This is a genomic window from Chitinophaga filiformis, from assembly GCF_900102545.1.
Lineage (GTDB): Bacteria > Bacteroidota > Bacteroidia > Chitinophagales > Chitinophagaceae > Chitinophaga > Chitinophaga filiformis.
This window is the reverse complement of record NZ_FNBN01000013.1, coordinates 56,398-114,068: the sequence shown is the minus strand read 5'-3', so window position 1 is coordinate 114,068 and position 57,671 is coordinate 56,398. Positions and strand designations below refer to the sequence as shown.

The following is a 57,671-nucleotide window of genomic DNA, read 5'->3' as shown; positions in this document are numbered from 1 at the left end:
AACGATCTGTTTCCCTTTCATACCTGTGTAACCGTTAATACGCAGGCTGTTACCTTTAGTGCAGGCCACTGTATTATTCGTAATGCGTACAATAGCATTGTCGGTCCCCCTCATACTGATACCATCTCCCTGGTTGTCAGTAAAGAGGTTATTGCTGATGGCGTGGGTTGACCTGTTTTCTCCGGAGCCATAGAACTGACAGAATTCTCCCCAGCCGTCATGTACATAATTATCATGTGTGCTTGTATTGGTAGTACGACCGCCAATGAGAATGCCTCCGTTATGTGCAGCATTACGTTGTGTTCCCCATTGAGTCACTTCATTGTTGAAGATCTCCAGTCCGTCGATAGCCGCCGTCTGTATACCATCCAAACCAATATTGTTAATAAGGTTATTGTAGATCTTCACGTTCTGCCATTTGGCAGGTTGTATATAATCGTGGCCGGGAGTGAACTTTGAAGCGGAGCCATAATAAGGCTGATTTACTGTATGGTCCCAATAAGTGGCGGTATGACCAATATACATGGCTTCATTCTTTGTGCCTGTAATGGTCAGGTCATGTATCTGCAGGTTGCGGATCACAAGATTGGGATAGACGGTACCGGGATCTCCCTTTACGGGATCTGTCTTTGCTACGATACCATTTCCACCGTTCATGATGGTCAGAAAACAGATCTCCATGTTATCTGACTTATTACCTATCTGCAGGTCCCGATACGCTTCTCTGGCCCGCTGCGTAGAGCCGTTGATGATGATCATGTTCCGGTCTGACTGACTACCAAAACGGATATAATGGCAATTGGAAAACTCACAGGCGGAGGAATAACCACCTCCGTTCCAGTCTGGTTCACCGATCTTTACAACAGTGTTACGGTAGTTACGGATAATGATAGGTCGGGCAGCAGTGCCGCTCATATTGGCAAAGAAGATTGACTTAAAGTTGCCTTTGAGATGCAGGACATCTCCCGGGCGGTAAGTGTTTCTTGAATTGTCAATATTAAGCCTTCCCTGTCTGTCGGGAACGAGGGTATATTCTCTGGCAGACGCGTCAACGGTATCCGTTGCGGCGGAAAAATGCATATTACTGCCTGGGGTTAGTCTGATTTCTGTGGAATAACTAACAATCAAAAATAAAAGGGCTGCTGCGATCATGCTACAATCATGAAATGTCCAAGATAGCTTAATTTTTAGTCCTGTAAAGCGACTGCCATTGAAAAAATGGAGTTTTTATACGTGCTGTTGATTATCTGATTCACTATGAATAACATAGAAAAATAGAAGAAGGTTGCTTCCCGGAACCAGAATTGCAATATTAACTTTAGGTATGGCAAAACAAAGTGCAGGCATATTACTCTACAGGAGAAAGGGCAAACAGCTGGAAGTGTTCCTGGCGCATCCCGGCGGGCCTTTCTGGGCAAAGAAAGATGCGGGCAGCTGGTCTGTGCCCAAAGGGGAATACCTGGAAGGGGAAGAGCCCTTGCAGGCGGCTATCCGGGAGTTTGAAGAGGAGACAGGATACCGGCCTTCGGGCGATTTCATTCAGTTGTCTACCATCCGGCAAAAGGGACATAAAACAGTGCATTGCTGGGCGGTAAACGGCGACCTGGATGCGGATAACATTGTAAGCAACCAGTTTGAAATGGAATGGCCTCCACGTTCGGGTAAGATGAAGACTTTTCCGGAGATAGACCGCGCTGCCTGGTTTTCCGTTAGTATTGCCCGCGAAAAGATCAATGAAAGACAGGTAAGTTTTATTGACGAACTGGTAAAACGCATTGATGAATAGTTTCTACAACATCCCCGGTATCATTTCATTTATGTAGCGGGTTTACCCCCGCGGAAGGGTGTTTTTTACATTTTATCAGACTACCAGGTTCTGGCTTGATTTTCGGTCCTTAACGGGTATGGAAAACAAAGTAACAGGTAGTCTTAAAATTTCAAGCACTGCGTTTGATCATGAAGGCGTTATTCCTTCGAAATATACCTGCGAAGGAGAAGACGTCAATCCGCCACTGCAGATAGAGCAGATACCGGCAGGTACAGCAACACTCGCTATCATCGCTGAAGATCCGGACGCGCCTAGCGGTACTTTTGACCATTGGGTGATATGGAATATTCCACCTACCAATCTGATCGGAGGTGATAGTGTACCCGGTGTCTGTGGAAAGAACGGAAGTGGGAAAACCGGTTATTATGGCCCTTGTCCGCCATCAGGATTCCACCGTTATTATTTTCACGTTTATGCACTGGATACAGAGCTCGACCTGGAAAACGGAGCAGATAAAGCTGCTCTGCAACAGGCAATGCAGGGGCATATCCTGGGAGAAAGTGTATTGATGGGCCGTTATCAGAAACACGGATTATAAGTTTATGCATGCTTTAATAATAGAGGGCTGACAGATGGGGGAAACCCTACTGTACAGCCCATTTTTTTTATCGCATGAGGAATGCTTTTATGTCTGTTCCTGCACTTTACTTTAATGAGCAACAGGTTCTTCACTGGCCTGTGCATTGATCTTACTTTCTGCAATAATGGTCAGCGTTGCATCAGTTTCTTTTTCTTCTGTCAGTACAGCTCTCAGCATGTCTGCTACTTCTATTTCGCCCAGGGTAGCAGCCAGTGTTACCAGGCTTCCGTAGCAGGCAATTTCGTAGTGCTCCACTTTTTGTGCGGCAATAATCAGCGCTACGTCTCTCTGGGCAGAGCCTTCTTCAGTTTCATCTATTACCTGCCAGCCTTCATCGAATAATCCCTGTAATCCTGCACTGGGTTCTGCCTGCGGGGGAATGCCCAGTACTCCGAATACGCGTTCCACGATTTTTACATGTTCTTCTGTCTGCTGCCGGTGCTGGTCAAACGCCTGTATCAGCTCGTCATTACTGGCGGCGCCGGTCATGGTAGAGAGTACAGTCACCAGATGAATTTCTGACCAGTACATTTCCTGCAACATCGTAACGAAAAATTCTTCCAGCCTGGAATTGGTGGAAGTGGAAGATAGTATCTGCATAACTCAAGGTTTTAAATGTTATTGGTTGCTAAAGTCCAAATACTATACCGTGAGCAGGGCGGCGTGTTTATAATAAAAACAACAGGCATTTTTGTAGAAACATGTACATAAGCGGGCGGTGCATTCTTACACAGTCATAATTCCTTCGACATCCAGACGCTGCATCCGAAATGGCCGGAGGCGCCTAATGCTCCCTGCAGGTAGATGAATCCCATTTTTTCATACAGGTGAATGGCAGAAGTAAGTTCAGGCATTGTTTCCAGGTACAGGTGTGTGAACCCGTTCTGCCTGGCAGTATCAAAACATTGCTCTATCAGTTGTTTGCCCAGTCCTTTACCTCTTGCTGAGGGAAGAAGGTAGAGTTTTACAAGTTCGCAGTAATGCGCGGGCAGGCCATAGGTGGGATAGATGCCGGCTCCGCCGATAATAGTACCATCGTGTTCGAGCACCCAATAGGCGGCATTGGGAACAGTGAATACGGAGTGCAGTTCATCCAGGCTTGTATCAAAATAAGCAGTCCCGGGTTTATTAGCCTTAAACTCGGTCAAAACCTCCCTGATGATGAGGGCAATGTGTTTGTTGTCTGAGAGCTGTATAGGCCTTATAGTTACTTTTTCCACGCAGGCAAAGCTACGGTTCCTGCCTGTAGTAATTTTGTATGAAATTAACCTGCTAAAAAAAATAGTGATGGCTGTTGAATTGCTATCGGAAGAGCATGTTTAATCTTACATTTGTAATTGTTAATCTCAATATAAACACCCCTATGATAATCACCAATGAGCAGCTGCTGGCTATTATGCCACAAGCCAAATCCCAAAACGTCCAGGCATATTTGCCCTATCTGAATCAGGCAATGCCTGTTTATCACATTGATACACCAGTAAGAGCTGCCGCGTTTCTGGCACAACTGGGTCATGAAAGCGGACAGTTCAGCGTAGTCACTGAAAATCTGAATTACCGGGCAGACCGTTTAGTTACCGTATTCCCGAAATACTTCCCCACGCTTGTTATTGCCCAGCAGTATGCCGGCAAGCCCGACAAGATAGCCAATAAAGTGTATGCCAACCGCCTGGGTAACGGACCGGAAGCCAGTGGTGACGGATGGCGGTTCAGGGGACGCGGGCTCATCCAGCTGACGGGAAGATCCAGTTATGACGATTGCAGTAAAGCCCTGACCGGTAATACAAATACTTTCCAGGATGCACCTGACCTGCTTGCCACTCCTCAATATGCGGTCGCGTCTGCCTGTTGGTTCTGGACAGTATATAAGACGTTGAATGCCATAGCCGATCAGCCCGATAATTGGACTACGATGTATAAAAACAAGCTGTACAGCAAATTCCAGTGGCTGACAATATGTATTAATGGCGGACTAAACGGGTATGACGACCGGCTGGCCCTTTGGGAAAAGGCTAAAACGGTGCTGCAATGAGCATCGCTTTACAATTAGATTACAGAGCAGGTTGGGACGAAACTTTCAAATACTGTATATTTGCATTCTCCCATTAGATCGCTATACTACTCCCATTGAATAACTTATTGTAAAACAAGCAATTGCATTCGCTATTGAAGGCGTCGGCATGTGTCTTTCAGGCATTTTGCGGCGTATTTCCCAGGCGGAGGCAGGACTTTTATACCCGGAAAAGTCAAATTGGATGACCCGGAAAGGTATGGAAAACCTGTTTTTGAAGAAAGAAACGATTTAATAAGATAAATATATGGATAAGCTTAAACTGAAATTACAGGAATATTATCAGCGCTGTCAGCAGCAGGAGACGCGAACTAAAGCCAGCAAGGAACACGCGGGTGGTGCAAGTGTGCTGGACATGGAGAATGATATTCTGCTGCAGTTCGGCTTGCCTGCATCCAAGCGTTTTGTGCAGATACTGCACGATTTTGTCAGCCAGCGTGAAGTGAATGATCATCTGATTGATCATGTGAGTAAGAAATTACGTACTGCAGCCCGCAAGTATCTGCTGGCCCCGGTGGTTTCTGACCTGGAGCAGTTGGACCAGGCGAAAGAACAGAAAAAGAGTCCTTATGACCTGCTGCCGGAATTGGGCTACCCTTTGAATGACTATTCCGTTTTCCTGGTAGGCGAACTGCTGTATCGCCGGAACCTGGTAACGGCTGATGTGCTGGATGAGCTCAAAAAAGTACAATATGCTGATGTGTGGGACGATGTGCTGCTGCTTAGCAGAATTGTGAACTATAGTACACATGAACTATATCATCGTCTGAAAGAACATGACCTGCGGTTCATTGATGATTTTGTACAGCATACTGCCAAACAGCATGTAGCCAGGACCACGAATAAGAAGGCAGTACCAGGCTCTGAAGGATATACTCCTAATTATCGTACAGTAAGTAAGGTACAAGTGGAAGACATCCTGTTTGATGAACATCAGACGCCAAGTATCATTGGTAAACTGAAATCGGGCAGCCGTTACATCCGTGTCACGATGGTAATGGAATTCTCTCAGCTGAACCAGATACTTATCAGCAGCGGTGAACTGGGCATGGAGATCAGTAATTTCATCAAGAAGCTGATGGCTAGTCCTCAGAAAGGAAGGCCAGCATCCATTGATGTAAGGTCTGAATTTGGCGAGGTATTACACCTGGATAACTGCTACCTGGAAGTATATAAGCCACAGCATCAGTCGAAAGGGAAATGGGTGGAAACAAAGGACAGTTTTTACTTTGTTGACAAGATCCTTTCCAAGAAAGAATATGACAAGAAGAGCAAGGAAGGGGAGATCAGGGAAAAGATCGAAGAGTGCCTGGAATTGATTGGTGGATCATACAGTTATTATCAGCGTATGCGCCGTTTGGGTATTACAGATGATGAAGCGAAACTGAGAGCAGGTTTACAGGATGAGCTGCTGTTTAAGCTGTCTTCCTTCCTGCACAAGCTGAAAGACTAGACGAATTGACGGAGCCATCATATCATTACAAATGAAAAAGGTCTCGTGAAAACGAGACCTTTTTTTTATTAGTTGGTTTTTGATTTGTTTGACCACAGTATTTACTGACAGCCATATAATGTGTAGTAATCTACATTATTCCCCCTCTAGTATTTTGGCCATGTTCCCAGGGTAGTATAATGCGTTTAAAGTATATTGAGTCTAGTGCGTGTTTATTAGTGTTTGGAGTCGGAATTTGTCCCGAAGAGAACCCTTAACCCCCAAGCCCTCATACCTTTTTGCATGAGAGGCCTGGAAGTAAAGGACAACGTGCTTTTGCTTTTATCAATACAAACATACCCCGAAAAAATAAGCGAACTGTTAATGTGCTGTTAATCTGTTGGTTAATCTCTTGTTAACGAAAAAATGCGGTCATTTTAATGTTGCCACAACGTATAAGGCCTGTCGTTATACCGATATGAAAGCCTTTGTAAAGGGCATATTCCTGCGTATTGTAACGATGATAAAACAATTTACCTGAGTAATGTTTTGTTATTGGAGATGGGCGTGGATGAGCTGTTATTGGAAGGGAAGTATTATACTATTTTAACAGGTAGGTAATTGGGAGGCTGTTTTTTTAAGAAGAGAGATAGGGTACCTGGCGCATAGCAGCCACGGGTAGGTCGTTTACTCCTGTTATACCAGACGTAAGGGTGGCTTTAAGGTGGAGTTGAGGTGGACTTAAGCTGGACTTGATCAGTTACAGGGAATGGTAAAATAGTATGATTGGTAAATCGTCCGGATGAGATGTTTGTAGGGCATATACATCGTATAAATAAAAATAGTCCATAGTTGTTTAACTATGGACTATTTTTTTGTCAGCGAGTGACTATGCTTATTGCAGCAATTGTTCTGTGCGTCCTACTGAACCATCTTCACCCATACCTTCCACTACTATACGGAAACGTCTTGTGAAGTCGTTGTTGTAGAAGGAGATCTTTGCAGTATGTGTCAGGGAGTCTGCTATCAGGTTTGGATTCCAGTAGAGAGTCAGCCTTTTATCCTGCAGGATGTGAATTTCCTTACGAACGGTATAATCCGGTGCGTAGAATTCTTTCACGATGTTATAACCACCTTTTCTGTATTTCTCGAAGCCGCGTGTATCCACTTCAGCTTTGCTGTCGCCACCTTTTCTGGTGTAAACTGCGATTGCGCCAGAACTACCACCGAAGCCACCTACGAAGGTTGGACGTAAAACTTTGATGAAGGCTACATCACCGATGTTGATGTTACCCAGCATGCTGATGTTGGTAGGCATTTCGTTCAGGAACAATACCGGAGGACCGCCACGCCAGTTCAGCGCTGGTCCTGCCGGGTCGGTCAGGTTGATGCTCAGACCCGGTACTTTGGACTGCAGGTACTGGAAGATACTCAGACTACCCGGTTCGTCTCTTGTAAGGTCAAATGCATAACCATCGCCGGCATTGAACATACCTGTAGCGTAACGTTGCTCAACTGATTCTGTTTTGCTCAGACGTTTTTCGCGTACGTTCACCTCTTTCAGGAAGATCGGTTTGTTAGCGATAGATCTGGTTACAGCACTGTTTTCAGCTACGGTAGAGAGGTAAGAGGTTAATACTTTATGCTCTATTTCTACAGTAGTTCTGAATGGATAAGGCAGTGTTACGGCTTCTTTTTTCTCGAAGAAGTGCGGTTCAAATTTCACGCTTACGTCCTTCCAGGCTTTGTTAGGATCGTTGGCGCGGTAGAATACGTTGATAGTATCTACGAACTGCAGACGGTCTACAGCAAATTCACCTTTATCGTTGGTAGTAACAGAGGAGAATGCGGTAGATGTATCGATCGGCTGTTTCAGGATGAAGTCCACTTTACCATTTGACAGCGCAGCAGCACCTTTGTTGGTAGTAGCCACACCTTTCAGCAGTAAGCCCTGTTCGTAAGGGTACTTAACGTCTGGCAGGAAGTTGTGGAGGATCTTTTCCCAGCTGAACCTTCTCCAGCCGTTCGTCATCATTACCAGGTCCAGGCCCTGCAGGGTTGCCGGATCTGAGTCTTTGAAATACTGAGCCGGATTAGCGATGTAACCTTTCAGATCGGAAGTGAGGAGCAGGTTGGAGATGATGTTGTTCTCATCCTGATCTTTCACGATCTGGTCAGCATCGGTAATGGAAACGGACAAGCTGGTAAGCATGGTGTCCGGTATTTTTATTTCCAGTGTGTTTTTCTGTCTTGGCTGCGTATTCACTGCAAGGTTCTGCAGGCTCAGGGAGAGGAAGTCGTTCTTTCTTACGAAAGCCAGCCTTTCTGCCAGTGGTAAACCTTCACTGTTGAAGATAGTCAGCTGAATGATACCGGAAGGAAGTTCTTTAGTAGGGATAAAGCCGCTCATCTGGCCTTCCGCTGCATTCAGTTTCGCTTTGTACACGATGTGCTGCTGCATCTGCGCAACGATCATCATATTGTTGTACATCGGATTATCTTTCGTTGCAGGCAAGGTCTGATAGAAGATACGGGTGCCCTTGTTGAAGACTTTAAGGCCTACACCTGTTGTTTTTACAACCGGCAGCAGAACGGTTTTCTGCTGACCTTTGGCAGTCTGGACCAGGGCTTTGTATGTTTCTCCGGCAGCAGGGGTGATATCGAACATACCCATACCATCGCGGGTAGTTTTCACCAATGCTACCGTTTCTCCTTTCAGGTTCTGGATGATACCATTTACCTCCTGAGGATAACCCTGCTGATCGATTGCTTTGAAGGCAACGCGACCGGCAACACCAGCGATCAGGTTACCGCCTTCAGGGAAGAAGTTAACGGCAAAATCAGTAGCCGGCGCTTTGGGCGTCGGACCTATTGGCTTAGCCGGGTCGAATATTTCAATGTTTTTGTAGAAGAGGTATTCTGGGTCAAAGTTCAGCATCCACGCAGTGTAAGCGCGCAGCTGATACTGACCTGCTTTGAAATTGTCTGGCAGTTCGAATGCACCGGAACCGGTAGCACCACCGATAGAGAGCAATTTTTTACTTACCACATTTCCGGATTTATCCACCAACTCTACGTACAGGTTGGTTGCCGAAAGGGATGGCTGGCCTTGTAGCAAAACATACGCCTTGAACCACATGGTTTCCCCAGCGGCGTAATAATCCTTATCCAGGTGCAGGTAAACCTTTTCCTGGGGGAAGCGTTTGCTGTACTGTTCCAAGGCTTGAGTGATTTTATCCTGCCATTCATCGGCGGGATAAAACGCAAGGGCGCCGGTTATGCCCAGCAGACAGACTGGGAGGAGCCACTTCATGCGATTTAGTTTTTTAGAGAACACAGACTGCATGTGGAACAACATTTTGCAACAATATAGTATCAAAAATTATAATATGCAAAATAGAGCTAAAAATTAATATATACAAATAATGTTATTGGTATTTAATAAATTACAATTTCCCGGCTTTGGATTATTATTGCCGCCAAATAGTGGTTTTGGGAAAAATCAGTGACATAAAAAGATGGTAAACAAGAGATTAGTAGTTATAGGCGGTGGCGCTGCCGGTTTTTTTTGTGCGGTGAACGCCGCACGCCTTGATACTCAATTAGAAGTAGTATTGCTGGAGAAAAGCAACAAACTTTTATCTAAAGTGAAAGTTTCGGGTGGTGGAAGATGTAATGTAACGCATAATGCCCCCGACATATTATATATGTCAAAACGCTATCCGAGAGGACAGCATTTTGTAAAAAAGGCTTTCAGCCGCTTTTTTGTGCAGGACACTATTGCCTGGTTTAAGGAAAGGGGGGTGGCGCTGAAAGCAGAAGCCGACGGAAGAATGTTTCCGGTAACGGACAATTCCCAGACCATTATCGACTGTCTGCTTAAAGAGGCGGATAAATACAGTGTAAAGATCCGGATGAACGCTGGCGTCAATGAACTGGTGTCAGGAAATAAAGGATGGGAAATACGCTTACAGGACGGTGGTGTACTGAAAGCTGACTTTGTATGTGTAGCGGCCGGTGGATATGCCCAGCTGGAGAAGTTTGCCTGGTTACAGGCGCTAGGTCACCAGGTAGAAGCACCCATGCCATCGCTCTTTACTTTCAATATGCCGGGCAATCCCATTACCGCCCTGATGGGGGTAAGTGTGGAAGAAGCGCATGTAAAGATTGCTGGCACCAAACTGCAGGAAAAAGGACCTTTGCTGATCACTCACTGGGGCATGAGCGGACCTTGCATATTACGACTTTCTGCATGGGGGGCACGTGAGCTGGGGGCCTTACAGTACCAGTTCATGGCATTGATCAACTGGTTGCCCGCATTCAATGAAAACAGTTTAAGGGAAGAAATGCAAGGGCTGCGTTTTTCCCTGGGTGGGCAGAAAATGCATCATAAAAATCCTTTCGGATTGCCTCAGCGTTTATGGCAGTTCTTTCTGCTGCAATCGGGGATAGGAGAGGACATACGCTGGGCTGATATGCCGGCAAAAGAGCAACATAAGCTGATCAAATACCTGACTGCTATGGAATGTCCTGTAAAGGGAAAGACGACCTTTAAAGAGGAGTTTGTGACCTGCGGAGGTATCCGCTTATCAGAAATAGATCCTGCTACGATGGAAAGCAAACTGGCGCCGGGATTATTCTTTGCCGGGGAAGTGATGGACGTGGATGGGATCACCGGTGGTTTTAATTTTCAGCATGCATGGACGAGCGGCTGGATAGCAGCCAACGCTATAGCAGAAAGATAAAAAAGAAACTCCGGCAAGCGTTTGTCTGCCGGAGTCCCAGTCTTCCATTGTTACTGTAACCTTCTTTATAGTTGGGCATATGAACATGCCGATATGTCAATAAAAGCACCAGGGCCCCTGTCCGTTGTCGTTCATTGCTGTTGCAATAGTATTAATCGATTTTGTCTTTTCCCTGGTACGGTGCAAAAGTACTTCACGCTGTGCTATAGAACAAAGCAATATTATTTATTTCCGGATAGAGAATCTCTATAAGTAGTGAACGCCTGGTTCGTATTCCTTATCCAGCGCTTTTAGCAGGTTGTCGAAGTCCGCCGGATTCTTTACAAAATCCACTTTTGTCATATCGAGCATCAGCGTACGAACGGGATGCTGGCGGATGTACTGCATATACATATCGTGTACACTTACCAGATAATCGTCTGCTATCTGCTGTTCATATGAGCGGTTGCGGTGCCGGATATTCTGCTGTAATTTAGTTACCGGTGCATTGAGAAAAATGAGCAGGTCTGGCTGTACCAGTTGCGGGTTGATAATTTCAAACAGTTTCTGATAGAGATTATATTCTTCCTCTTTCAGATTGATCTTTGCAAACAGGAGGCTCTTGATAAAAAGATAATCAGACACGACAAGATTGCTGAACATGTCCTGCATCTGCAGCATGTCTTTTAACTGTTTGTAACGTTCCGCCATGAAGAATAATTCCAGGGGAAAGGCATATTGCTGCGGCTTCTCGTAAAACTTCGGCAGGAAGGGATTATCAGCAAATTCCTCCAGGATAAGTTTTGCGTTGAAGTGTGCAGCAAGTTTAGTGGCCAGGGTGGTTTTTCCTGCGCCGATATTACCTTCTATAGTGATGTATTTATACTTCATGGACCGGTGAATGGTTTAACTTACGCCGTTGTATTTTATGGCGGGGAGTGTGTCTGTGCAGTTTTCTAATAATGTGCTGACAGGCTGGTGCAACACAGGATGCTGCCAGTCTGGAATGATCTCCGTCAGGGGAACCAGTACAAACTGTCTGAACTGCATCTGCGGGTGCGGGATTTTCAGATCGGGTTCATTGATGATGGCATCGTTGTAGAAGATGATATCTATGTCGATCACCCGGGCGCCCCATTTCTGACGGCGGATGCGGCCAATATGGTGTTCTATCGCTAACACCGTTTGCAGCAGTGTTCGTGCATCCATTCCGGTTGACACCAGGAGGGCCTGGTTGAGGTAATCCGGCTGTTCCACATGGCCCCAGGCAGCCGTCTCGTAAAGGGCGGAAATTTTTTCCACCTTTCCCACCTGCTTATCTATCTGCTCCACAGCCTGTTGGAGATTACCGGTACGGTCTCCCAGATTGCCACCTATAAGTAATATTGCTTTATTCATGTATCTTCAACGGCCCAAAAGTATACATATTCTTTATTTTTGGAAAAAGAAGACGACCGGTAGGTCTTTTTACATTAAATCTTCCATAATGCGTAGTTTTTTTAAAATTTTCTTTGCCACCCTGCTCGCTTTCATTGTGATCATCTTTTTCGGGATATTCATACTGATGGGGATTATAAGGTCGGCTGTCAGCCCTGAAGTTGTTACTTTATCGCCAAACGGAGTACTGGTGCTGGAAACCAGTCAGCCTTATGCCGAACAAAAGATCATAGACCCTGTAAATGCTGTACTGCGTCAGGGACCCAAAGAAACCCCGGGACTCTATGATGTAATACGCCTGATCAGACATGCAGAAACTGACGATAACATAAAAGGGATTTATCTGAAGGCAGACAACAATGCCAATGGATTTGCCACTAATGAAGAGGTGCGTAACGCACTGCTGAGGTTTAAGCAATCCGGTAAGTTCATTTATGCCTATGGTGAGGTAATGGACCAGAAGAGTTACTATGTGGCGTCACTGGCAGACAAGGTGTATGTGCATCCGAAAGGAGGCCTGGAATTCAGCGGTTTCTTTACACAGCTGACCTTCCTGAAAGGTACACTGGAAAAGTTGGAGATCCAGCCACAGATCTTTTATGATGGCCGCTTCAAGAGTGCAACCGAGCCTTTGCGTGAAACGCAGATGACGGTGGCTAACCGCATCCAGACAAACGCTTACCTGGGCGACCTGTATGCCAACTTCCTGAAGAACATAGGCGCTTCCAGGAAAATAGACACTGTTACCCTGCACCGGTATGCCAATGAGGGACTGATCCAGGAGGCTGCTGACGCATTGAAATACAAACTGGTGGATGGTCTGAAATATAACGACCAGGTAATGGATGAGATCAAATCGAGACTGGGACTGAGCGGTGATGAGAAGGTGAATTTCGTTTCCCTCTCTAAATATGAAAGTGCAACGGATGTGACCACCGGCAAAGGCGAGGATAACAGGATTGCCATCATTTATGCGCAGGGTAATATTGTTGGCGGCGACAGTGAAAAGGACGAGACTATCAGCAGCGAACATTTTGTAAAACTCATCCGTGAGGCAAGACAGGATAAGGACGTAAAAGCGATCGTGTTCCGTGTGAACTCTCCCGGCGGTAGCGCGCTGGCCTCCGAGTCTATCTGGCGCGAGCTGACGCTGGCTAAAAAGAGCAAGCCGGTGGTAGTGTCTATGGGCGACTATGCGGCTTCCGGTGGGTATTATATTTCCTGCATGGCTGACTCTATTTTTGCGCAGCCGAATACGCTGACGGGTTCTATCGGTGTTTTTGCCGTATTGCCAAACCTGCAGGGTTTCTTCAAGAATAAACTGGGAGTGACCTTCGATGGCGTTAAGACAGCGCAATATGCTGATCTGGGCAATACTTCCCGTCCGCTGACAGAAGTTGAAAAGAAATTCATACAGAACTCTGTTGACAGCATCTACAGCACCTTTAAAGGTCGCGTTGTAGAAGGCCGTAAACTGAGTGGAGTAATAGTAGACAGCATTGCCCAGGGTCGTGTATGGAGTGGTGTACAGGCAAAAGAGTTGGGACTGGTAGATCGTATCGGCGGTATTGACGACGCGATTAAATGCGCTGCAAAACTGGCTAAGGTGAGTGCTTTCCGCCTGAGGGAATATCCTGAGGCAGAGAAACCATTTGAAAAATTTGTGAAGTCCTTCGCCGTGGATGCCCGTATGGAGACTGCAATTAAGAACGAACTGGGTGATCAGTATGCTGTTTACCAGCAGATCAAACATCTGAAAGAAATGAACGGAGAGATCCAGGCGAAGCTGCCTTATGTGATGGAAATCAGGTAAGAAGAGACGTTCCGACTTAAAATAGAATTAAACCTGCCCCCAAAGGGCAGGTTTTTTTATGGAAATGGGCAAAACAATAGTAGTTTTATGCGATTTTTTAAGAATAGACCAGCGTTAAGTAAGTATGGCGGTTAAATATAATCAATGGAAGGCACTGCTGGCGATGTCCAAAGCAAGCCTGATAGGAATAGTTAGAAGCCCTTCGGCAGTGATCTTCAGCCTGGGATTCCCCCTGGTTTTCATCCTGGTGTTTGGTTTTATCGGCGATAACGGTATCTCAGTAAAGGTAGGGGTAGATGCAGCTACAGATACCAGCAGTTATCTGTACAAGCAACTGGTCAGTGAGAAAAGCCTTAAACTGATAAGCGGTCAGCCGGCTGCAGAAATGGAAGACGACCTGAAAAAGGGGCATATTACCGCCATTATCCGCATTACTTCCCATCCGGCGCAGGGAAATGCTCCCGCCTGCGATGTGAAGGTGCGTACGTCTACTGCTGCGGCAGACAAGATCTCTCTATTCAAGACGATATTGACAGGTATCATTTATAAGGCAGATGATGTGTATTATCCGAGAGGCTCCGTTGCCAAACTGGAGCCGGTGGAGGTATTGCCGGGTCGCCGTTACAGAACGATCGACTTCATCCTGCCTGGTTTGCTCAGCTTTTCTCTGTTAAGCGCGGCCGTATTCAGTACTGCGTTCCTCTTCTTCAGTCTGCGTCAGACGCTGGTATTAAAACGTTTCTTTGCTACACCGATCAGCAGGCTCAATATTGTGCTGGGAGAAGCCCTGGCCCGTCTGGTATTCCAGGTAGCCGGCGCTGTGATCATCATTGCGATCGGTTATTTTGCCTTTGGTTTTACACTGGTACATGGATGGAGCACTTTCTTTGAAATGCTGGTGCTGACGGCTTTTGGGGTCATTGTATTCATGGGCTTCGGGTTTGTGGTGAGTGGCATTGCCAACAGCGAAAGCACCATCCCTCCGATTGCCAACGTGATCACCTTACCGCAGTTCCTGCTGGCAGGTACCTTTGTGGCGGTGGATGCTTTTCCATCCTGGTTACAGCCTGTATGCCGTATTATGCCGCTGACTTACCTGAATGATGCCTTCCGGAAGATTGCTTTCGAAGGCCAGCATTTGTGGAATGTGGGGCTTGAACTGGGGGTACTTACCCTCTGGGGAGTGATCATATACATCGTAGCAGTGAAGGTATTCCGTTGGGAATAGGGAATAGTCTGGATTTTTTCCTACCTTTTGTATATGCAAGCCTTTTTTATCATACTTGGAGCACTTGGCGTGCTGGTACCAGGTTTGTTCATTGTCAGCATGTTCCTGCCTGCTACAGTGAAGGTCGTACGTGTCAGGGCCATCCCTGCGTCTCTTTCCGTCGTTTTTGATCAGGTGAATATATTGCGTAACTGGGAAAAATGGTCTCCCTGGCATCAGGTAGATCCCAAGATGAAGCTGTCGTACAATGACAAGATGAGCGGGACGGGCGCCGGCTATCAATGGATCAGCAGGAACCGTAAAGTAGGCAAAGGTTCAGTTGTCATCACGGCATCCCGGCCATATGAACATATTACAATCGAGATGCAATTCATGGAAAGTAAGGTCACAAAAGGTTATTTCCGTTTCGAACCCTCTGGTGTGGGTACACATGTAACATGGGGCATCGCGATGGAAGTAGGCAGATATCCTGCTGGTAAGATCAGGGGATTGATGCTTGATAAATTGATTGGCAGAGATTTTGAAAAGGGGTTGGAAAACCTGGAGAAATTAGTAAAATAGATATGCGTTTCGTCAAATTATTATTGTTAAGTGTTCTTTTTTTTGGGGTATTGATATTTCTCATTTCCCTTTTACTGCCCTCAAAGGCGATCGTTGAACGTTCCGGAGTGATCGATGCTCCTCTGTCTACCGTTTATGCTGAGATCAATAACCTGCATACCTGGCCTGAATGGAATCCCTGGGCTGCTCCCGGTGTAGCGCAAAAGATTGAATTTTCGAACCCGCCTGCGGGTCAGGGTGCTTTTTATACCTGGTCAGGCATACAACAGGACAAACCTGTATCAGGCAAAGTACTGATCAGGGAAAGTACACCCGAGAAAGGAGTTTATTATAACATGGAGTTTAATGCCATGAGGCCAACCGCTGCTACATTTGATCTGAAGCCCTCCGTTGACGGAAAGGGGACTGCAATACAATGGCGCCTGGAAACCCATGTAGGCATGCTGCCCTGGTGGAAGCTCAAAGGGTTTCTGTCAGACCGGCTGACAGGGCCCGTGCTGGAGGAAGGATTGACTAAGCTGAAAAATATCTGCGAAAAGAAGAAGTAAGCGTAATGCGGAATTGCCATCGCATTTTTTTAACGCCGAATTGTTATGAATGGTAAGTCTGTTATGAATGAAAAAGTATATTTTTCATAAAATTCAGAACAGTAAAACAAATTACAACCATGAAACACGTTCTATTATTTTTCGCATTACTGGCAGGAACATGCAGTTTTGTATCTGCACAGGACAAAGCACCTAAAAGCCCACGTGTAACTGCTGAAGGGAAAAATGTTAAGATAGCTTACGGACAACCGTCTAAGAGAAACCGCGTTATTTTCGGTGAACTGGTACCTTATGGTAAAGTATGGCGTTTAGGCGCTAACGAGGCCACCGAGATCACCTTTGCTAAAGATGGCAGCTTCGGCGGCAAACCTGTAAAAGCTGGTACTTATTCTTTGTTCACTATTCCGGAAGCTGATGAATGGACGTTCATTCTGAACAGTGAGCTGAAACAATGGGGTGCTTATGACTATGATAAGATCAAGGATAAGGATGTACTGCAGGTAAAAGCGAAAGCTACTAAACTCAGTGCACCTGTTGAGAAACTGACCATTACTGTACCTGCCAACAAAGTGGTAGTAGAATGGGATCAGACTCACGTAGAAGTGCCGGTAAAATAAGTGTTGAAAATATTCAATAAAAAAGCCTCCGTTGATCAACGGAGGCTTTTTTATTGAATAGCCTTTTTATACTGATTGCAGGAGACTTTGTATCCGTGCATCGCTGGTAATTATTTTCGCCTTCAGGTCGCTGAGGATGGAATATAAACCGAAATAGGTACGGTTGATATACAAGGAGTGTCTGGAGCCTCTGGCTACCTTGGAATCCCTAACTTCTTTCAGGTTGTAGAGATAATCCATATAGGAATAGATCTCTTCGAAATAGGCTTCGTTGCCGAAGTCAAACTCCTCGAGTGTAAAGGGACGGGTCAGCATATCGATCATTCTCTGGAACAGGCCGGAGAAGAAAACCACTTCTTTTTCAGTATCGCTGGGGTGGATCATTTCCAGGTTGGTATAGATCTCCCTGCGTCTTACTTCATCTTTCAGCACTTCTTTATTCGTAAGCAGGAAGTAATTGAGGTAGAAATCTTCCGGTATTTCCTTTATACAACCAAAATCGAATACGCCAACAGTACCATCATCGCGCATCAGGAAGTTGCCGGGATGTGGATCTGCATGTACCTTTTTCAGTTGATGTACCTGGAACTGGTAAAAGTCCCACAGCGCCTGTCCGATCTTATTGCGGACTTCCTGCGAAGGATTGCGTTCCAGGAATTCTTTCAGATGGAACCCTTTCAGCCAGTCCATGGTAATGATCCTGTCGCTGGACAGTTCAGGATAATATACCGGGAACACCAGGTTGGGAATATGGGCGCATTGCGCCGATACTTCCATGGAGCGTTGCAGTTCCAGTTTATAGTCTGTTTCTTCCAGCAGTTTGCCTTCTATCTCTTCGAAGTATTTATCCATATCCACTTCATTCATACCTACGATGCGGATGGCAAAAGGCTTGACGATGCGGAGATCAGATTTTACGCTATTAGCTACGCCGGGATACTGGATCTTGATGGCCAGTTCCCTGCCCCATTTGCTGGCTTTATGCACCTGTCCGATAGAGGCGGCATTGGATGCCTGCATGTCGAACTTGTCATAGAGCTGGGAGGGCGATTTACCCAGTGTTTTAACGAAGGTATTGATGACCAGTGGACCGGAAAGGGGAGGGGCGCTGTATTGCGACATGGCAAAGCGTTCTGTATAGGCTTTGGGCAGCATGCCTTTATCCATACTGAGCATTTGCGCTACTTTAAGTGCGCTTCCTTTCAGATTGCTGAGCGTATCATAAATGTCTTCTGCATTGTCGGCATGAAGTTCTTCCTTGCTGATGGAAGGATCTATGAGTTTCTTTGTATAATGTTTGAGGTAGTTGGTACCTACTTTTAATCCTGTTGTTACAAATTTGCTGGCACGTTCAACTTTACCGGTAGGGATGTTCGTCTGTTCTTTCATCACTTGTTATTTCCTTGCAAACATGAATTTTCCGAAGTCCAGAATACTGTCAAGCGTATTGGAACTGATCAGCTGGAAGCTGAGGTTTACCGCTTTTTCTATGGCAGCATCTGTCATTTCGAAGCGTTCACTGTCATCTTTTGTCCAGTAGCGCAGCACAAAAAGTGCCTGCAGCCAGAAACCGTGTACGTATTGATCCGAGATGTATTTGCGTTCTTTCACTTCACCGGTCTGGTAACCTTCTTTGATCAGCTCGCGGATATAATCGTAAAAAGCGATGCGGAAAGATTCCAGTTTATCCAGGTGCAGGCCTGGTACCAGGTATTTGTCCTTTTGCTGCAGGATATAGCTTCTGTTTTCCTTCAGTTGCTGTACCCAAAGGAAGTAGAAGGTCAGTAGCTTTTCCCGGGCAGAATAGTTCCGGTAGATCTCATCTTCCTTCAGCTTTTCTATGGTCTCCTGGAAGAAAGAAAGCCAGATGTCTTTTTCCAGCGTATCAAAAGAGGAATAGCTGTCGTAAAAGGTTGTTTCAGGTATATCCAGCTGCTGACAGAAGGTGTACACAGAAACGGGTCTTTTACCATTTTCCAGCCAGTAAGTTTTATAAGCGTCGCGTATGAGTTTTTTGTCCATGATCCCTCGGGTTTAGAGCGTAAGTAAATACATGACAGCAGGCTATGCGGGTTGGACATAGGCTGCTATCACAAATTTACGCCACAAACGCCGGATAAAGATCATTTCCACGGTCCCGACTGTTAATAAAAGCATAAATTGACAAATGGTCTTTTTTATAGCTTGTAGACAGGGATCCTGTCGTCGATCTGGTGGACGGTGATCCTGCCTTTTTCATCTACCAGCGCTACTTCATTCTGTTCTCCGGTTGCAAGTATAAACCTTACAGGCGCGGCGGTATTGAAACGGGTTTTTACCGTAGGGACACCTGTTGTTATGTTGTAAACGATTGTCTCCTTATTCGTAGCCTGTACCAGGTATGTTTTGGATACGAACTGACTGGCTCGTATAACAGTGCTTTCGCCAAAATATTGGGAATAAAACTGCAATCCGTTCTGTTTATCCACGACATATATACACCCGTGAGTGGTACTTGCCATCAGTAGCATGCCATCATTTATTTCAGTAGCTGCAACGTGCCTGATTTGATATGGAAGTTCCAGATGTTCTGTTTTCCCAACTGCGTTTACCCGGTAGATCTTATTGCCAAGACCAAAGTAAAAAGGACCTTTCCCCCAGAGGGCAGAAGGATGTTCTGGTTTGGGAATATCAAGGCGCGTGGAGTCCGGATAGGTGCAATAATAGCTGGCGGAAGACGTCTCTTTTATTAATACACAGGCCTTTTCCCAGTCAGAGAAGACTGTGAGTGGATCTCCTCCGGAGTTGATGGTCATGCCGATTGTCCCTCCCATGTGATTGGCCGGATAATCAGTGGTATCCAGTATCACTTTGTCGCCGAATGGCTTTTCTGACGGAAGTATGAGTTTACCCAGACTGATCCGTCTGTTATGGGAAGTTGGCAAGTGCAGGAGTTTACAGCCGCTCTTCGATGCGTTGTTTTTCGAGATATAAGGGTAAAACTGCTCTTCCTGGCCATTTTTATCCGGAATGGACTGGTATTGCCAGGAATAATATTTACGGGTACCCTGGGGCGTCATTCGAAGCAGAAAGAGCACATTGGCGGATGTCCCTACAAATATGAGTTGTTTTTTAATGACGGTCGCTGCCAGCCAGTTAATATGCTGTTCTAATTGAAAGCTCTGATCAGTACGGGCAACAGTTGGTTTTACCTCTCTTTTCCGGGCACTGTACCGGTAAATGTCGGCAGACAGTTCCTTATCGTCAGGCAGCATCTTTTTCAGAACAGCCAGCCTGTCTTCTTTACCGGCGGCTATCTGTGGGCTGATCACCTCATATGCTATTTCAATAGCCACATCCTGCGCCGCTTCGTTCATATGTTTTTTGAATGCAAGGAAGATCTCCACCAGATGATTCTTTTTATGCTCCGGTGTTTTCTGTTCATAGATCATCCTCAGTTTACCCGGAAAGCCATCTTCATCTATTGTTTCTGCAAGATCAAGGTATTGCGGGAGGCAATCCTTGTCCTGGTTGCCATGTTGCCAGCCATCCAATAATACCTCACAGGCTTCCTCCGGTTTTCCGGATTTATGTTGCAGGATACGGGCGGCTTCCAGGTGATTCTTTTGCTGCATCGCAGCGTCGACAGCCAGCTGGAAGTATTGCTGCGCAGGTTTTTCCCGGGAAAGTTGTCTATACAGGTCGCCGGTCTTCTCGTATTTATTCAGGCTTTTATAAATATTGATGGCGTCGAGCAGCAGGCCCCCCTTTTCAAAGCATTCCGCCGCTTTTAAAGGCTGTCCGAGACGGTCTTTGTATAAAGCGGCCGCTTCATGGTAGAACTTTCCCTCTTCCAGCACAATTGCTGCCCTGTGAAAGTTTCGCAACAGGTGGGCATAAATATAAGCTGCCTTTCTGTGGTCGCCTTCTTCCAGTGCTTTTGCCGCCATCTGTTCATATTTCCTTGACAGTAGTGTAGTGTAGCTGTCTGCAGTGGCCCAGGCATCTACGGGCTGGTGACTAAACAGCGTTCCGAGGTTGAAATTGGCGTCCTTTTTTGAGAGTGTGGCCGATTGAGGGGCTGTACCTCTGCCGGCAAGAGATTCATCGCCCAGTGGTATCGCATATTTAAGTGCTTCGTCTCCATCCTGGTCAAACATTTTAAGCAGACGGTCCAGTTCACTATCCCGTCTTTCCTCAATGTCGCCCAGCGTTTTTTCTATCCATTTCCGGAGCTTTTCCCTCAATCCGCTGGTCTTTTTCTCTTCGGGATGACCTGTCTGCGAGGAACGGGCTGCCCTGCCAGCAATGGGGCGCCCTGAACCGCGTCCCTCTGTGTAAGGAGCCAGTTTTACAGGAAGACTTCTCAGGAAGAAGGAAACGATATTAAACATTATCAGCAGGATTCGGAGAAAACATCTGACCATCCAGTCAATGAAACGCATAAAAAGGCTCCTGCGAGGCTTTTTACCCGGTAGCTCTGATAATGGCTGGGGGATATGTCCGTCGTTTAATAGATCCGTTAGTTCCAGGGCGGGAGGTATGGCAACGCTGATCGTATGCAGATAAGCCACCGGAGGCATGCCTGGATGTGCATGATTCCAGCTCTTTTCACTGGCTTGTGATGGCAGGAGGAAACTATCCAGGGAATGTTCGTCCTCCATATCAAAACCCACAAAACCTATCGCAGGATGGAACACCTGTGCATGCCAGATCAGTAATTCCCGCATTTCTGCGGGAGTCAGTGCCGGCATCAGCGTGGCATCCACCGGCATAAAAAGATTGCCGTTGATGATGCCATAGGGATGGCTTATTTTTCCCGCTGCAGGTACCTGGTCGCTGAAGATGACCAGCAGTCCGCCAGGCGTCACTGTATTTGTATGTTCGGGCAGGACGAAACAGGTAACTCCCTTCAGTGAAATCTGCCAATCGTTTATTTCACGGAACCATTGCTCCGGGGAATTTCCACGGAGAAAGGCAGCACCTGTTTTGTGCCGGGTTTGCGGATTATATGACAGCTGGACTTCCATGTTGTTGAATTACCTGAATGAATGGTTTGATATATTTTTCGTGAAAAGCTTCCGGTTCTATTTTTTTTGTTTCATCCGGAGCATAATAGGAAGAATAGCCACAGACGGTGCCATCTGAGGCCCGGCAGGCGGTAGCCTGGTTTACGATGAGCACAATGGTGATTTCTGCCAGGCGCTTGTCTGAACTACGCAGATACAGCATGTGTCTGTAACTGTCAAACCATGCTTCGCTACCATCAGGCCATTTGTATTTGGAGAGTTTTTGCCTGGTATTGGGTAGTCTGACGTCCTGTTCTGTATTATACAGACTGCGATCCTGGTTGATGTCGGTTGTTTTGATCAGTTGTACGATCTGCCTGGCGAAAACAAGTTCATGTTTGTTGACTACAATATTGCCCTTATAGTTTATCTCCAGGTGTTTAAGACTGTTGATTGTATTAAATGACTGCCAATACTGGTGGCCACGTCCACGCCAGCCATACTGATCCGTCATTTCCTTCAGCAGTTCTTTTGTGACATCACGTTCCTCCGTCATTTCGCCGGAATCTGTATTGATTGCTACTGTATACGCTACTCCTGAGATACTCATATAAAAGGAGCCATAACTAACAGTGCCGGGCTTAAAAACCCCTTCCCTGATGGCATTGCGTCTTAAGGGAAGGACGTGTTCAGGGTACTTTATATCTCTGGAGGTCAGCTCAAGTGTACTTTTTTTAAGTTGATAAAGAGAAAGATGCTCGGTTCCTTTGGTTTGAAAGAGGATAAAGAAATGTTCACTGTCAAATCCAAAGAAATAACTATGAGCATCGGGTAAATCGGAAGTAATCTCCCTGGCGCCCTGCCTTTTATGTGGCCAGAAATATAATTGCCTGTTTTTGGTGATAATTAAGCCGCCTGCCTGTTCTGAGAAATAACTGTCACTTTGATTCCCGTGTGACAGTTGATAAGGCATAAAGAGCGGCAAGGGGCGGTTCTTCAGGAATTCAGGAAGGTCTACATCATCGTTGATGCGTTTAACCACGCTACGTTTTACCTTTACTTCGGGCATTTCCAGGCTGATCTTTGCCGTACTCATTAACTTCCGGTGGCCTGCAGTATACCTGTATAACCGTACCTCGCAATCTCTGTTTACCGTGATCACAAAACCATCTGTACGCCGCAGTTGGGCGAAAGATTGTTGAAATGCTGCCGTATGAAAAAGCTCATCACCTGTGATGAGAAAATATTCCTGTTGCCCTTTCAATACATGGTCATTCGTAAATGAAGACAACGCTTTTGCACTATTCAGTGCAGGGGAGAGGGGTTGCATAGCTGCAATGATCTCCGCTTTGGAAGAAAAGTTCATCGGCTCATAGTGGTCTCCCAGCAAAGCAAAGGGTAATATCTCCGCATGCTGTTTGTTGTCAATGGTGCATGCCAGTGCAGCCGCCATTTCCAGCAGGTGAGGTACTCCCCATAGTTTGATACTTTTATCTACCAGTATGAAACGTTGTCCGGGTTCATTCTCCGGCAGTTCTTCCCGTCGCAGGTAAAGGGCTTCGTTATTGGCCAACCTTACCATCAGGGTTTCATTGTCGTGCGCCAGTTCACTCAGCAGCAGCCTGTCGAAATTGCCTTTGTTGGTAATGTCGGATACGCCTCCGAATGATGTCTGGCTATACCCTCTTGTATGCATCGGCAGATGCAATGCAGCGATGAGACGTTGTGTTAATAACGCCAGCAATGCTGTCTCCGCATCTTCTGCCAACAGCTGTAACAGGTCTTCTACCTGTACCGGTTTAGGGAGACCATCAGGCGTGTCTATGGCCGCAGGTACAGGAGGAGCGGGACTGATTACAGCGTTCAGTTTATCCTCCAGTGCGGCAGTATCAGGATAACGCTGTAATATTTCCTGCAGGGTCTTTACATCCGTTTTCAGCGTAGATAAAGGCTCTTTGGAGCCACTGTAGGCAATCACATAATCATATGCGCCACGCTGGCATATAGCCAACATTTCTTTTGCAGTTTCCCCCATCAGAAATGTTTCCACATGTTCAAAAAGCGTATTCAACAGCAATTCCCTGTCAAGGCCTTTCCAGTATCTTCCGGGAAGAGGGCGAAGCAGCGTGAGGAAATCCGTAACGATCACTTTCATTTCTTCTGCTTCAATTTCACGGGATACGTCAACACGCGGCCCTTTTAGTGCATCGCTAAACAGCTCGTCGATATATTGATGCAGCGTAGCCTGCATTGCCTGTGGCCCCGGTGAGGGTTTACCCAGCGCAATGACCAGCAATAGCGGACCTAATGGTGGCAGATGATTGTTTATATGTGAGAGGTCGTTCAGCAATTCTGTTTTGTAACAGATAGTGCCTTCTCCTTTTGTCCATTCAATTACTTCCCCTTCTTCCGCCCATTGCCAGAAGTAATTATTTGTAGCCTGAAAATATGCTACGGTCATGTCATGCAACTGCGACATTTCAGAAAGTATTAGTAAGACGGATAGCGCTTCTGGAAGCGCGTACAAAAACGTTTCCGGGAATCTTTTCCCATTGACCATCTACACGAAACAGAAGTAATGTATCACTCTCTGTACCAGACCAGGTGGGTATAAGCTGGCCAATGACCGGAGGATCAAAATCATAACCGGCAGGCAGCAGGATATTATCCCGCAGGGTGAATACTTTACCAGGCATAGATGGCACCGGCGTGCCGATGACCAGCACTTCTCCTGTTTCACATACAGCAAAGCTTAATCGCTGTAACCTGATCAGTGGTGCTGTGTCGGCATAGGCTTTCCAATGCTCCAGTGTGGTCAGTACAGCGAAAGGTTCTGCGGTTGCTGTAGTAGGCGCCAGCCGTACTGCATAACCTTCGCCGGAACGGGCGGGCATGGCAGATACAGGGAGTTCCACGGTCATGAAAGAGGCAATGGCTTCCCATGACATCTTTTTAAGCATGTCGTGAGGTGTCTGTTTTCCGGGCAGGAATAAGCGTTCCTGTGTATCTGCCAGGAAGGTGTGTTTTGCTGGCAGTTTACGGAGCTGTATATCTGTTGTATCAGGCGGAATACCTCTCACCCAGATCTCATCTCCGGTGACTGCTACCAGCAGGCCTGGCCATGTGCGTATAGTGCCGAGTGTTGTCAGATCAGCCAGGGCAATCACGATGATCATCTCTTTCATGCAGATTGCATTATTTTCTTCCAGAGGGCATCTATGGGTTGTAATACATAGTTACGCTGTGTGGTATTGCTGATCCATTCACAGCGGCTGTTCAGACTGCGCAGGCGGTCTTTGATCAGTGCGCGTGTAGCAACCGGTGTATTCGGATCGTCCCATTGCTCATGCAGTTGCTGTACATCACGGTAGATGGCTTCCGGATCAGGAGTACCACTGTTGTGGGCACGGGGATGTTCCTGCGGATGTGTGGTGGCTTTCTGTACGGATGCATTCACGATACCGGCAATGATCTCGATCTGCTCTTCTGTATCCCAGATGTAACGCAATATCCAGAGATCAGAGAGGATAGCAGCCTTACGTTTGCAGAGTAAAGCACTTGCCGCAATAAGGCGTTGCAGTTTTACAGCACGCCTGTCGGAGATCTGTACACCTGCGTTGCGCAGCTGTTCTATCAGCATGAGATATTCAGGCCTGATATTATTCAGGTCTATTGTTGTATTCAGTTGCTGCAGGGCGCGCAGGTCTTCTGCGGGAATACCGCCATTTCCGGTAATCTGTTTTTGTTCCAGTCCCCAGCCGGCTTGTAACACATTCTCCAACAGGGCCGGATCTACGTTCTCACAGCGTACCCTGATCAGGAACCTGTCAAACAGTGCCTGCAGGGCTTCATCTTCCGGGAGGTGGTTACTGGCGCCGATGAAGATCAGTGCTGGCAGGTGTTTGGTTTCCTTACCTCTGCGGAAGATCTTTTCGTTCAGGGCCATGAGCAGGCTGTTGAGGATAGCGCTGTTGGCATTCAGTAATTCATCCAGGAATACCAGAGACGCTTCAGGTAACATGCCTTCAGTATTGGTCACCAGATCGCCGTCCCGCAGTTTGCGGATATCGAAGGGACCGAAAAGTTCATTGGGTTCTGTAAAGCGGGTCAGCAGGTATTCGAATGTCTTCACATCCAGCTGGCGGGCCAGTTCACGTACCATGGCACTTTTAGCGGTACCGGGAGGACCAAACAGGAAGAGGTTTTCCCGGCCTGCCAGGCAGATGCCCATGAGATCTATGATGTCGTCCTTGCCTACAAAAGTCTGTTTCAGTTGCTGTAGTACATCATTCAGTTTGTCTACCAGCGGGGATTCAAAGGTAATAGGTTCCATTGTTTATGTATGAACAGTAAGGTCAATTTCAAATTCAGGCCAGAGTATAGCGGCATATGAGCCAAGGGCTTCCTTTACCAGGGGCAGGCATTCCGGATGGCGGCATTTGCGGAAGTCCTTTGCCTGGATGATCCTGTCGATGTACGCTATTTTCAGCGACGGGTGCTGCATGATCATGAGCAGGAAGAGTTCTTCCGGTACGATGGACGGGATGGCAGCCATGGAGAATGGCCAGTGTGCGGCCATGATCTCCAGTTCTTTTACCAGCGGATCTCCTGGTGCCAGTCCTTTTGCAAGATCAAAAAGACCGGGCATGTAGCGAAGGGTCAGATCAGCAGCATATATAGCTGAGGGGGAAGGAACGCCGGTAAAAGGCAGCAGATGTGCCTTGATGTCGTCTTCCCCCAGTTGGCGGAGCTGGATGAACTGGACAGCCCTGTAAAGGTAACAGGCGGCCCAGAGGGCAGCTTCCGGATCAAAAGGCGGTACCTGCCCGGGCATATCCGTACTATCGTCATCGTAATGTTGTTTCAGATGCACATTAGCCAGACGGAGGTCTTCCGGGTCAAACGAATTGATGGCCGGCGCTACCGTTACTTTCCCCTCGTTGATCAGGGACGATATAAATTCGGTCAGTCTCATTCTCTAATGCGTTGGTGCGCCTACTGTTGCGGCGTAGGTTTTCTTGTTTTGTCAAAGGATTATTTGTGTGCGGTAATGGCAATTTACATGTTGCAGATATGTCCCGTAGAGGTCAACATGAACAATAATACCCTAACATACCAGAATTATAAGTCTAAGATACTGACAGGGATGGATATATACAAATCTATTGTCATGTAATTAAAAATGATGACCGGATTGCTATTTGTGGGATCTATTTTTAACTTAGGGAATTAAATTATTGTGATCATGTACAAGAAAACGTTTACAACGGCTGCCGCTGTTGTGCTCTCAGCCACGTTATTTGCGCAGTCGAAGCCTGAAGACACGGAAGTATGGGAACCGGTACCGACAGTTGTTACACCCGGAAAGGTGGCTTCAGAAGCACCTTCTGACGCTATCGTCCTGTTTGATGGAAAAAGCCTGGACCAGTGGGTATCCGTCGAAAATCCTGAGCAACCTGCAAAGTGGAAAGTAGGAGGAGGAGCCTTTACGGTAGACAAGAGCACCGGTAACATCCAGACGAAGAGATCGTTCACCAACTATCAGCTGCATATCGAATGGCGTGTACCGAAAGATATCACCGGTACAGGACAGGGCAGAGGTAACAGTGGTTTATTCCTCGCGTCTACCGGAAAAGGAGATGATGGTTATGAGCTGCAGATCCTGGACAACTACAGCAACAAAACATACGTGAATGGCCAGGCTGCCAGTATCTATAAACAGACGGCTCCACTGGTGAATGCAAACCGCAAACCGGGAGAATGGCAGACCTATGATATCGTATGGACAGCTCCCCGTTTTAACAGTGATGGTTCCCTGCAATCTCCTGCAAGGGTGACTGTTTTCTTCAACGGCGTACTGGTACAGAATAATACCGAATTACTGGGACCAACCAGATACATCGGAAAGGCATCTTATACAAAAGCACATGGCGCATGCCCTATCAAGCTGCAGGCACATGGCGATAAGAGTGAGCCACTGAGTTTCAGGAATATCTGGATCAGGGAGTTATAAAATTAAACTGACAAATAGGGATCTATTCCCTTATGCAGCATATTTTCAGGATGCCTCCGGGCATCCTTTTTTATTGTTTACCAGGTAGATACAACCCCTATATGAATTATCACAATCGATAATGGCAGCGCATATACTAATTGTGTGATAAAGTCCGTTTTATAAGTCGTAAAAATGACAACATCCGGCAGAGGAAGTAAGCAGTTCCAATTTTGGCGCCTGTAAAGCAATGAGTTGTGATGTGAGTAAAAGAGTGAGCGCGATGCCAATTGTTAATTCCCTTATTATATTATGAATTGTAATTATATTAATATAGATTTACAGGGTATAGTGGGTAAATAAGTCATGTAAGTTCGTAAGCATTAATTCAATTATATCACTAATCAATTAAAATCTCTATTCTATGAGAAGACCACGTCTCTCCTTTGCTAGCAGCAAAGCTACTCTGTTATTATTCGTTATGGCGGCGGGTATTTCTTTTGGCGTTACTTCCTGTTCGAAAGATGATGACACTAAACAAACTCCTGGTGTAACACAGGACCAGGCAGCTACTGTCGTATCTCAGACTTTCGTTAACCAGGGTGGTATCACTGAACAGTTAGGCACTGCCACACTTGCTGTATCTGCAATGGAAGCAAGACAGGCAGGCGGTAAGCTGAGCGATTTCTGTGGTAAATCAACTGACGGAAGCATTGCCCATGCAGGTAGTGAAGGCGGAATTACCTTTGATTACAAACTGAGCTGGTTATATTCACTGGCTTGTACTGCTGATGTGCCTACACAGTTTACATTCAATTTCAACGGTAAGACAAGTATCGAAACTGAGAAATTTAAAACTGTTGACACTTGCTATTCAAAGTACTACCTGAGAGGTTTAGGAGCAAACAGCACTGCCTGGGAAATAAGCCAGACCTTCGATCGTGCGGGTAGTTTTGTATCTAAAACAGCAGATCTGCCTTCTTTTACCAGCGCTGTTCACTATGAGTCTGTGAATATCAAGGTTAGCAAAGAAACTAAAGAAATCGTATCTGGTACTGCTAGTGTGAAAATCACTGGTGCAGATTCAAAAGGTAATGCTTTCAAATATGAAGGTACTATCACATTCCAGGGCAACAGAAAAGCTATATTCACTGTTAGTGGCGGTAGCAATTTCAACCTGAACTGGTAAGCCAATTACTTAGATAAAAAACGGGAACCCGTCTCAGAAATGAGGCGGGTTCCTTTTTTATATAAATGTGTATGATTGGTATGATTAATTATTCGCCATTATATTCAACGCAAATGGTTGTTCAACAACAGGCGTTGCATTGATCAGGCCCTGTGCTACTACAGTATAGATCTTACCGGCTTGCAGCACTACATCGGGGCGGGTGGTGGCAGTTACTCCGCTGGTAGCATTATTCAGTTTTATTGTATAAGTGCCTGCAGCCAGCTCTTTGAATTCAGTGGATGATTTGTAGGCAACACCGTCTTGCAGCACATTGTCATTCGCAAGGAAGTTAAAAGCAGGAGCATCAGGAGAAGCATGCACAAAGCGTATTTTAGCCATACCTGATGATGGGGCGCCAAGATTATCTTTTGCAAGAATACCTACTGTTGTATTACCATTTGTTTCACCGGTAGCAAACAGTGAGTAATTTTCACTTTTTTCAAATGTTACCGGCGCAGATAGTACAGTATTGCCGGATACAGAACTCTTAAAATCAAATGTAGCATCCCCCTTTTTTACATTCAGATATCCGGTGGATTCACCATAAGCAATGGTGGAAGAATTCAGTTTACTTGATCCGTTGAATACATCTACGCTGCCTGCATCGGGCAACACATTGACAATTTTAACAGTCGCATCAGGTTCAACAGTTGTGTTATCGTCATCTTTACTGCATGAAGAGAAAGTAAACAATCCTGTTAATGCTAAGATGCCTAACAGGCCTTTGCTGGCACGATTCAGAGGTAACATAATATGGAGCTTTTAAAATGAAGAATAATTTATCTTTCTAAAAAACACAAACTATGCCATGAATGATGACCTTAGTCAATAGTGTGTATCATGCGTAAATATCATGGGTAATTATACACATCTTGTAGGAGGCTGTATGGCTTTCTTCCTCAAATTATGTAAAGATGTTAAACCACATAAACCGAGAAGCGTAATATAAACATTTGTAGAAGAGGGCTACCAGTTGCCGGAAAAGGGGAGTAGTGGCAATTCTGAGAGATAAGGTATCAGCAATAAAAATGCCGCGAAGATCTCCGCGGCATTTTTATTTACTAATTCTGCTTTTAGTTTCTGATCATTTCTTTTTCATCCAGCTGCCACTCGTTGTTGTAAAAGCCTGCTGTTTTCACTGCTGCAGTATTGCCTTTCAGCAGGTCCACATTAAAGATCATATAGTCAGGAAAACCGCTGCCACCGGCGAAATACTGGTTCGCATCTGCGGCACGCATACCTGCTAATCCTGTACCTGCAATTACAGCAATGGAAGCAGTTTTACTGTCAGCTCTTGGCCACATAAAATAAGCAGCCAGTCCTTCTCCGGCATATTCCTGTTTACCCACTGTTACCTTACCGCGTGTTACCTGTACAGGCGCGTTTTGCAGCAACTGTTTCCACGCTTTGTTTGTGCTGGCATTACCATAGATAATGATACCACGATCAGGATATTTCGCTGCATCAAAATCTTTATCTGCAATAATATCTACAGCGCCATTGCCTCTGTAATACCATGTTTCTGCATCGTAACGCGCCTTGTTTAAAGACCACTCATTCTCTGCTGCCTGTCCGCCGGTGCTGTACACAAACACCATACGATGGTTGAATGCTTCCTTGAATGTGCCATTTCGCGCAGGGCCTTTATCAGTAGCTGTTGGTGCAGCACCGGCCGTCCACTGTGCACCGTTGTGCAGGTACAACAAGCTGTCGCCGGTTTTACGTGTATAGGTCACTGCTGGTTTGTTATCCAGTGTGATGCTGAGTGTATGGCCCACAGGGATATCTTTCAGGTCAATAGCCAGCGTCTGGATATTGGAAGTAGTACCGGTAATTGCGTCGCGGGATTTAGTTCTGCTCAGCTGTATACGGCTGTATTCCAGTGCATGCTGTTGTTGTAAAATGTGCACCCAGTGATGTACGGCAGAGATAGCAGGGTTGGCAGTAGTGAAATCAATTTCATTCACGCTGGTATCTGCCGGAATAGTATGCCATTTGAAGTACTGAAATAAAGGGCCCCAGTCCACGCAGGTATCACCATACCAGTGTTCTCCACCGGGATATTCATAATAGCTGTAATCTTTCTGGAAATCAGCCAGTATCTTTTTCATTTGTCTTGCATAGTCAACAGAAACAACTTTATCGCTGTCGCCATGAAGGATGTACACACCACCCGCTTTATAGTTGGTAGCCAGTTTAAACGTGTTACTCGGGTTGCTGGCTCTCAGCAGTACCTGTTCAGTACTGTTGCGGGGAGAGTCAGGGATCAGCCCGTCTGCAGAGCCATATCCCATCAGGGTTGGATAACCGGAGCAGGGAGCAATAGCAGCCCATTTACTGGCATAGGTAGCGCCCAGGTACCATGTACCGTGTCCACCCATAGAGTGACCTGTCAGATAGATCCTTTCAGGATCAGGATGGAAGCTGTTAATACCGATGTTCAATACTTCCAGTGCATCGAGGCGGCCCCAGTCTTCCCAGTTGAAGCCACGCGGACGGCGGTTGGTAGGTGCTACCAGTACGCCCCAGTCTTTATATTTATAGGCGCTTGCCTGGTTGATGGCCTGTACTTCTGCACCATGTACAGAAAGGAAGAACGCAGGCGCTTTGCCATCAGGATTTGCCTGTGGTGAAACTGCGTAGTATTGTACACTGCCATCTATATCACTCACAAAAGTATTGCTGTAGTGGTCTTTGTTGGTGACTGCTTTCAGTGTGAAGGTCTTGCTGTCGATAGTGGTCTTCTGATTGTTTAACACCAGCGTGCAGTTATAGCTGCCGTTGGCAGTGCCGGATGCATCGAATTTAAAGCCCACTTTGCGCGTTGTCAGTGCCGCTACTTCAGGAATAGTGGAGCTGACTGTTTTACCGTTCACAGTGGCCTGTATCTGCAGGTTTTTAAGCGGCTGTGCAGAAGTGTTTACCACTACTATCGCACCCCATAAATCACTGTTATTATTGCCTGCTACTACGAAAGGCATAGTAGAATCGGCGATGCTGATATAAACTGGTTTTTCGGGAAACAGCAGTCTGGCTTTGATGCCTTGTCTGCCGAAGCTGCGGCCCGTACGGATATAAAATTCATTATTCCCCTGGTGTAATTGTACCGGAATATACATCCAGCCATAGCGATACATATCGCCGGCATGAGGCGTACCGTTTACATACACCATCTGGTGGCCGGTAACATTCAGGATAGCTGTCTGTGCCTTAGGCGCATTGTAAGAAACATACAGGTAGCCATTATTGATCACACGACCGGCAAAAGAGCCTTCTGCATTGGCTGTAATATCCTGCCATTGCTGCTGTGTGCCTTTTTCATCCGGGAAAGAGGTGGCACCCTTTACAGGCGTTTTCAGTTCGCCGTTGCAGAGCGCCCAGGCCAGCTGGTCTGTAAATAAGGCGGTCCGGCCATATTGATGGCAGGGCCCGCTGATCAATCCGTCTTTAAATACATAGGTTTGTTGAGCAAATAGGCCATATCCCGGCAACAGGAGGGCCAGGAGTAATAGAATCTTCCGCATAGAAATCATTTGCGTACAAAATATAAAGCAGGGGGTAGAAATACATGCAATAAGATGACCGGTGGACAGGTAATTGGAAGAGCGGTAGGCGCTTCCGGAGAGCTGTGTCAGTGCAGGATTGCAGTTGATATTTTTCGCTTAAGGGCTGATATCATTTTAACGCGCTGCTTCCGGTGCGACAGGCACAATTACTTTCAGCGCACGCGCCAGTATATTGGCGCGTATCTGGTTGGTCTTGCCGAGGTATTCTCCATCTATCTGGAAGTGTGCCCGCTTTCGGGTACTGATGGTCACCTGGCTTGCCTGAAGGACCTCTGTTTTAGCAGGATCAAAGGGGCGATGCCTGAATAACATCTTCAATAGTTCCGGAATGGACAGTTTCCGTAAGATCACCACTTCAAACAGGCCGTCGGTAGGATCTCCATTGGGATTGATACTGGCGCCCGTACCATACATCCGCGCATTGGCGAGTACGATCATATGGGCATGACGGATAAGGTGTATTTTTTTGTTTTCTATTTTAACTTCCATTCGCTTGTTCTGCCACAAGGTTTTGAAAGCAGAAAGAGCATAGCCGATTTTTCCGCGAATACCCCTCTGCTCAAAATTCTTCACCAGCAATGCATTCAGTCCTACATCACTCAGGTGGATGCAGGTTTCTTTACCATTTATCTGTATGAGGTCTATATCTATTACCGTAGATGGATGTTCCCTGGTAATGAGGCCCAGTACCTGTTCCCAGTCGGCCGGAATACTTAATTCCGTCGCCATGCCGTTAGCTGAACCGGCAGGCAGGATACCCATTGGAATAGCGGTATTTACTAATTGCTCTGCTACCATCTTCACCGTTCCGTCACCGCCAACAGCAATTACACAGCTGGGCTTTATTTTTCTGATAAGGTCTGTAAGCGACTGCTGTGGCTTATCCAGCAGGAAAAAGTGGATCTCTTCCTGTCGTTCATGGAAATAATTTTTGATGAATGCTTCAGGATCGGCCTTCTTTTTGCCGCCTGAAACAGGATTGATCACAAAAAGAAGCCGGAGCTGCATAGATGATTGCTGCGCCATGTGCTTTATACGTAATTAATACACTCTGTTCATTACAAAATAAGCGCCTGAATGTCTGTATGGAATAAAATTCTACATTGGTTGGGTTTGGAAGGTAGAACGCATATCAGCGTTTACCACGGTATAGGCGGTGTGGAACAGTTGGAAATATTTGGTCATGTACTGGACCTCGGACCATTACCCACCATGCGGTATAGCCGCTTTCCTTTGTTCAATATGATAGCCCTGTTGCGCTTGTTCATGGTAAAACCAAGGCAAGGGGCGCAGGTGCAGTTGGTATGGGAGGGACAAACTATTACAGCAGTGACGGAATCAGATGGCTTTTTTCATATGCAGTGGGTACCGGAAAAAATGCCGGAGCCTGGTGATCATGTGGTGGAAGTAATGGTCACGAATGTGGAAGAAAGCCCGGTAACACGTGCAATGGGTGTAGTGATAATTCCACATCGCAGCCAGTTCGGATGTATTTCAGATATCGATGATACGTTCCTGATATCTCATTCTGCGGCTATGCTGAAAAGACTCCATGTATTGTTCACCCGCAATGCGCGTACGCGTAAGCCTTTTGAAGGAGTAGTGAATCATTACCAGTTGCTGAGTGATGCAATCAACAAGACACGTCTTCCACGTCCATTCTTTTATGTGTCCAGCAGTGAATGGAACCTGTATGCGTATATCCGTGAGTTCTGTCGCATGCACGGACTGCCGGAAGGCGTATTCCTTTTAAGTCAGCTGAAGCCTTTACATAAGCTGTTGAAAAGCGGCCAGCAGCACCATGGTACCAAGTTTACAAGGATCAGCCGTATACTGAAGCATTATCCGCACATGCGGTTTATCCTGCTGGGAGATGATACACAGGAAGATCCGCATATCTACGAGGCCATTACCAAACATTTCACTACACAGATCGTTGCCGTTTATCTGCGGCATGTGAGAAATAGCCGTTATGCCGCTACACAGGAAATTGCCGATGTTATCAGCGGAAGGGGGATTCCCTGTTGTTATTTTAAACATAGCAGAGAGGCTATTGCTCATTCAAAGAAACTGGGACTGATTGCCTGAACATAAAAGCTTGTTGTTAGTTATGAAGTATGTTTTTAGCCTGTTACTGATGATGATTTGTTATACCACTGCACAGGGGCAATTCAGCGATTCTGTTCATTACTATGGCAAGTTTTCTTCCACCGGGTCGATCAACAGAACACAGGATGGCAGATCATACCTGTTGAACAATAACTTCAAGGTAGGTGTCAGCAAGAAAAAGATTGCATTGAATGCCAACGGCGGATGGGTGTATGGTGAGCAGGATAGTGTGAAGACGAACAACGACTTTGCAGCATCGATGGACTTTAGCCTGTTCAGGGCTGTACGCCAGATCTATTACTGGGGATTGGCCAACTATGACAAGAGCCTTTCACTCAAGATCAACGACCGTTTCCAGGGAGGGGGAGGCATTGCGTATAATATTCTGGACAGAAAGGGGGCTTATCTTTCACTCAGCGATGGTATCCTGTTTGAGAATAGTGATCTTTTCCTGAAAGATACCATCCGGGATGTATATCATACTTTCAGGAACTCTTTCCGGTTATCGTACAAGTTTGTGATAAATGAAATCATTATCGTTGATGGTACGCATTTCCTGCAGCATTCCTTATCACATAGTAATGACTACAATATCCGTTCTACCTCGAATCTTTCCATCCTGTTGCGGAAATGGTTGAGTATTACGGCAACGATGACCTACAATAAGCTGAACCGGACGGCGAGAGAAAACCTCCTATTCAGTTATGGGTTGACGATTGAGAAGTATTTCTGAGGAGGGATATGAACCGAAGCTACTTAGCGTAAATGAAAAAGGTTATATCAAATTACTTTGATACAACCTCCTTTATTTTAAACGATCCGTTTATTTCGATGCAGATCTTTCACGCTGTTGATTACCGCGCTGTTGTTGTCCGTGCCGCGGCTGCCCGCCACCATTGCCATTGTCTTTATGCTGACGTGGTGATACATGTCCTTGCCGGTTGCGGGAGAAGCCTCCTTTCTTATCACGGGGATGCTGCTGCTTCGGCTTAGGCGCTGCAGGGCGCTGTACCGGGGCAGACAGGTTGTCGCCATTGTGAAAAGGGTGCTCTGTCACCACAGGAATATCGCGGGCAATGAGCTTCAGAATATCTTTCAGGAATGCCTTTTCTTCTCCTTCACAGAAAGAGATGGCCATTCCTTTTGCTCCTGCACGGCCGGTACGGCCAATACGGTGTACATATGTTTCAGGTACGTTTGGCAGCTCGTAGTTGATCACATGTGTCAGTTCATCGATATCGATACCTCTGGCGGCAATATCGGTAGCTACGAGTACTCTCGTTTGTTGTGACTTGAAATTGTTCAAGGCACGCTGACGGGCGTTCTGCGATTTATTACCATGAATGGCTTCAGCAGTGATCTCTGCTTTGTTCAGGTCTTTCACAACCTTGTCTGCACCATGTTTGGTACGGGTAAATACCAGTACTGTACGGATAGATTTATCCTTCAGGATGTGCAGCAGCAGATTACGTTTGTCGCTTTTATTCACGAAGTACATGGACTGTGTGATCGTCTCTGCAGTAGATGATACCGGGGTTACTTCCACCTTAGCAGGATTGCGCAGGATAGCGTTTGCCAGTGTCTGTATTTCCGGAGGCATGGTAGCAGAGAAGAACAGCGTTTGACGTTGTTCCGGCAGTTTGATGATGACGCGTTTTACGTCATGTACAAATCCCATATCCAGCATTCTGTCGGCTTCATCCAGGATGAAGTACTTAATATCTCTCAGCGTGATGTAATTCTGGCTGATGAGATCCAGCAAACGACCTGGTGTAGCGATGAGAATATCCACGCCTTTTTTCAGGGCTTCTGTTTGCGGATGCTGTGACACACCACCGAAGATCACAAGGCTTTTCAGGTCGAGGAATCTGCCATAGGCAGTAAAACTCTCCTGGATCTGTATGGCCAGTTCGCGGGTGGGTGTTAATATGAGTGCTTTAATATTGCGGGGACCTTTGCGTGAAACCTGCTGGTCTTCATGCATTAATTGTAACAGGGGTATCGCAAAAGCAGCTGTCTTACCGGTGCCGGTCTGGGCGCAGCCCAGGAGGTCCTTCTTATCAAGTACAAAAGGGATGGCTTGTTGCTGAATGGGCGTCGGAGTGGTATAACCTTCGTGCTCCAAGGCCTTCAGCAAGGGCTCAACGAGCCTTAACTGTTCAAATGACAAAATCTTTAATTTTTGATGATAAATATTTGGTAAGGCTATCAGCAGTGGCGCTTGTCCGGTGATGTTGCTAATACTTTACCCGCCTTACTCGCAAACCAACACAATGTTTTGAAGGGTAACAGCAAAAGCAGTGAGGAAGAGAATAAAAGTGACGCAAAGGTATGCTAAATAAATGATATTAGGGTATTTGTTTAATGATAAGTAATTATCTTGCATATTATGAGCAACGGACCAACAGTATTAATAGAACAAGCCAATAGCCGCTACACGATGTATGCGATTGTAGAGCAGGACGAACGGACAGCTTATTTTTACCTGTATCCTGCAGAATTGCACAGCAAGAAGTATCGTATGCGTGCCTGCTGGTTACGCAACTTACAGCCCGGCCCTTCACAAAGGGACAGTGCTGCTATGCAGAATGGCGAAGCACCTATGCTGGAAGCACATTTAACGAATCATCCGCAAGGGAAAGCACCTTTACAGGCAGAACTATTATCCATCGTATGGATGCCGGAAGAAGACGGTGCTGCCGTACTATATGATGGAGAAACATTGGGTGTGATACCCGGCTGGAGTCTGTATACAGAGGAACCTGTGTCTTATGCAGCAGATTGTATTGATGCAGATGGCAACGCGCTGGTATTCCCGCTGGGCCAGCCCGGTAAAAATGAGCAGCATAAACATGTAGCTGACGCTGTAAGCTTCAGACAACAGTGGGAAAGTACAGAAACGCCCCAGTGGCCGGTGATACAGGAGCAATTTATTGCTACCTATGAGCGTCATTTCGGAAAGATGCTGCAGTATTTTGCAATAGACAATAACCAATGGCCGCCAATGGCATTGGGAAAGTTTGAAAAAGATAATGTGATCTATTTCCTGAGCATGGGTGTGAGCATCCGCCCTATGCCATGGGTATCCTACCTGTATAATGACAATGCACCTGCCTATAGAAGAATGGAGATCGCTCTGGCTGTGAGTAAAGACGACTATACAGAAGAAGAGATCACCAGGATGGCGGAAGGTATTTCTGGTATGGTAGATATTCCCTGGAGGCATATCAGCTGGCTGGGAGAGGGGCATACCATCGGTTCCGGTAAGCTACCAGCGCCTTTTGAAAGTATTGTATTGTCTGCCGCACTGTATAATGGTGAAAGCATCACACTGCCGGAAATGTATGGCGACAAAGTCAATCTCTTTTGGACCAGCCCTATTACATTGAGCGAGCGGGAATTTGCACACCGTCGCCCTAATGGAGGATATGAATTACTGGAGAAAATGATAGAAGGAGATGTAACCCATATTATACGTAAGAGAGACGCCATCGTATAATTGTATCCTGACAGCAATTGTCTCATAAAGCATCCATCCCGTTTGCATGCCGGCTAGACATTTGCCGGTATTATGAATGTACAGGAAAGGATAGCGACCCCCCTTTGTATATGACTACGCATGACTGTTTAACAGGGTCATCATATGACCTGCACTGTACAGAGAAATGCAAACAAAGATGTATATCAACAAATTAATGAAACGGGTAGCAGCTGTGCTACTGATTAGCGGAAGTGCCATGAGCGCGTATTCGCAGGGATTTAAAGATGGTAAGATCTGGCTGAATGAAGATGGTAGTAACTACTTCAAGTTCACACTGGTCTCTCAGATCTGGCTCAGAAATACTGATATGAACCCCGGTACTACGATTAACGGGTATGCGAAAGACAATTACACCGACATTGGGGTAAGAAGGGCGAGATTTCAGGCCTTCGGACAGATTGCCGACCGTGTGTTCATCTATTCACAGATCGGTATGAACAACTTCAACTATTCTTCCGACAGGAAAGCGGGTTTCTTCATTCATGATATCATGGGTGAATATGAAGTGGTGAGAAAACATTTATCACTTGGTGGAGGTCTGAGCGCCTGGAATGGTTTAACCCGTTTTTCAGCTCCTTCCGTCGGTACGATCCTGGGGGTAGATGCGCCCTTGTTTGAACAGAGCACCAACGACGTAACAGACCAGTTCCTGCGTAAGCTGAGCATATATGCAAAAGGTAAACTGGGCAAACTGGATTACCGTGTAGTAATGAGCAGTCCTATGGCCGTACAGAAGTCCAATGGATATGTGCCTACTGTCGGCGCTCAATCTACTTTCTCTGCCAAACCTGCCAAAATGCAATGGCATGGATATTTCCAATGGCAGTTCCTCGACCAGGAAGCTAATACTACGGCTTATACCACCGGTACTTATTTAGGGGCGAAAAGAGTCTTTAACATCGGTGCAGGTTTCCAGATCCAGCCTGATGCGATGTGGCGCGCCGGTAACAACGGCGATACTATAGAGTCCAATATGCAGCATTTTGCAGTGGATGCCTACTATGATGCGCCTATCAATGCGCAGACAGGAACAGCGCTGAGTGCGTATGCATCTTATATCAACTTCAACTGGGGCAAAGGTTATATCCGTAACCAGGCTACCATGAATCCTGCCAATGGTACCACCCGGCCAGGTATCCTCAATGGCAGTGGTAATGGCTATCCTTCCTTTGGAACCGGTAACCTGCTGTATGGACAGATAGGTTATAAATTCAAGAATAACCTGATCGGTAAAACAACCCTGATGCCTTACGCCAGTTTACAGTATGCGCATTACGACAGGTTGAGAGATAATATGGCCTTCTGGGATGGAGGTATCAACTGGCTGCTGAAAGGACATACTTCCAAACTGACTTTCGCTTATCAGAGCAGACCCATATACCAGGTAGATGCAGCGACCCAGGACGCGTTCAAGACCGATCGTAAGGGCAGCTTTATTCTCCAGTACCAGGTGTTCCTGAACTAATGAATGCAGGGTGTCTGAATGACAATAATAAATAACATACAGCAGGGTGTATCAACAGTATGATACACCCTGTTTGCTTTCGTATACCTGATGGAGCCAGATAGTCATTTAGACAATTCTCAACGCCTAAATTTACTTTTGGGCCTTCCTCTTCATTTCAGCGGTTCTTTCCTGTCATAATTTCAACCCGCAGAAGGCATATCAAAGTATAGCACCATTTGGATTGTCATAGGGTATACTTAGATCTATTGCATAGGGGAATATAGCAGTTATGCGAATGTTCGCCTTTTTACGATGGTTTATATAGACAGTGAATAGACAGTGAGCATATCAACCAAAGCAACCAGTTGAAATACGGCTGTGAACATTCAGGCGGGACTTCAGGAGCCCCGCCTTTTTTTTGTAATTTTGCCCTTCCATTTTAAACGGGAGCTCATTTTTCTTCAGGGATCGTTTTCCTGTCTGGATGACAAACAATGAGATATCGCTTTGATTTACATAAACATGCAACTTTGGTAAAGATTGATAAAATAGTGCTGCCTGACTTCCCTTTGCTGCTGGCGCCTATGGAAGATGTGAGTGATCCTCCCTTCCGGGTGGTGTGCCGGGAGAACGGGGCCGACCTGATGTATACGGAGTTCATTTCCAGCGATGGATTAGTGAAGGATACGGACAAATGTCGCCGGAAACTGGCCATTTTTGAGGAGGAACGCCCTGTGGGGGTACAGATATTCGGCGGAGACGAAGGAAAGCTGTCTATGGCCGCCAGAATCGTAGATATGACCCAGCCTGACCTGCTGGATATCAATTTTGGCTGTCCGATCAAGGGTATTGTGAGCCGAGGAGCAGGTTCAGGTGTACTGAAGGATATTGATCTGATGGTTCGGTTGACTGCTGCCTGCGTAAAGGCCACTCAGCTGCCCGTAACAGTCAAAACCCGCCTGGGTTGGGATGAGGATACGAAAAACATCGAAGAGGTGGCAGAACGGCTCCAGGATACCGGTATTAAGGCACTGGCTATCCATGGACGTACCCGTACCCAGATGTATAAAGGCGAGGCCAACTGGGAATTGATCGCCAGAGTGAAGAATAATCCTCGTATACATATACCAATTTTCGGTAATGGAGATATTGACAGTCCGCAGAAAGCCCTGGAATACAAGAACCGCTACGGCGTGGACGGTATCATGATCGGCCGGGCGGCAATAGGCTACCCCTGGATCTTCCGGGAGGTAAAACATTACCTGCAGACAGGGGAGATATTACCAGCACCTACACTGGAAGAGCGCATCGGTGTTTGCAGGCGTCAGCTGGAGAAATCCATACAGTGGAAGGGAGAAGTGGCTGGTATTTACAGTATGCGTAAACACTATTTCAATTACCTGAAGGGATTGCCTGACTTTAAAGCGTTCAGAAGCAGACTGGTAACTCCTACCGATCCGCTCGAAATTATGACCGTCCTGGACGAAATAGGAGAGGCATATGCCGGCTTCGAATTCGACCAGACTCCGATCAAATTGATCAATTACCATGAGAATTGTGCGCTTTAGTACCTGTTTTGGTAACCTGTCTTATGGGTTTCAGGTCCAACTATGCGTCGGGGATGCGTCGTGTATACGCCGTGTATGCGTCGTGTATAAAGCGTATTGGATACGAATGCTAATACCATCACGCAATCACTCGCGGCAATAGGACTCCGCCAGGAGGGAGTCCCAGTGTTTGTAGCGCGGGGTGGAACCCCGGGGAAACGGAACGGGTGTAACCCCGGGGAAACGGAACGAACGTCCCCGGGGAACGGTGCAACACCGGACCGGAACGCATGTCCCCCCGGGGAACGATACAACCCGGGACGGAATAATCCCCGGAAATGGTCGTCCCCGGATTTTGATATTAAATAAAATTATCTATATCTTTGCCCCCGTTTATAAACAATGTATTTCAGCGTAAAGCGCCTTAAAGATCCTTATACCCCGTACCCCGGCTAAGACAACAGTATCAGCAGGCTCCTTGCAGGACTGGAACACACAACAGGCAGTACTCCTGTTTAAACTTAATTTTATTACCTAAAAAAACAATTTGACATGGCCTATATAATGGTTGATGTGGAAAGCGATGGGCCTATTCCCGGAGATTATTCAATGATCTCATTGGGCGCTATTAAAGTAGACAACGCCCTCGATAAGACCTTTTATGGCAGATTAAAGCCGATATCATATAGATTCAATTCCGAAGCCCTGGCAGTATCCGGGCATTCCCGGGCGGAAACCCTTACATTCGATGAACCCAGTAAAGTGATGGCAAACTTCAAACAGTGGATTAGCGAAGTATGTACGGACAGACCGATCTTCATCAGTGACAATAATGGTTTTGACTGGATGTTCGTTTGCTGGTATTTCCATCATTTCCTGGGTGAAAATCCTTTTGGGTTCAGCTCTCAGAACCTGGGAAGCGTCTATAAGGGAATGGAGAAAGATATGTTCAAAACCTTTAAACACCTGCGCCGGTCAGCGCATACCCATCATCCGGTGGATGATGCAAGGGGCAATGCCGAAGCCCTGCTGACTATGAAACAAACAATGGGTTTGAAACTGAAACTCTAGTTTTTATCTTTACATCAAATAAGGCTGACTGCAGTATATGTGCCATAATGCTACATGTATGCAGTCATTTTTATTTAACAATAATTTCATACATCCGGTAGCAGTATAATATTCTAAATTGACTACCTCGCAGAAAATTTAAGGAGATGGGTATAATACGATCCTGCCTGCTGACGGGCATTTTAATGGCAGGCAGCCTGATAGCCGCAGCACAGTCTGAGGAAGAACCAACCGTATCGCTGATCCGCGGACCATATCTGCAGTCAGGATCAGCGCATGGTATGACTATCCGCTGGCGCACCAATACTGCCACCAGAAGCAGGGTACAGTACGGGGAAACAAAAGAAAATACAGATCATATGGTTAATGATTCTACCCTGACTACGGAACATATTGTACGATTGGAAGGATTGCAGCCACATACCCGTTATTACTATAAAATAGCTGATTTTACAACCCTCTTGCAGGGAGATAGCGCCAATTACTTTTATACGCTGCCGGAACAGGGTAAAGAAGGAATGTATCGTATCGGTGTGTTTGGCGATTGCGGCAACAATTCCGTAAACCAGCGCAATGTAAAACAGTCTGTCCTTAAATACCTGGATGGAAACTATATGGATGCCTGGATACTGTTGGGCGACAATGCCTATAACAGCGGTACAGATGCTGAGTTTCAGGCAAAATTCTTTAATGTATATAAGGATGACCTGTTAAAACAATACCCCATGTTCCCCGCTCCGGGTAACCATGATTATAACGACAGGGACTTCCCCGGTGCGGCAGCGCAGGCACAACGTACACACCAGACAGCCTACTACCAGAATTTTTCCATGCCAACACAGGGAGAATCCGGTGGTGTACCTTCCAATACACAGGCATTCTATTCCTTTGACATAGGAAACATCCATTTTTTATCGCTTGATTCCTATGGAAAAGAAGACCAGCAATATCGTTTATATGATACGACCGGTCCGCAGGTACAGTGGGTAAAACGTGACCTGGAAGCCAACAGGAACAAACAGTGGGTGATCGCTTACTGGCATCATCCTCCTTATACAATGGGCTCCCACAACTCCGATCATGAAATGGAGCTGGTACATATCCGTGAGAATTTCATCCGTATACTGGAACGTTATGGCGTAGATATGGTGTTATGCGGTCATAGTCACGATTACGAGCGTACCCGCCTGATGAAAGGTCACTATGGCATGGAGGCTACTTACAGCGCTGCTCAGCACAACCTGAGCCAGTCCTCCGGATTGTACGACGGCAGCGAAAACTCCTGTCCGTACGTAAAAGACAGCTCCAACCATGGAACTGTTTATGTGCTGAGCGGCTCGGCAGGCAAACTGGGAGGCACACAACCCGGTTATCCGCACGATGCCATGCAGTATGCCAATGCCACGGATGGCGGTGCTACCATGCTGGAAGTACAGGGCAATCGTCTTGACCTGAAATGGATCTGCGCGGATGGTGTGATCAGGGACCATTTTACCCTGATGAAGGAAGTCAATAAACACACTGTATTGCATGTCAAAGCTAAGAGCAAAGTGATACTGACTGCCTCCTTTACCGGTCATTACAAGTGGAGCGAAAAAGGCCAGCAAACCAAAAGCATCACAGTAGTGGCCCGCCCAGGTAAAAAAGAATATACCGTGCAGGATGATGAAAGTTGTGTGAAAGATACATTTACGATTATTACCACAAAATAGAATATATGCGTTGGAGAGTGACGTTCCCCGGTATTTGTGCATTGCTGTTGATAGCAGTGATACTGACGTCACAAGGGGAACGTCCTGCTTCTTTATCAGATGGGGTAGTAGCCTATTTTAAACGGCAGCAACCCGTTTTTGCAGAGAAGACGTTAATACTCCGGCAGCGTATTGAACAGTTACAACCCGGCGACAGCACCTCATTAATAGCCGCGAAACAGGCCCTGCGGGAATGCCGGATCAGCTATAAATCCATTGCCTTCTTCCTGGAATATTTCTTCGCGAGCGAAGCTTATGTTTTTAACGCACCTGCCAAATACGAAATAGAGGAGCCCTATATCGAATATGAAGAGCCGGTAGGCCTGCAGCAGATAGAAGCATTGTTATACGATCCGCAGGTCTATCAGCACCGGCAGGAACTGGCAGCAGAGGTTACGGTACTGGTGCAGACAGCGGAGGACCTGAATGCGTTGTTGTATCAATTTTCGGCTACCGAACCCCAGGCAATGGAAAGCATACAGCAGGAGCTGATACGTATCATGGCGCTGTACATCACAGGATATGACGCGCCTCTCTTAAAAAGCGGCATAGCGGAGGCAGCTGCTGCCATGAAAGCTATTGATACCATCTTAACGCCTTACCAGGATCTGGATAAAAAAGACAGCGTTACCTATTATTTACAACAGGGTATCCGTATGCTGGCTACACAGCGGGATTTTGATTCATTTGACAGGCTCTCTTTTCTCGTAAATACGGCCCTTCCTTTACAACGTTTATTGCTGAACAGTAGTCATGATCTCTTCAGTCCTTCGGCACTGAAAAAAGATGTTTTCCCACATAATGGTATAGCAGGAGATACTGCACTTGGCAGACGCTTATTCTTCGAAACCGCTTTGTCAGGAAATGCCACCCGCAGTTGTGCCACTTGTCACCAGCCAGCACGTTATTTTACAGATGGCCTTGTACGGAACAAAAGTCTTACTGGAAATGAGGACCTGCCCCGGCATACGCCCGGACTGCTATATGCCAGCTACCAGTATTCCCAGTTCTGGGATGGCAGGGTTCAAAGCCTGGAAGAGCAGGTTAAAGCGGTGATGCATAGTCCACAGGAAATGAATGCCAATGATGACACAGTTCTGCACAGGTTACACAACATGCCTGCCTATGGTGGAATTTCCCTGCCACAGGTGCAGGCGGCGCTGGCTGCCTATCTGTGTACCTTGACGCCTTTCAATTCACCTTTTGATCAATATATGGCGGGCAATAAGCAGGCATTGACAGATGAGCAGCGGGAGGGAGGAAACCTTTTCATGGGAAAAGGACAATGTGCTACCTGTCATTTCGCGCCCTTATTCAATGGCTTGATACCTCCGCTCTATAACAGGACTGAATTTGAAGTATTGGGTACACCTGCTAATGATGATCTTGCTCATCCGTTGCAGGATAGAGACAGCGGTCGCCTGTCATTCTTTCCCATAGATTTTTATAAAGGCGCTTTCAAAACGCCTACCGTACGTAATGCTGCGGTGACGGCGCCTTACATGCATAACGGTGCTTTCCGGAATATGGAGCAGGTGATTGATTTTTATAACAAGGGCGGAGGGAATGGCATGGGCTTGTCTGTATCAAACCAGACATTATCCGCAGTACCGCTACAGCTCACACCAAAAGAGAAGAAAGCGCTGATCGCTTTTATAGAAGCGTTGACGGATAAAGATCCTGCTGCGCATTGACACTGCCGATCGGTGTTTGGAAACGGGAGAGGGAAGTGACTTTGTAACGCATATATCGGCGTGATCATACATCTCAGCAACATTCATTGGTACTATTAAAATGCTTACTGGCACAGATATTACAGTATATCTGGTATTACATGCATGCCTGATAACGCAGATCATTACGATAGTATTAAGCGGTATGACATTTATCATTACAACTTTGTTAATCGGTGCTAAAACGGTATAGAACAGGCATCTTGAGTATATCATCACTTTCCGTATCCTACTTGTTGGAGTAAAAATTACTGCGTAGAAATACGCAATACTTTTTTCAGTGATAATACGGAGCCTCATTGAAATGCTTGCCAGCAGATAGTTTCAAATGCCGAACAGTGTTAGGTGATCATACATGTTGTTATCGAAGCGCAATAACGGCTTAGCAGCTTTTAGGAAAATTCCTACCTTTAAAGGATGAGTGAGGTTTTGCGGTCTTATATTAATACCTATGCTTCAACTACTTTAACCGATGCCGAGTTCGAGATAGTCATGAAAGCATTTACGTTTAAAAGGCTAAGGCGAAAGCAATATCTTTTGCAGGAGGGAGACGTTTGCAAATTCTTTGGCTTTATACTCAAAGGGGCCATGCGACAATACAGTGTTGATAGTAGAGGAACGGAATATGTCATCAACCTGGGATTGGAAGAATCCTGGATCGGAGATCGTGAAAGTTTCTTTATGCTGACTCCCAGCCGTTATAACATTGATGCATGGGAGGACACAGATCTTTTACTGATCACCAATGAAGATTTCCAGCGTTTATTAGATACGATACCTGCCGTTGTAACAATGGTACGGATCATTGACCAGCGTTACCATATAGCGACGCAGCGCCGTCTGCACAGCAGCATTGCTTATACAGCCAGAGAACGTTATGAAGAGCTGGCGAATACAGACCCTGAGCTCATACAGCGTTTTCCGCAACAAATGATTGCTTCCTACCTGGGTATTTCCCCCGAAACATTAAGCCGCATCCGCCGACAGAGTATTGAGAGATGATGACTTTCTCCATCTTCCGATATGCGTATACTCCATTTCCCGCCTGCCATCAGCCCTCTTTCCCCTACATTTTAATTATATCTTATTTTATAACACTTTGAAAGATTAACATTTAAGCATAAATTGCCTCCCATTATTATTTTAAATAATAACCAAGAAAATAATTGGATGCCAGTTCTCTGATTTAGAGGCTGTTAGTATTCATCAGTAACAGTATTGAAAATAACAACGAGATCTATGAACAGTTTTTCCTGGAAGAAGATCATCCCGCATGTGATTGCAATTGCAGTCTTTTTGATAGTTGCAATGGTGTATTGCAGCCCGGCGCTGGAAGGCAAGGTCTTACAACAGTCCGACATTGTACACTGGAAAGGGATGGCGCAGGATGCTTTTAATTATAAGGCGACGCATGGTCATTTCCCCTTGTGGAATACCCACCTGTTCAGCGGCATGCCCAATTACCAGGTGGCGATGGATTCAAAATCTCTGCTGCCTGATTTTGGCCGTATCCTCCAGTTTTATCTGCCTAAGCCGGCTAACTACTTCTTTCTGGCCTGCTTATGCTTCTACATCCTGGGAATGGCCTATGGCGTGAATGTATGGGCAGCCATACTGGGTAGTCTGGGTTTTGCCTACGCCACTTATGACCCCATCATTATTTCTGTGGGGCATGAGACTAAAATGGCGGCTATTGCCTATATGCCGGGATTAATGGCCGGACTGGTACTGATCTTCAGAAAGAAATACATACCCGGGCTGGCACTGACAGCATTGTTTGCTACGATGGAAATAGGATCGGGCCATCCGCAGGTGACCTATTACCTGTTGATGACGCTGGGTATTATGACCATTGGTTATATTATCATGTGGGTGAGGCAGAAAGAGTTCAAACATATGCTCATCGCGTTAGGACTTGCGCTTGTCGGCGGATTGATTGGCGTGGCCAATACCTCCCAGAGCTTACTGACTACCTACGAGTATTCAAAATATACCATCCGTGGTGGCAAGACAGTGGATCTCTCTGAAGACGGTAAACTGACACAGGCCAAAACACAGGGACTGGATGAAAGCTATGCATTCTCCTATAGCCTGGGTATGAGTGAAACTTTCGTGTTGATGATGCCAAACGCTTTTGGTGGCGGTTCCGGTGAACACCTCAGCCCTGATTCGAAAGTGGTTTCAGCGCTTGTACAACAGAATGTTCCCGAAGCACAGGCCAGCCAGGTGGCGGCTACCTTACCCAAATACTGGGGTGGTATTGCGCCGTTTACCGCAGGCCCTCCCTATAGTGGCGCCTTAGTTTGCTTCCTCGCTATCATCGGCCTGGTGGTACTCGTTGGAAATGGCAGCGGCAAGGCAGATATGGTGACCCGCTGGTGGATACTGGCAGCTACCGTTTTAATGATCTTTATTGCCTGGGGGGGATATTTCACCGGGTTTAACAGGTTGCTGTTTAATCACCTGCCACTGTACAACAAGTTCAGGGCTCCATCTATGGCGTTGCTCATCCCTCAGTTATTACTGCCGCTACTGGCTGTACTGACACTGGACAGGGTATTCTTTGCACCTGATGCAAAGGAATTCCTGCAAAAGAACTTCAAAAAGATACTGTATGTCAGCGGTGGTGTGATCGTATTTGCAGGACTGGTATATGTCTTTAACGATTATAAAGGCAGCTACGACTCCCAGATCCTGGATGGCTTTACACAACAGGCAAACTCCACCGTAGCTCATAGCATCCTGCAGGGGATGATCGAGGACAGAAAGGCGATGTTTGCCGGCGGTATCGGTCACATCCTGTGGATCTGGATGCTGGTTATCCTGGGCTTGTATTGCTATATGAAGAATATTGCAAAGCCGGTGGTCATCCTCACTGCATTCATACTGGTAAATACGATAGACCTGCTGGTAGTAGCTAAGAAATATCTCAACAGCGAAAACTACCAGGATGAATCCAGCTACCAGGCCAGTAACTTTGCACCTACGCCTGCCGATCAGCAGATCCTCCAGGATACTGACCCGCATTACAGGGTATTAAACCTGTCCACAGGCGATCCTTTCAATGACGCTATCACATCTTACTATCATCGCTCAGTAGGTGGTTACCATGCTGCTAAATTGCGTACATACCAGGATATCATCGAAAGCCAGTTTGCAAAACCAGGCGGAGGTCTGAATATGGGCGTGCTGAATATGCTGGATACACGTTATGTGATCACCCGTTCACAGGACCAGCAACAGCCAATGCCGGTGGTACAGCGTAATCCTGACGCACTGGGAGCGGCCTGGTTTGTCAGGGATATCCAGTATGTAAATGGTCCGATTGAAGCCATTAAGGCCCTGGATAAACTGAATCCAAAAGAGACAGCGATCATGGACAATGCATTCAAAGCAAGCACCAGCCAGCCTGTTTTTGATTCTGCCGCCAGCATCAAACTGGTTAGCTATGATAACGATGCGATCAAATATGCTACAAGCGCAAACAGCAACCAGTTTGCTGTATTGAGTGAGGTATATTATCCGGATGGCTGGAAGGCTTATATGGATGGCAAGGAAACAGCTTACGCGAATGTAAACTACATCCTGCGTGGTATTGCAGTACCAGCCGGTCAGCATACTATCGAATTCAAATTTGAACCTTCTTCTTATTATACCAGTCAGAAGCTGGTATACATTTCCAATATCCTGCTGTGGTTAACGATCGCAGGCAGCATCTTTGTATTGTGGAAAGAGAACAGGGTAACCAAAGCATAAACTAAAGCATTTCAATTATCAGGGGGCGTCTGCTTAGCAGACGCCTTCTTCGTTTATACACTCCGGTACGTTTTTAAAGTACTTACATTTTAATTATATTTTTGCTTCATTGTAAAACGGAAACTTATCAGATTGGCCGTAAAATCCTGGTAATCTGATAGTATATACTCCTGGCATATGCAAAAGCGTTTATTAAGTGCAGCTGTACTGGCTATTTTAATAGATAATAAGTAAGATAATTAACAGTCGCATGGTGTGTTGGAATTCAAATGAGTGAGCTGCCGATTGAGTATATTTGCCTTACACATTTGAAACCCATGCACCATGACACTATTCAATTTTTCAGATGATATCAGGTTAGAAGACGAGAGAGTATTACTCCGGCCCCTCACACTAGCTGATGATGAACACCTCATACCCTTTACCCGGGAGGAACCTAATATCTGGCGTTATGCAGTAATACCACCGTCCAGCCCCGGTATTATGCGGGAATACATCCGGGCAGCCGTAGAAGGCCGTAATGCCGGAAAGGAATATCCTTTTATCGTCTTTGATAAACAATCGCAGAAGTACGCCGGCAGCACGCGTTTTTATGATATCCAGCTGGCACATAGCATGTTGCAATTAGGATATACCTGGTACGGTAAAGACTTCCAGGGTACAGGACTGAACAAACACTGTAAGTACCTGCTGTTGCAATTTGCCTTTGAACGGATGGATATGGAGCGTGTGGAATTCAGGGCTGCTCACAATAATGAAAGAAGTATAGCTGCCATGAAGAGCATTGGTTGTACGGTGGAAGGAACCATGCGGAGCTGTGCCGCCAATCCCGATGGCACCCGAAGAAGCACCATCATTCTAAGTATATTAAAAGAGGAATGGTTCGCTACTGTGAAAGAGAACCTGTTTAAGCGCTTATGAGCATGATAAGTTATTATGAAAAATTATCAATTAAGTGTAGCTTTGCAAGCGGAAATCATGTGAGAATGTAAAAGGCCGCCCAACTTTTATATCTGACTGTAATAGCAATTTGAAACACAAGATCCTATGAATTTAAAGGCTGGGTATTACCGGCTGGTAACCGTGTACAGGTTACTTTTTCTGTACTCCATTATCTTTGTGATGCCGGCAATCCTGAAGGCGCAGGACATAGGCATCCGCAACCCCTCACTGGAAGGGGTACCTTCTCAATATAGAGCACCCGGTCAATGGTTGGTTGTTTCCTCTACACCTGATATTCAACCAGGAGTAACAGGGGTGTATAAACCGGCTTCGAACGGGAGCACCTATTCTGCCTTCAGAGGCGGACCACACTGGCTGGAAGCAATCGCACAGAAACTGAATACGGATCTGCTGCCCGACAAAACTTACCGGGTGTCTTTTGACCTCTGTTTTGCCCGGGGATATGATTCAGCCACCTGTTATGGCGCACTGGCTATTTATGGAGCAACAACACTGACGGATACACTGGAATTACTTTGGCAGTCGGGACCTTTTTATAATACAGAGTGGCAACGGTTCACTGCTGAATTTACCCCGCATGGCGAATACAGTTACATCGTATTTGGTGGTGACGTACGCGTTGCCTGCGATAATGCCTATGGCATAGCGCTTGCCATCGACAATCTATCAGACACGCTGCGGGAGGTGCCACAGATATCATATGATATAATACCCAGTTGTAAAGGCGTGAGCACCGGTTCTGTCAGTATTTCGGTAACAGGAACATATCCGCCGTTTACCTGCACATGGGAGGACAACGGCAGTATTTCCAATACCCGGGACAGACTCCCTTCGGGTGATTATATTGTAACTGTACATGCCCGTAACGGGGTAACAGTGCGGGATACGATCACTGTGTCTGAAACAGCATTTGACGGTCATGCAGAAGTCGTCCTGGCGGGTTGTACGGGGCAAAACCAGAACAAGATCCAGCTGAATACCACCGGCGGTACCGGACCTTATGAATATTATCTGAACGGGGATACACAAGGCAAATTATCACCGGAATTTGATAATCTGTATGCGGGCAAATATGATATTATCATCAAAGATGCTAAAGGATGCCTGGATACTTTATATGACATCTCAATAACAGATCCGCCGCCGTTTGTTTTTCTGGGCAGTTCGTTACGGGGTATGAGCTGTGCCGTTACCAATGATGCTGAACTGACACTGGCGGCAACAGGCGGTGTAACTCCTTATACTTACAGTATTCCCGGCATTGTTTCACAAGCGGATAGTATCATCAGGAATCTGCGGGGCGGTAATTATATCTATCACATTACTGATGCACAGGATTGCGATATTGCCGGCGACCTTGAAGTGCCGGTAGCCTCCAATAAATGTGCAGTATATGTGCCGAATGCCTTCAGTCCTGACGGCGATGGTTTGAATGATGTATTCCGGGTAAGGGTATTTGACAGGATCAGTGATTTCAGGATGTCTGTTTATAATCGCTGGGGACAATTGATCTACGTCAATACCGATGTGAATGATGGATGGAGGGGAGATCAGAAAGGACAGCCATTGCCTCCCGGCACTTACTTATGGACGATCACGTACCTGGATAATACGCATCAGGCCATACAACAGCAGGGTAGTGTTATCCTGATAAAATAACCGGCAGCCTGATAAGGCTACCGGCTATTGTCAATATTATTCCAATCCCCTGTGTTGCAGCAGGTATTTTACATCAGGTTCTCTTTTACGGAAGGAGACATACAATTCCATAGGTTCTTCCGTACCTCCTTTCTCCAGGATATTCTTTCTGAAGGATGCCGCGGTTGCCGCATCAAAGATGCTACCCGCTTCCTTGAAAGCAGCGAACGCATCACTATCCAGTACTTCTGACCAGATATAGCTGTAATATCCTGCTGAATATCCGCCGGAAAAAATATGCTGGAAGTAAGTACTACGGTACCTGGGGGCAATCTGTGGGATCAGTCCGATCTTATCCATTTCTTCTTTCTCAAATATCAGCGGCATGATGGTCCTGCCCGGAGCAAGCGTATGATAACTCATATCCAGCAGGGAAGCAGCCAGGTATTCCACTGTTGAAAAGCCCTGATTGAATTTGATCGCTGCTTTCATCTTGTCTACTAAAGAGGCAGGAATAAGTTCTCCTGTTTCATAATGTTTTGCATACTGCTCCAGCACTTCCGTTTCAAAAGCCCAGTGCTCCATTACCTGTGAGGGCAGTTCCACGAAGTCGCGGGGAACAGCGGTACCGGACAACATTTCATATGTCACGTTGGATAACAATCCATGTAATGCATGTCCTGCCTCATGGAAGAAAGTCTCCGCTTCATCCGGAGTAAGCAGGGACGGTTGGGTATTGGTAGGTCTGGAGAAGTTGCAGACAATAGAGATGATGGGCGCTACACGTCCGTTTTCTGCAATGGACTGCTTACGGTAAGAAGTCATCCATGCGCCGCCGCGTTTAGAGCTGCGGGGATGGAAGTCGAGGTATAGTAAACCTATTAACTGGTTCTTCTCATCTTTCACTTCATAGGCAGATACTTCTTCGTGGTATACGGGAACATCTTTCAGCAAATGGAAGGTCAGCCCGTACAGCTTCTTCGCTACAAAGAAAAGCCCATCGCGTACATTGTCCAGTTTGAAATAAGGGCGTAAGGCTTCCGCGTCGTAGTTATACTTTTCTTTTCTTACTTTATCCGCATAGTAAAACCAGTCCCAGGCTTCCAGTTGTTCGCCTTTACCTTCCCTGTCCATGAGCGCCTGCATTTCTTTCGCTTCCTGTTTGGCTACTGGCAGTGCTGCTGTCCAGAGTTGTTGTAGCAGCTCATTCGCTTTTGCAGGTGTTTTAGCCATGTTTTCTTCCAGTATCAGATCGGCGTGTGAGGCATATCCTAACAGCGTCGCTTTTTCTGCTCTTAAGGCTGCCAGCTGCGTTACGATGTCTTTGTTGTCCCGTTCATCATCATGATTGCAACGGTTGATATACGCATGATAGATCTCCTTCCGCAGATACCGCTGATCTGCATATTGCAGGAATGGCATTACACTGGCATTATGCAGGGTAAAACGCCAGCCGTCTTTACCAGCTTCTTTAGCCGACAAGGCAGCTGCCTCGATAAGAGAAGCGGGAAGTCCTGCGAGGTCTTTCTGATCGGTAACAAGCAGTTCGTAATGATTGGTCTCAGCCAGCAGATTCTGTCCGAAACGAACGGTCAGCAGGGAAAGATCTTTATTGATCTCCCGGAGCCTTTCCTGTTTGGCAGCCTCCAGGTTAGCCCCATTGCGTACGAAATCTTTATAGAATTTCTCCAGTAACTTACTTTGTTCTCCTGTCAGGGCAAGTGCGTCCTGCCGGTCATATAGCGCTTTTATCCTGGCGAACAGCGCCGCATTCAGGTAAATATCGTCAGCATGTTTTGCCAGCACCGGTGCTATCTGCCGGGAGATCTCTTCCAGTTCAGGAGAGGTATTGGCGGAAGTGAGATTAAAGAATACACTGCTGACATTGCGAAGCCGTTTACCGCTTTTTTCAAGTGCTTCTATTGTATCTGCAAAAGAAGGCGGTGTTGTCAGGCTTGCGATCAGCTCAATATTTTTATGCTGTTCCTTCATGCCCGCCTCAAAGGCCGGCAGGTAATGTTCAGTTGCAATCTTGCCAAAGGGTGGAACATCAAAAGGTGTATTATAGGCCTGAAGTAGTGGATTAAGGGTGCTTGTCTGCTCCATATCTTCGTTGATTAAAATGTACGCTGGCAAAAATAACCATTCTGGTAATTGTGCATGAATTTATTGTATTAATCCATCCGGTTATGTGCAAATAAGACGGATTGTATTATTTTAGTATCTATGCATGCTACCTTTGTATTGTACATTGGCCTCATACTGGTAATCCTGTTACTGGTGATGCTGGCGCAACGTCTGAAGATCTCTTATCCCATTGTCCTGGTATTAGGTGGTTTGGGAATCAGTTTCATTCCCGGCCTGCCGGTTATCGCTATCGATCCGCAGCTGATTTTCCTGATTTTTCTACCTCCCTTACTGTATGAAGCCGCCTGGTATACATCCTGGAAGGAGTTCTGGAAATGGCGCAGGGTGATCGGCTCTTTTGCCTTTGGTATTGTCCTGCTCACGTCCTGTGTGATTGCGGTAGTATCCGATTATCTTATCCCCGGTTTTACACTGGCACTGGGCTTTTTGCTGGGAGGTATTATCTCTCCGCCCGACGCAGTTTCTGCCAGTACGGTATTGAAGGGCGTGGATGCGCCTAAAAGGCTTTCATCCATCGTAGAAGGAGAGAGCCTGATGAATGATGCATCCAGCTTGATCGTATACCGTTTTGCACTGGCAGCAGTTATCACCGGCTCTTTCTCATTCCATGAAGCAGCCATCAGTTTTGTGGTGGTGATAGTAATGGGTATTGCCACAGGGATTGCCGTGGGACTGGTATTTTATGCCCTTCACCGCTGGCTGCCCACTACTCCCAGTATGGATACCGTACTGACATTGGTAGCGCCCTATGTGATGTATATAACAGCGGAGTCTTTTCATTTCTCCGGTGTACTGGCCGTTGTAAGCGGAGGCCTTTTTATGACCAACAGGCGTAATTCCATTCTGAGTCATCTGAGCCGGATACAAGGAATCAACGTATGGGCCACGGTAGGATTTGTGCTGAATGGTATTGTATTTATGCTGATAGGTCTTGAACTGCCCGTAGTGGTACACCAGCTGGGAGAAAGCTCACTGACACAGGCCATCTGGTATGGACTGATCATTTCGGTGGTAGTGATCGTTACCCGCATTCTGAGTACATTGGGCGCTTCTGTATTTACCGTATTTATCAGCAGGTTCATTAAGACGGCGGATAGTCATCCGGGCTGGCGTATGCCACTTGTATTTGGTTGGGCAGGTATGCGGGGTGTGGTATCCCTGGCGGCGGCATTATCCATTCCATTGATGGCCGGCGGCCATCCGTTCCCACAACGTAATATGATCCTCTTTATTACTTTCGTTGTAATACTGGTAACGCTGGTACTGCAGGGGCTCACACTGCCCTGGCTGATCCGCAAACTGAAGCTGGAAGATCCGGACTACGTGATGTCAGAACTTGAGCAGGAGATCCTTGTCAGAAAGAAACTGGCATATATTGCCCTGGACACGCTCGATAACCAGTTCAAAGATGATGTGGAAGAGAATGTGTTATTGCAGCAGTTAAGATCGAGCCTGGAGAATGAACATACCTTTTTACAAAGTTATGCTGAGTCGCACGGGGTAGACGTAAACCGGCGGCATGCCATTAAACGCTACCGCGTTGTTTATTTTGCATTGTTAAAGGAACAACGGAAGATGCTGAAACAGATCAATAGGAAAGCAGAATTTAATGAAGAGATTATCCGCAAACATTTTTCACAGCTGGACCTTGCAGAAGAGAAAATAAGGTTACAGTTTTAATAAAAGATAAGGGCTGTCGCGATATGACAGCCCTTATCTTTTATTATAGCTCGCTTTGTTCTATCAGCTGCAAAACAAATTTGTTGTATTCGTCTTTCATGGGTAATTCATCATTCACAAAGAGTTGTCTTCTCTTTACCACAACAGGTTCTGCTGTTTTTGGATTAAATCCAGTTTTATCCATCTCTGCCCAATAAAAACCAATCCCTCTTTTCTGCCAGGAAGGCAATTCATTGAAGTTAATATTATAGCTGAAGAGCAGCTCATTTTTATCTGCGGTGCTCATCTTTTCTATCTTCTGCGTAGCTGTCAGCCGGGTATGATTATCCTTCCTCAGCTGCCAGTAACAGTGTGCATTGAGGGAGTTCCGGTGTGCATCTTCATTACGCCATCTGAAATAGTCGACTACCAGCTGTTTGTTCGGCAGTTCACAGATCCTGCAATCAAATGCCGCAAGACTACCCAGTTGCAGTGAGAATTTGGCGCTGGCTTCTCCCGCTAAGATGGAAGTATATTTCCGGTGTTTACGGGCAAATGCATTTTCTTCAAGATGAAAAAGCAGTGATATCTCATCACTTTCAGTATAACCATATACCACGTTGAAGCCACTGTTCATCAGGTGCTTCACAGTTTCTATCATATAGTCTCTGAATACCGGGTCGAACGGGGCTTCGAAAGGATGTACCTCTTTGGTTAACTTAGTAAAACCTCTGCCGTCAATACGGGCTACCATATACATGCCGGGGAGAACGTTTCTGTCATGCGCGGTTTCATACACCCGCATTTTGCTGTCTAATTCATCAAATTTCATGATTCCATGCTTTTATTGTAAAGCCGTCTGGGCCTAATTCCACATAATGTAATTCATCAAAACCCTCACTGAGCTGTGGTACCTCCAGGCGCTTATAAGTATTTAAAACACCTACCTTCGGGATCAGTGCTTTCCCTGTCCGCTGACTGTTCCTTTCCAGCGAATCGCTTAGGCTCGATTTAAAGTAATATCCTATGACCTTAAACTTGTATTCTCTGGCGAGTTTGATATATTTCTCCCTGTCTGTTGCTCCGGGGTTTGTATTATCCACGACAAACGGCTGCGTGCCTTTGATGCATGCGCCAAGGAAGAGGTCTTCCCGGTATCTGCTTTTCAACAGGTCCAGGGAGATCCTGACATGGGTCTGTAAAAAGTGTTCCTTGTAAAAGCCGGTTTTTCCGGTAGCCTGTAGTCCACAAAAAATGATCGCTTCCATGGTATGGGTGTTCGGGATGCAAAATAAGGGCAATAACGACATATTTATACAATATTTTCCCATCTCATTCGTCCTCCCTCATATGAACGAGATCAAGGTATACGATGCCCGCGCATTCACCTCCCGGTTTATGCCCTCCCAGGAATTGGAGAGCCTCCTGAAGGGCGACCTGAATAAGTTCCTGATATGCAGGGTAGAAGATATGTACCGGCATGTAAAACAAGCCGTACCCGCTTCCCGGTCGCTGACCCATTCCTGTCTGTTCCTGACAGAAGGATCGGCTATTATGAAGATCGGTAGCGAGGAGTATTGCATCCGGAAAGGGGAAATGTTGTTCGTACCTGCCGGACAGGTCTTCTCTTTTGACATCCATGACAGGAACAAAGGTATTTTCTGCAATTTCCACGACGATATGCTGCTGGGC

General features: G+C 46.3%; 46 protein-coding genes (2 of these 46 only partly in view). 26 read left to right on the top strand and 20 right to left on the bottom strand.

Translation table 11 applies throughout. From position 1 onward, the window contains the following. Positions 1-1,080, bottom strand: the 5' portion of a protein-coding gene (locus BLR32_RS32035) for a right-handed parallel beta-helix repeat-containing protein (RefSeq protein ID WP_245705576.1). Its footprint begins 213 nt before the window's first position; 1,080 of the gene's 1,293 nt are visible here — the first part of the coding sequence; the start codon lies at positions 1,078-1,080; its stop codon lies beyond the left edge, outside the window. A 244-nt stretch (positions 1,081-1,324) separates the two neighbouring features. On the opposite strand from BLR32_RS32035, the gene BLR32_RS32030 reads away from it, so the two are divergent. Together BLR32_RS32030 and BLR32_RS32025 are read left to right on the top strand one after the other, a co-directional pair. Then, positions 1,325-1,786, top strand: a complete 462-nt coding sequence (locus BLR32_RS32030) for an NUDIX hydrolase (RefSeq protein WP_089838445.1) — start codon at positions 1,325-1,327, stop codon at positions 1,784-1,786. A gap of 118 nt (positions 1,787-1,904) precedes the next feature. Further along, a complete protein-coding gene (locus BLR32_RS32025; RefSeq protein ID WP_089838443.1) occupies positions 1,905-2,366 on the top strand; it encodes a YbhB/YbcL family Raf kinase inhibitor-like protein in 462 nt (153 codons plus the stop codon). Between the two features lie 111 nt (positions 2,367-2,477). On the opposite strand, the gene BLR32_RS32020 is transcribed toward BLR32_RS32025, so the two are convergent. Together BLR32_RS32020 and BLR32_RS32015 are read right to left on the bottom strand one after the other, a co-directional pair. Beyond that, a complete protein-coding gene (locus BLR32_RS32020) occupies positions 2,478-3,008 on the bottom strand; it encodes a YciE/YciF ferroxidase family protein (RefSeq protein ID WP_089838442.1) in 531 nt (176 codons plus the stop codon). A gap of 134 nt (positions 3,009-3,142) precedes the next feature. Next, positions 3,143-3,628 (bottom strand): GNAT family N-acetyltransferase, encoded by a 486-nt coding sequence (locus BLR32_RS32015; RefSeq protein WP_089838439.1) that lies wholly within the window; start codon positions 3,626-3,628, stop codon positions 3,143-3,145. Between the two features lie 143 nt (positions 3,629-3,771). Between BLR32_RS32015 and BLR32_RS32010 the strand changes: the two genes are divergently transcribed. Continuing rightward, positions 3,772-4,440: a glycoside hydrolase family 19 protein gene (locus BLR32_RS32010; RefSeq protein WP_089838437.1), complete on the top strand. Its 669-nt coding sequence runs from the start codon at positions 3,772-3,774 to the stop codon at positions 4,438-4,440. Positions 4,441-4,726: 286 nt separating this feature from the next. Then, a complete protein-coding gene (locus BLR32_RS32005) occupies positions 4,727-5,932 on the top strand; it encodes a hypothetical protein (RefSeq protein WP_089838435.1) in 1,206 nt (401 codons plus the stop codon). Between the two features lie 874 nt (positions 5,933-6,806). On the opposite strand, the gene BLR32_RS32000 is transcribed toward BLR32_RS32005, so the two are convergent. Continuing rightward, positions 6,807-9,224 (bottom strand): MG2 domain-containing protein, encoded by a 2,418-nt coding sequence (locus BLR32_RS32000; protein ID WP_245705575.1) that lies wholly within the window; start codon positions 9,222-9,224, stop codon positions 6,807-6,809. 205 nt (positions 9,225-9,429) lie between these two features. On the opposite strand from BLR32_RS32000, the gene BLR32_RS31995 reads away from it, so the two are divergent. After that, complete coding sequence (locus tag BLR32_RS31995) at positions 9,430-10,656, top strand: BaiN/RdsA family NAD(P)/FAD-dependent oxidoreductase (RefSeq protein ID WP_089838430.1); 1,227 nt, start codon at positions 9,430-9,432, stop codon at positions 10,654-10,656. 246 nt (positions 10,657-10,902) lie between these two features. On the opposite strand, the gene BLR32_RS31990 is transcribed toward BLR32_RS31995, so the two are convergent. Both BLR32_RS31990 and folK read right to left on the bottom strand, forming a co-directional pair. Continuing rightward, the gene (locus BLR32_RS31990; protein ID WP_089838429.1) at positions 10,903-11,526 is read right to left on the bottom strand and encodes a deoxynucleoside kinase; all 624 of its coding nucleotides are present in this window, start codon (positions 11,524-11,526) and stop codon (positions 10,903-10,905) included. A 15-nt stretch (positions 11,527-11,541) separates the two neighbouring features. Next, positions 11,542-12,033 (bottom strand): 2-amino-4-hydroxy-6-hydroxymethyldihydropteridine diphosphokinase, encoded by a 492-nt coding sequence (gene folK / locus BLR32_RS31985; RefSeq protein WP_089838427.1) that lies wholly within the window; start codon positions 12,031-12,033, stop codon positions 11,542-11,544. An 88-nt stretch (positions 12,034-12,121) separates the two neighbouring features. On the opposite strand from folK, the gene sppA reads away from it, so the two are divergent. The 5 genes from sppA (at position 12,122) to BLR32_RS31960 (ending at position 16,839) form a co-directional block, all read left to right on the top strand. Then, positions 12,122-13,885 carry a signal peptide peptidase SppA gene (gene sppA / locus BLR32_RS31980; protein WP_089838425.1) on the top strand — a complete coding sequence of 588 codons (1,764 nt, stop codon included), beginning with the start codon at positions 12,122-12,124 and terminating at the stop codon, positions 13,883-13,885. 124 nt (positions 13,886-14,009) lie between these two features. Then, a complete protein-coding gene (locus tag BLR32_RS31975) occupies positions 14,010-15,113 on the top strand; it encodes an ABC transporter permease (RefSeq protein WP_089838423.1) in 1,104 nt (367 codons plus the stop codon). A 33-nt stretch (positions 15,114-15,146) separates the two neighbouring features. Next, complete coding sequence (locus BLR32_RS31970) at positions 15,147-15,674, top strand: SRPBCC family protein (protein WP_089838421.1); 528 nt, start codon at positions 15,147-15,149, stop codon at positions 15,672-15,674. Positions 15,675-15,676: 2 nt separating this feature from the next. Next, a complete protein-coding gene (locus BLR32_RS31965) occupies positions 15,677-16,222 on the top strand; it encodes an SRPBCC family protein (RefSeq protein WP_089838419.1) in 546 nt (181 codons plus the stop codon). A 119-nt stretch (positions 16,223-16,341) separates the two neighbouring features. Continuing rightward, positions 16,342-16,839: a DUF2911 domain-containing protein gene (locus BLR32_RS31960; protein WP_089838418.1), complete on the top strand. Its 498-nt coding sequence runs from the start codon at positions 16,342-16,344 to the stop codon at positions 16,837-16,839. 66 nt (positions 16,840-16,905) lie between these two features. On the opposite strand, the gene BLR32_RS31955 is transcribed toward BLR32_RS31960, so the two are convergent. The 7 genes from BLR32_RS31955 to BLR32_RS31925 all read right to left on the bottom strand — a co-directional run bounded on the left by BLR32_RS31955 (position 16,906) and on the right by BLR32_RS31925 (position 26,802). Further along, the gene (locus BLR32_RS31955) at positions 16,906-18,228 is read right to left on the bottom strand and encodes an ABC1 kinase family protein (RefSeq protein WP_089838415.1); all 1,323 of its coding nucleotides are present in this window, start codon (positions 18,226-18,228) and stop codon (positions 16,906-16,908) included. A gap of 6 nt (positions 18,229-18,234) precedes the next feature. Next, entirely contained in the window at positions 18,235-18,861 is a 627-nt protein-coding gene (locus BLR32_RS31950) for a TetR/AcrR family transcriptional regulator (RefSeq protein WP_089838412.1), read from the bottom strand. 155 nt (positions 18,862-19,016) lie between these two features. After that, positions 19,017-21,848 carry a hypothetical protein gene (locus BLR32_RS31945; RefSeq protein WP_089838409.1) on the bottom strand — a complete coding sequence of 944 codons (2,832 nt, stop codon included), beginning with the start codon at positions 21,846-21,848 and terminating at the stop codon, positions 19,017-19,019. Next, a complete protein-coding gene (locus tag BLR32_RS31940) occupies positions 21,826-24,306 on the bottom strand; it encodes a hypothetical protein (RefSeq protein ID WP_089838407.1) in 2,481 nt (826 codons plus the stop codon). The genes BLR32_RS31945 and BLR32_RS31940 overlap by 23 nt, the downstream gene beginning before the upstream one ends. A 1-nt stretch (position 24,307) precedes the next feature. Continuing rightward, on the bottom strand, positions 24,308-25,012 hold the full coding sequence (locus BLR32_RS31935; RefSeq protein WP_089838405.1) for a hypothetical protein: 705 nt from the start codon (positions 25,010-25,012) through the stop codon (positions 24,308-24,310). Further along, positions 25,009-26,160, bottom strand: coding sequence for an AAA family ATPase (locus BLR32_RS31930; RefSeq protein ID WP_089838403.1), 1,152 nt, complete (start codon positions 26,158-26,160; stop codon positions 25,009-25,011). Before BLR32_RS31930 ends, BLR32_RS31935 begins: the two co-directional genes overlap by 4 nt. Positions 26,161-26,163: 3 nt before the next feature. After that, the gene (locus BLR32_RS31925) at positions 26,164-26,802 is read right to left on the bottom strand and encodes a hypothetical protein (protein ID WP_089838401.1); all 639 of its coding nucleotides are present in this window, start codon (positions 26,800-26,802) and stop codon (positions 26,164-26,166) included. A 270-nt stretch (positions 26,803-27,072) separates the two neighbouring features. Here BLR32_RS31925 and BLR32_RS31920 point away from each other — a divergent pair, with 270 nt between their 5' ends. Together BLR32_RS31920 and BLR32_RS31915 are read left to right on the top strand one after the other, a co-directional pair. Then, a complete protein-coding gene (locus tag BLR32_RS31920; RefSeq protein WP_089838400.1) occupies positions 27,073-27,840 on the top strand; it encodes a 3-keto-disaccharide hydrolase in 768 nt (255 codons plus the stop codon). Between the two features lie 403 nt (positions 27,841-28,243). Continuing rightward, positions 28,244-29,008, top strand: coding sequence for a hypothetical protein (locus BLR32_RS31915; protein ID WP_143011666.1), 765 nt, complete (start codon positions 28,244-28,246; stop codon positions 29,006-29,008). 84 nt (positions 29,009-29,092) lie between these two features. Here BLR32_RS31915 and BLR32_RS31910 read toward each other — a convergent pair whose 3' ends face one another. From BLR32_RS31910 to BLR32_RS31900, 3 genes are all read right to left on the bottom strand, one after another. Continuing rightward, a complete protein-coding gene (locus tag BLR32_RS31910; RefSeq protein WP_089838395.1) occupies positions 29,093-29,800 on the bottom strand; it encodes a DUF4397 domain-containing protein in 708 nt (235 codons plus the stop codon). 323 nt (positions 29,801-30,123) lie between these two features. Further along, entirely contained in the window at positions 30,124-32,574 is a 2,451-nt protein-coding gene (locus tag BLR32_RS31905; RefSeq protein ID WP_089838393.1) for a prolyl oligopeptidase family serine peptidase, read from the bottom strand. Between the two features lie 156 nt (positions 32,575-32,730). Continuing rightward, positions 32,731-33,642, bottom strand: coding sequence for a diacylglycerol/lipid kinase family protein (locus BLR32_RS31900; protein ID WP_089838391.1), 912 nt, complete (start codon positions 33,640-33,642; stop codon positions 32,731-32,733). Between the two features lie 87 nt (positions 33,643-33,729). On the opposite strand from BLR32_RS31900, the gene BLR32_RS31895 reads away from it, so the two are divergent. Beyond that, positions 33,730-34,704: an App1 family protein gene (locus tag BLR32_RS31895; protein ID WP_245705574.1), complete on the top strand. Its 975-nt coding sequence runs from the start codon at positions 33,730-33,732 to the stop codon at positions 34,702-34,704. A gap of 22 nt (positions 34,705-34,726) precedes the next feature. Further along, positions 34,727-35,458, top strand: a complete 732-nt coding sequence (locus tag BLR32_RS31890) for a DUF481 domain-containing protein (protein ID WP_089838388.1) — start codon at positions 34,727-34,729, stop codon at positions 35,456-35,458. 90 nt (positions 35,459-35,548) lie between these two features. Here BLR32_RS31890 and BLR32_RS31885 read toward each other — a convergent pair whose 3' ends face one another. After that, complete coding sequence (locus BLR32_RS31885; RefSeq protein WP_089838386.1) at positions 35,549-36,895, bottom strand: DEAD/DEAH box helicase; 1,347 nt, start codon at positions 36,893-36,895, stop codon at positions 35,549-35,551. 219 nt (positions 36,896-37,114) lie between these two features. Between BLR32_RS31885 and BLR32_RS31880 the strand changes: the two genes are divergently transcribed. The 10 genes from BLR32_RS31880 (at position 37,115) to BLR32_RS31835 (ending at position 52,193) form a co-directional block, all read left to right on the top strand. Continuing rightward, entirely contained in the window at positions 37,115-38,224 is a 1,110-nt protein-coding gene (locus BLR32_RS31880) for a suppressor of fused domain protein (protein WP_089838384.1), read from the top strand. Positions 38,225-38,420: 196 nt separating this feature from the next. After that, positions 38,421-39,731, top strand: coding sequence for a hypothetical protein (locus tag BLR32_RS31875; protein ID WP_245705573.1), 1,311 nt, complete (start codon positions 38,421-38,423; stop codon positions 39,729-39,731). 512 nt (positions 39,732-40,243) lie between these two features. Next, positions 40,244-41,281: a tRNA dihydrouridine synthase DusB gene (gene dusB, locus BLR32_RS31870; protein ID WP_089838479.1), complete on the top strand. Its 1,038-nt coding sequence runs from the start codon at positions 40,244-40,246 to the stop codon at positions 41,279-41,281. Between the two features lie 531 nt (positions 41,282-41,812). Further along, the gene (locus BLR32_RS31865) at positions 41,813-42,331 is read left to right on the top strand and encodes a 3'-5' exoribonuclease domain-containing protein (protein ID WP_089838382.1); all 519 of its coding nucleotides are present in this window, start codon (positions 41,813-41,815) and stop codon (positions 42,329-42,331) included. Between the two features lie 146 nt (positions 42,332-42,477). Continuing rightward, positions 42,478-44,043 (top strand): purple acid phosphatase family protein, encoded by a 1,566-nt coding sequence (locus tag BLR32_RS31860; RefSeq protein ID WP_089838381.1) that lies wholly within the window; start codon positions 42,478-42,480, stop codon positions 44,041-44,043. 5 nt (positions 44,044-44,048) lie between these two features. Next, positions 44,049-45,776 (top strand): cytochrome-c peroxidase, encoded by a 1,728-nt coding sequence (locus tag BLR32_RS31855; protein WP_218124286.1) that lies wholly within the window; start codon positions 44,049-44,051, stop codon positions 45,774-45,776. A 456-nt stretch (positions 45,777-46,232) separates the two neighbouring features. Next, a complete protein-coding gene (locus BLR32_RS31850; protein WP_089838379.1) occupies positions 46,233-46,817 on the top strand; it encodes a Crp/Fnr family transcriptional regulator in 585 nt (194 codons plus the stop codon). A 237-nt stretch (positions 46,818-47,054) separates the two neighbouring features. Next, complete coding sequence (locus BLR32_RS31845) at positions 47,055-49,571, top strand: YfhO family protein (RefSeq protein WP_089838378.1); 2,517 nt, start codon at positions 47,055-47,057, stop codon at positions 49,569-49,571. 324 nt (positions 49,572-49,895) lie between these two features. Beyond that, positions 49,896-50,492: a GNAT family N-acetyltransferase gene (locus tag BLR32_RS31840; RefSeq protein WP_089838376.1), complete on the top strand. Its 597-nt coding sequence runs from the start codon at positions 49,896-49,898 to the stop codon at positions 50,490-50,492. Positions 50,493-50,618: 126 nt separating this feature from the next. Continuing rightward, positions 50,619-52,193: a T9SS type B sorting domain-containing protein gene (locus BLR32_RS31835; protein ID WP_089838374.1), complete on the top strand. Its 1,575-nt coding sequence runs from the start codon at positions 50,619-50,621 to the stop codon at positions 52,191-52,193. A gap of 36 nt (positions 52,194-52,229) precedes the next feature. Here BLR32_RS31835 and BLR32_RS31830 read toward each other — a convergent pair whose 3' ends face one another. Continuing rightward, positions 52,230-54,278, bottom strand: a complete 2,049-nt coding sequence (locus BLR32_RS31830; protein ID WP_089838370.1) for a M3 family metallopeptidase — start codon at positions 54,276-54,278, stop codon at positions 52,230-52,232. A 120-nt stretch (positions 54,279-54,398) separates the two neighbouring features. Here BLR32_RS31830 and BLR32_RS31825 point away from each other — a divergent pair, with 120 nt between their 5' ends. Next, positions 54,399-56,000: a Na+/H+ antiporter gene (locus tag BLR32_RS31825; protein WP_089838368.1), complete on the top strand. Its 1,602-nt coding sequence runs from the start codon at positions 54,399-54,401 to the stop codon at positions 55,998-56,000. A 43-nt stretch (positions 56,001-56,043) separates the two neighbouring features. Here the strand turns inward: BLR32_RS31825 and BLR32_RS31820 are convergent, their stop codons facing one another. Together BLR32_RS31820 and BLR32_RS31815 are read right to left on the bottom strand one after the other, a co-directional pair. Then, positions 56,044-56,811, bottom strand: a complete 768-nt coding sequence (locus BLR32_RS31820) for a tRNA(His) guanylyltransferase Thg1 family protein (protein ID WP_089838366.1) — start codon at positions 56,809-56,811, stop codon at positions 56,044-56,046. Further along, positions 56,801-57,247 (bottom strand): AAA family ATPase, encoded by a 447-nt coding sequence (locus tag BLR32_RS31815; RefSeq protein ID WP_089838363.1) that lies wholly within the window; start codon positions 57,245-57,247, stop codon positions 56,801-56,803. Before BLR32_RS31815 ends, BLR32_RS31820 begins: the two co-directional genes overlap by 11 nt. A gap of 82 nt (positions 57,248-57,329) precedes the next feature. Here BLR32_RS31815 and BLR32_RS31810 point away from each other — a divergent pair, with 82 nt between their 5' ends. Next, positions 57,330-57,671 carry the start of a helix-turn-helix domain-containing protein gene (locus tag BLR32_RS31810; protein WP_176842501.1) on the top strand. The gene runs 564 nt beyond the window's last position, so 342 of the gene's 906 nt are visible here — the first part of the coding sequence; its start codon is at positions 57,330-57,332; the stop codon falls past the right edge of the window.

Bases quoted from the DNA above. Each gene is read 5' to 3' on its own strand.
- BLR32_RS32030 (WP_089838445.1), top strand. From the start codon at position 1,325: ATGGCAAAACAAAGTGCAGGCATATTACTCTACAGGAGAAAGGGCAAA.
- BLR32_RS32025 (WP_089838443.1), top strand. From the start codon at position 1,905: ATGGAAAACAAAGTAACAGGTAGTCTTAAAATTTCAAGCACTGCGTTT.
- BLR32_RS32020 (WP_089838442.1), bottom strand. From the start codon at position 3,008: ATGCAGATACTATCTTCCACTTCCACCAATTCCAGGCTGGAAGAATTT.
- BLR32_RS32010 (WP_089838437.1), top strand. From the start codon at position 3,772: ATGATAATCACCAATGAGCAGCTGCTGGCTATTATGCCACAAGCCAAA.
- BLR32_RS32005 (WP_089838435.1), top strand. From the start codon at position 4,727: ATGGATAAGCTTAAACTGAAATTACAGGAATATTATCAGCGCTGTCAG.
- BLR32_RS32000 (WP_245705575.1), bottom strand. From the start codon at position 9,224: ATGAAGTGGCTCCTCCCAGTCTGTCTGCTGGGCATAACCGGCGCCCTT.
- BLR32_RS31995 (WP_089838430.1), top strand. From the start codon at position 9,430: ATGGTAAACAAGAGATTAGTAGTTATAGGCGGTGGCGCTGCCGGTTTT.
- BLR32_RS31990 (WP_089838429.1), bottom strand. From the start codon at position 11,526: ATGAAGTATAAATACATCACTATAGAAGGTAATATCGGCGCAGGAAAA.
- folK (WP_089838427.1), bottom strand. From the start codon at position 12,033: ATGAATAAAGCAATATTACTTATAGGTGGCAATCTGGGAGACCGTACC.
- sppA (WP_089838425.1), top strand. From the start codon at position 12,122: ATGCGTAGTTTTTTTAAAATTTTCTTTGCCACCCTGCTCGCTTTCATT.
- BLR32_RS31975 (WP_089838423.1), top strand. From the start codon at position 14,010: ATGGCGGTTAAATATAATCAATGGAAGGCACTGCTGGCGATGTCCAAA.
- BLR32_RS31970 (WP_089838421.1), top strand. From the start codon at position 15,147: ATGCAAGCCTTTTTTATCATACTTGGAGCACTTGGCGTGCTGGTACCA.
- BLR32_RS31965 (WP_089838419.1), top strand. From the start codon at position 15,677: ATGCGTTTCGTCAAATTATTATTGTTAAGTGTTCTTTTTTTTGGGGTA.
- BLR32_RS31960 (WP_089838418.1), top strand. From the start codon at position 16,342: ATGAAACACGTTCTATTATTTTTCGCATTACTGGCAGGAACATGCAGT.
- BLR32_RS31955 (WP_089838415.1), bottom strand. From the start codon at position 18,228: ATGAAAGAACAGACGAACATCCCTACCGGTAAAGTTGAACGTGCCAGC.
- BLR32_RS31950 (WP_089838412.1), bottom strand. From the start codon at position 18,861: ATGGACAAAAAACTCATACGCGACGCTTATAAAACTTACTGGCTGGAA.
- BLR32_RS31945 (WP_089838409.1), bottom strand. From the start codon at position 21,848: ATGGAAGTCCAGCTGTCATATAATCCGCAAACCCGGCACAAAACAGGT.
- BLR32_RS31940 (WP_089838407.1), bottom strand. From the start codon at position 24,306: ATGTCGCAGTTGCATGACATGACCGTAGCATATTTTCAGGCTACAAAT.
- BLR32_RS31935 (WP_089838405.1), bottom strand. From the start codon at position 25,012: ATGAAAGAGATGATCATCGTGATTGCCCTGGCTGATCTGACAACACTC.
- BLR32_RS31930 (WP_089838403.1), bottom strand. From the start codon at position 26,160: ATGGAACCTATTACCTTTGAATCCCCGCTGGTAGACAAACTGAATGAT.
- BLR32_RS31925 (WP_089838401.1), bottom strand. From the start codon at position 26,802: ATGAGACTGACCGAATTTATATCGTCCCTGATCAACGAGGGGAAAGTA.
- BLR32_RS31920 (WP_089838400.1), top strand. From the start codon at position 27,073: ATGTACAAGAAAACGTTTACAACGGCTGCCGCTGTTGTGCTCTCAGCC.
- BLR32_RS31915 (WP_143011666.1), top strand. From the start codon at position 28,244: ATGAGAAGACCACGTCTCTCCTTTGCTAGCAGCAAAGCTACTCTGTTA.
- BLR32_RS31910 (WP_089838395.1), bottom strand. From the start codon at position 29,800: ATGTTACCTCTGAATCGTGCCAGCAAAGGCCTGTTAGGCATCTTAGCA.
- BLR32_RS31905 (WP_089838393.1), bottom strand. From the start codon at position 32,574: ATGCGGAAGATTCTATTACTCCTGGCCCTCCTGTTGCCGGGATATGGC.
- BLR32_RS31900 (WP_089838391.1), bottom strand. From the start codon at position 33,642: ATGGCGCAGCAATCATCTATGCAGCTCCGGCTTCTTTTTGTGATCAAT.
- BLR32_RS31890 (WP_089838388.1), top strand. From the start codon at position 34,727: ATGAAGTATGTTTTTAGCCTGTTACTGATGATGATTTGTTATACCACT.
- BLR32_RS31880 (WP_089838384.1), top strand. From the start codon at position 37,115: ATGAGCAACGGACCAACAGTATTAATAGAACAAGCCAATAGCCGCTAC.
- BLR32_RS31875 (WP_245705573.1), top strand. From the start codon at position 38,421: ATGAAACGGGTAGCAGCTGTGCTACTGATTAGCGGAAGTGCCATGAGC.
- BLR32_RS31865 (WP_089838382.1), top strand. From the start codon at position 41,813: ATGGCCTATATAATGGTTGATGTGGAAAGCGATGGGCCTATTCCCGGA.
- BLR32_RS31860 (WP_089838381.1), top strand. From the start codon at position 42,478: ATGGGTATAATACGATCCTGCCTGCTGACGGGCATTTTAATGGCAGGC.
- BLR32_RS31855 (WP_218124286.1), top strand. From the start codon at position 44,049: ATGCGTTGGAGAGTGACGTTCCCCGGTATTTGTGCATTGCTGTTGATA.
- BLR32_RS31850 (WP_089838379.1), top strand. From the start codon at position 46,233: ATGAGTGAGGTTTTGCGGTCTTATATTAATACCTATGCTTCAACTACT.
- BLR32_RS31845 (WP_089838378.1), top strand. From the start codon at position 47,055: ATGAACAGTTTTTCCTGGAAGAAGATCATCCCGCATGTGATTGCAATT.
- BLR32_RS31840 (WP_089838376.1), top strand. From the start codon at position 49,896: ATGACACTATTCAATTTTTCAGATGATATCAGGTTAGAAGACGAGAGA.
- BLR32_RS31835 (WP_089838374.1), top strand. From the start codon at position 50,619: ATGAATTTAAAGGCTGGGTATTACCGGCTGGTAACCGTGTACAGGTTA.
- BLR32_RS31830 (WP_089838370.1), bottom strand. From the start codon at position 54,278: ATGGAGCAGACAAGCACCCTTAATCCACTACTTCAGGCCTATAATACA.
- BLR32_RS31825 (WP_089838368.1), top strand. From the start codon at position 54,399: ATGCATGCTACCTTTGTATTGTACATTGGCCTCATACTGGTAATCCTG.
- BLR32_RS31820 (WP_089838366.1), bottom strand. From the start codon at position 56,811: ATGAAATTTGATGAATTAGACAGCAAAATGCGGGTGTATGAAACCGCG.
- BLR32_RS31815 (WP_089838363.1), bottom strand. From the start codon at position 57,247: ATGGAAGCGATCATTTTTTGTGGACTACAGGCTACCGGAAAAACCGGC.